The 51260-nt window shown below is 72.0% G+C and carries 50 protein-coding genes and 1 pseudogene; 23 read left to right on the top strand and 28 right to left on the bottom strand.

Annotation, left to right across the window (positions count from 1 at the left end; genetic code table 11):
• Positions 1-151: 151 nt before the first annotated feature.
• Positions 152-283, top strand: a complete 132-nt coding sequence (gene mmpB / locus ACZ5WG_RS00465) for a morphogenic membrane protein MmpB (protein ID WP_266664424.1) — start codon at positions 152-154, stop codon at positions 281-283.
• Between the two features lie 51 nt (positions 284-334).
• Complete coding sequence (locus ACZ5WG_RS00460) at positions 335-952, top strand: Maf family protein (RefSeq protein ID WP_468719584.1); 618 nt, start codon at positions 335-337, stop codon at positions 950-952.
• On the opposite strand, the gene ACZ5WG_RS00455 is transcribed toward ACZ5WG_RS00460, so the two are convergent.
• The gene (locus ACZ5WG_RS00455) at positions 933-1448 is read right to left on the bottom strand and encodes a hypothetical protein (protein ID WP_468719583.1); all 516 of its coding nucleotides are present in this window, start codon (positions 1446-1448) and stop codon (positions 933-935) included. The genes ACZ5WG_RS00460 and ACZ5WG_RS00455 overlap by 20 nt on opposite strands.
• Before the next feature lie 387 nt (positions 1449-1835).
• Here ACZ5WG_RS00455 and ACZ5WG_RS00450 point away from each other — a divergent pair, with 387 nt between their 5' ends.
• Positions 1836-3590, top strand: a complete 1755-nt coding sequence (locus ACZ5WG_RS00450) for an acetyl/propionyl/methylcrotonyl-CoA carboxylase subunit alpha (RefSeq protein ID WP_468719582.1) — start codon at positions 1836-1838, stop codon at positions 3588-3590.
• 226 nt (positions 3591-3816) lie between these two features.
• Here the strand turns inward: ACZ5WG_RS00450 and ACZ5WG_RS00445 are convergent, their stop codons facing one another.
• Both ACZ5WG_RS00445 and ACZ5WG_RS00440 read right to left on the bottom strand, forming a co-directional pair.
• Positions 3817-4767, bottom strand: coding sequence for a DeoR/GlpR family DNA-binding transcription regulator (locus ACZ5WG_RS00445; RefSeq protein WP_266664432.1), 951 nt, complete (start codon positions 4765-4767; stop codon positions 3817-3819).
• A 175-nt stretch (positions 4768-4942) separates the two neighbouring features.
• The gene (locus ACZ5WG_RS00440) at positions 4943-6382 is read right to left on the bottom strand and encodes an NAD(P)H-quinone dehydrogenase (RefSeq protein ID WP_030290802.1); all 1440 of its coding nucleotides are present in this window, start codon (positions 6380-6382) and stop codon (positions 4943-4945) included.
• 174 nt (positions 6383-6556) lie between these two features.
• Here ACZ5WG_RS00440 and ACZ5WG_RS00435 point away from each other — a divergent pair, with 174 nt between their 5' ends.
• From ACZ5WG_RS00435 to ACZ5WG_RS00420, 4 genes are all read left to right on the top strand, one after another.
• The gene (locus tag ACZ5WG_RS00435; RefSeq protein ID WP_053786320.1) at positions 6557-6994 is read left to right on the top strand and encodes a gamma-glutamylcyclotransferase family protein; all 438 of its coding nucleotides are present in this window, start codon (positions 6557-6559) and stop codon (positions 6992-6994) included.
• 132 nt (positions 6995-7126) lie between these two features.
• Positions 7127-7933: a purine-nucleoside phosphorylase gene (locus ACZ5WG_RS00430; RefSeq protein ID WP_399245177.1), complete on the top strand. Its 807-nt coding sequence runs from the start codon at positions 7127-7129 to the stop codon at positions 7931-7933.
• 50 nt (positions 7934-7983) lie between these two features.
• A complete protein-coding gene (locus ACZ5WG_RS00425) occupies positions 7984-9639 on the top strand; it encodes a phospho-sugar mutase (protein ID WP_468719579.1) in 1656 nt (551 codons plus the stop codon).
• A 196-nt stretch (positions 9640-9835) separates the two neighbouring features.
• Complete coding sequence (locus tag ACZ5WG_RS00420) at positions 9836-10690, top strand: alpha/beta hydrolase (protein ID WP_468719578.1); 855 nt, start codon at positions 9836-9838, stop codon at positions 10688-10690.
• Positions 10691-10726: 36 nt separating this feature from the next.
• Here the strand turns inward: ACZ5WG_RS00420 and ACZ5WG_RS00415 are convergent, their stop codons facing one another.
• From ACZ5WG_RS00415 to afsQ1, 3 genes are read right to left on the bottom strand one after another with little or no spacing between them, the layout of a single operon-like run.
• A complete protein-coding gene (locus ACZ5WG_RS00415; RefSeq protein ID WP_468720466.1) occupies positions 10727-11341 on the bottom strand; it encodes a hypothetical protein in 615 nt (204 codons plus the stop codon).
• A gap of 7 nt (positions 11342-11348) precedes the next feature.
• Positions 11349-12776 (bottom strand): sensor histidine kinase, encoded by a 1428-nt coding sequence (locus ACZ5WG_RS00410; RefSeq protein WP_468720465.1) that lies wholly within the window; start codon positions 12774-12776, stop codon positions 11349-11351.
• Positions 12777-12829: 53 nt separating this feature from the next.
• Complete coding sequence (afsQ1, locus tag ACZ5WG_RS00405) at positions 12830-13507, bottom strand: two-component system response regulator AfsQ1 (protein ID WP_362879846.1); 678 nt, start codon at positions 13505-13507, stop codon at positions 12830-12832.
• Positions 13508-13684: 177 nt separating this feature from the next.
• Between afsQ1 and ACZ5WG_RS00400 the strand changes: the two genes are divergently transcribed.
• On the top strand, positions 13685-14389 hold the full coding sequence (locus tag ACZ5WG_RS00400; RefSeq protein ID WP_468719577.1) for a SigE family RNA polymerase sigma factor: 705 nt from the start codon (positions 13685-13687) through the stop codon (positions 14387-14389).
• A gap of 245 nt (positions 14390-14634) precedes the next feature.
• Here the strand turns inward: ACZ5WG_RS00400 and ACZ5WG_RS00395 are convergent, their stop codons facing one another.
• Positions 14635-15333, bottom strand: a complete 699-nt coding sequence (locus ACZ5WG_RS00395; RefSeq protein WP_468720464.1) for a uridine kinase family protein — start codon at positions 15331-15333, stop codon at positions 14635-14637.
• 55 nt (positions 15334-15388) lie between these two features.
• On the opposite strand from ACZ5WG_RS00395, the gene ACZ5WG_RS00390 reads away from it, so the two are divergent.
• Positions 15389-15733, top strand: coding sequence for a hypothetical protein (locus ACZ5WG_RS00390; protein WP_468719575.1), 345 nt, complete (start codon positions 15389-15391; stop codon positions 15731-15733).
• A gap of 74 nt (positions 15734-15807) precedes the next feature.
• On the opposite strand, the gene ACZ5WG_RS00385 is transcribed toward ACZ5WG_RS00390, so the two are convergent.
• From ACZ5WG_RS00385 to deoC, 3 genes are read right to left on the bottom strand one after another with little or no spacing between them, the layout of a single operon-like run.
• Complete coding sequence (locus ACZ5WG_RS00385; RefSeq protein WP_468719573.1) at positions 15808-16719, bottom strand: aldehyde dehydrogenase family protein; 912 nt, start codon at positions 16717-16719, stop codon at positions 15808-15810.
• Complete coding sequence (locus tag ACZ5WG_RS00380) at positions 16712-18148, bottom strand: aldehyde dehydrogenase family protein (protein ID WP_468719571.1); 1437 nt, start codon at positions 18146-18148, stop codon at positions 16712-16714. Before ACZ5WG_RS00380 ends, ACZ5WG_RS00385 begins: the two co-directional genes overlap by 8 nt.
• Positions 18149-18153: 5 nt before the next feature.
• The gene (gene deoC / locus ACZ5WG_RS00375) at positions 18154-19116 is read right to left on the bottom strand and encodes a deoxyribose-phosphate aldolase (protein WP_468720462.1); all 963 of its coding nucleotides are present in this window, start codon (positions 19114-19116) and stop codon (positions 18154-18156) included.
• Between the two features lie 307 nt (positions 19117-19423).
• On the opposite strand from deoC, the gene ACZ5WG_RS00370 reads away from it, so the two are divergent.
• From ACZ5WG_RS00370 to ACZ5WG_RS00360, 3 genes are all read left to right on the top strand, one after another.
• On the top strand, positions 19424-20143 hold the full coding sequence (locus ACZ5WG_RS00370; protein WP_468719569.1) for a hypothetical protein: 720 nt from the start codon (positions 19424-19426) through the stop codon (positions 20141-20143).
• Between the two features lie 92 nt (positions 20144-20235).
• On the top strand, positions 20236-20865 hold the full coding sequence (locus ACZ5WG_RS00365) for a class F sortase (protein ID WP_468719567.1): 630 nt from the start codon (positions 20236-20238) through the stop codon (positions 20863-20865).
• A 25-nt stretch (positions 20866-20890) separates the two neighbouring features.
• On the top strand, positions 20891-21541 hold the full coding sequence (locus ACZ5WG_RS00360) for a PH domain-containing protein (RefSeq protein WP_468719565.1): 651 nt from the start codon (positions 20891-20893) through the stop codon (positions 21539-21541).
• Positions 21542-21693: 152 nt separating this feature from the next.
• Here the strand turns inward: ACZ5WG_RS00360 and ACZ5WG_RS00355 are convergent, their stop codons facing one another.
• Complete coding sequence (locus tag ACZ5WG_RS00355; RefSeq protein WP_468719564.1) at positions 21694-21831, bottom strand: hypothetical protein; 138 nt, start codon at positions 21829-21831, stop codon at positions 21694-21696.
• A gap of 175 nt (positions 21832-22006) precedes the next feature.
• Here ACZ5WG_RS00355 and ACZ5WG_RS00350 point away from each other — a divergent pair, with 175 nt between their 5' ends.
• Positions 22007-22579, top strand: a complete 573-nt coding sequence (locus tag ACZ5WG_RS00350) for a VanZ family protein (RefSeq protein WP_468719563.1) — start codon at positions 22007-22009, stop codon at positions 22577-22579.
• Positions 22580-22644: 65 nt separating this feature from the next.
• Positions 22645-22845: a PspC domain-containing protein gene (locus ACZ5WG_RS00345; protein WP_468719561.1), complete on the top strand. Its 201-nt coding sequence runs from the start codon at positions 22645-22647 to the stop codon at positions 22843-22845.
• Positions 22846-22860: 15 nt separating this feature from the next.
• Here the strand turns inward: ACZ5WG_RS00345 and ACZ5WG_RS00340 are convergent, their stop codons facing one another.
• From ACZ5WG_RS00340 to ACZ5WG_RS00330, 3 genes are all read right to left on the bottom strand, one after another.
• Positions 22861-23637 (bottom strand): hypothetical protein, encoded by a 777-nt coding sequence (locus ACZ5WG_RS00340; RefSeq protein ID WP_468719560.1) that lies wholly within the window; start codon positions 23635-23637, stop codon positions 22861-22863.
• Positions 23638-23790: 153 nt separating this feature from the next.
• Positions 23791-24060 carry a hypothetical protein gene (locus ACZ5WG_RS00335; RefSeq protein ID WP_468719558.1) on the bottom strand — a complete coding sequence of 90 codons (270 nt, stop codon included), beginning with the start codon at positions 24058-24060 and terminating at the stop codon, positions 23791-23793.
• 140 nt (positions 24061-24200) lie between these two features.
• Positions 24201-25349 carry an adenosine deaminase gene (locus ACZ5WG_RS00330; protein WP_399245152.1) on the bottom strand — a complete coding sequence of 383 codons (1149 nt, stop codon included), beginning with the start codon at positions 25347-25349 and terminating at the stop codon, positions 24201-24203.
• Positions 25350-25462: 113 nt separating this feature from the next.
• Between ACZ5WG_RS00330 and ACZ5WG_RS00325 the strand changes: the two genes are divergently transcribed.
• Together ACZ5WG_RS00325 and ACZ5WG_RS00320 are read left to right on the top strand one after the other, a co-directional pair.
• Positions 25463-26194 carry an alpha/beta hydrolase gene (locus ACZ5WG_RS00325; protein ID WP_468719556.1) on the top strand — a complete coding sequence of 244 codons (732 nt, stop codon included), beginning with the start codon at positions 25463-25465 and terminating at the stop codon, positions 26192-26194.
• A 78-nt stretch (positions 26195-26272) separates the two neighbouring features.
• Positions 26273-26644 carry a cupin domain-containing protein gene (locus ACZ5WG_RS00320; RefSeq protein WP_468719555.1) on the top strand — a complete coding sequence of 124 codons (372 nt, stop codon included), beginning with the start codon at positions 26273-26275 and terminating at the stop codon, positions 26642-26644.
• A 5-nt stretch (positions 26645-26649) separates the two neighbouring features.
• On the opposite strand, the gene ACZ5WG_RS00315 is transcribed toward ACZ5WG_RS00320, so the two are convergent.
• Entirely contained in the window at positions 26650-28110 is a 1461-nt protein-coding gene (locus tag ACZ5WG_RS00315; RefSeq protein WP_468719553.1) for a CehA/McbA family metallohydrolase, read from the bottom strand.
• 493 nt (positions 28111-28603) lie between these two features.
• On the opposite strand from ACZ5WG_RS00315, the gene ACZ5WG_RS00310 reads away from it, so the two are divergent.
• Positions 28604-29644, top strand: coding sequence for a helix-turn-helix transcriptional regulator (locus ACZ5WG_RS00310; RefSeq protein ID WP_468719552.1), 1041 nt, complete (start codon positions 28604-28606; stop codon positions 29642-29644).
• Here the strand turns inward: ACZ5WG_RS00310 and ACZ5WG_RS00305 are convergent.
• Entirely contained in the window at positions 29587-30585 is a 999-nt protein-coding gene (locus ACZ5WG_RS00305; protein ID WP_468719550.1) for a LysR family transcriptional regulator, read from the bottom strand. The two genes, ACZ5WG_RS00310 and ACZ5WG_RS00305, sit on opposite strands and share 58 nt — an antisense overlap.
• 99 nt (positions 30586-30684) lie before the next feature.
• Between ACZ5WG_RS00305 and ACZ5WG_RS00300 the strand changes: the two genes are divergently transcribed.
• The 3 genes from ACZ5WG_RS00300 (at position 30685) to ACZ5WG_RS00290 (ending at position 33935) form a co-directional block, all read left to right on the top strand.
• On the top strand, positions 30685-31968 hold the full coding sequence (locus tag ACZ5WG_RS00300; RefSeq protein ID WP_468719549.1) for an MFS transporter: 1284 nt from the start codon (positions 30685-30687) through the stop codon (positions 31966-31968).
• A gap of 145 nt (positions 31969-32113) precedes the next feature.
• Positions 32114-32815, top strand: coding sequence for a L,D-transpeptidase family protein (locus ACZ5WG_RS00295; RefSeq protein WP_468720461.1), 702 nt, complete (start codon positions 32114-32116; stop codon positions 32813-32815).
• Between the two features lie 94 nt (positions 32816-32909).
• Positions 32910-33935, top strand: a complete 1026-nt coding sequence (locus ACZ5WG_RS00290) for a sigma-70 family RNA polymerase sigma factor (RefSeq protein ID WP_468719547.1) — start codon at positions 32910-32912, stop codon at positions 33933-33935.
• On the opposite strand, the gene ACZ5WG_RS00285 is transcribed toward ACZ5WG_RS00290, so the two are convergent.
• The 12 genes and pseudogenes from ACZ5WG_RS00285 to ACZ5WG_RS00230 all read right to left on the bottom strand — a co-directional run bounded on the left by ACZ5WG_RS00285 (position 33822) and on the right by ACZ5WG_RS00230 (position 47343).
• The gene (locus ACZ5WG_RS00285) at positions 33822-34148 is read right to left on the bottom strand and encodes an STAS domain-containing protein (RefSeq protein ID WP_468720459.1); all 327 of its coding nucleotides are present in this window, start codon (positions 34146-34148) and stop codon (positions 33822-33824) included. The genes ACZ5WG_RS00290 and ACZ5WG_RS00285 overlap by 114 nt on opposite strands.
• A gap of 110 nt (positions 34149-34258) precedes the next feature.
• Positions 34259-35536 carry a thymidine phosphorylase gene (locus tag ACZ5WG_RS00280; protein ID WP_468719545.1) on the bottom strand — a complete coding sequence of 426 codons (1278 nt, stop codon included), beginning with the start codon at positions 35534-35536 and terminating at the stop codon, positions 34259-34261.
• Between the two features lie 93 nt (positions 35537-35629).
• A complete protein-coding gene (locus ACZ5WG_RS00275; RefSeq protein ID WP_468719544.1) occupies positions 35630-36019 on the bottom strand; it encodes a cytidine deaminase in 390 nt (129 codons plus the stop codon).
• Complete coding sequence (locus ACZ5WG_RS00270; protein WP_468719542.1) at positions 36016-37281, bottom strand: ABC transporter permease; 1266 nt, start codon at positions 37279-37281, stop codon at positions 36016-36018. Before ACZ5WG_RS00270 ends, ACZ5WG_RS00275 begins: the two co-directional genes overlap by 4 nt.
• A complete protein-coding gene (locus ACZ5WG_RS00265; RefSeq protein WP_468719541.1) occupies positions 37278-38393 on the bottom strand; it encodes an ABC transporter permease in 1116 nt (371 codons plus the stop codon). Before ACZ5WG_RS00265 ends, ACZ5WG_RS00270 begins: the two co-directional genes overlap by 4 nt.
• Positions 38390-40045 carry an ABC transporter ATP-binding protein gene (locus ACZ5WG_RS00260; RefSeq protein WP_468720458.1) on the bottom strand — a complete coding sequence of 552 codons (1656 nt, stop codon included), beginning with the start codon at positions 40043-40045 and terminating at the stop codon, positions 38390-38392. Before ACZ5WG_RS00260 ends, ACZ5WG_RS00265 begins: the two co-directional genes overlap by 4 nt.
• A 226-nt stretch (positions 40046-40271) precedes the next feature.
• Positions 40272-41333 carry a BMP family lipoprotein gene (locus ACZ5WG_RS00255; protein ID WP_468719539.1) on the bottom strand — a complete coding sequence of 354 codons (1062 nt, stop codon included), beginning with the start codon at positions 41331-41333 and terminating at the stop codon, positions 40272-40274.
• A 218-nt stretch (positions 41334-41551) separates the two neighbouring features.
• Positions 41552-42796: an amidohydrolase gene (locus ACZ5WG_RS00250; RefSeq protein WP_468720456.1), complete on the bottom strand. Its 1245-nt coding sequence runs from the start codon at positions 42794-42796 to the stop codon at positions 41552-41554.
• A 137-nt stretch (positions 42797-42933) separates the two neighbouring features.
• Positions 42934-44199: a hypothetical protein gene (locus ACZ5WG_RS00245; protein WP_468719538.1), complete on the bottom strand. Its 1266-nt coding sequence runs from the start codon at positions 44197-44199 to the stop codon at positions 42934-42936.
• A 92-nt stretch (positions 44200-44291) separates the two neighbouring features.
• On the bottom strand, positions 44292-45203 hold the full coding sequence (locus ACZ5WG_RS00240) for an N-acetylneuraminate synthase family protein (protein ID WP_468719537.1): 912 nt from the start codon (positions 45201-45203) through the stop codon (positions 44292-44294).
• A gap of 47 nt (positions 45204-45250) precedes the next feature.
• A pseudogene (locus tag ACZ5WG_RS00235) lies at positions 45251-45919 on the bottom strand (acylneuraminate cytidylyltransferase family protein); the annotation flags it as partial.
• 68 nt (positions 45920-45987) lie between these two features.
• Entirely contained in the window at positions 45988-47343 is a 1356-nt protein-coding gene (locus ACZ5WG_RS00230) for a DUF6716 putative glycosyltransferase (protein ID WP_468719535.1), read from the bottom strand.
• A 176-nt stretch (positions 47344-47519) separates the two neighbouring features.
• On the opposite strand from ACZ5WG_RS00230, the gene ACZ5WG_RS00225 reads away from it, so the two are divergent.
• Genes ACZ5WG_RS00225 through ACZ5WG_RS00215 form a run of 3 tightly spaced genes read left to right on the top strand, consistent with a single transcriptional unit; the run spans position 47520 to position 50991 of the window.
• Entirely contained in the window at positions 47520-48497 is a 978-nt protein-coding gene (locus tag ACZ5WG_RS00225; protein WP_468719534.1) for a glycosyltransferase family 2 protein, read from the top strand.
• Positions 48497-49861 (top strand): polysialyltransferase family glycosyltransferase, encoded by a 1365-nt coding sequence (locus ACZ5WG_RS00220; protein ID WP_468719532.1) that lies wholly within the window; start codon positions 48497-48499, stop codon positions 49859-49861. The genes ACZ5WG_RS00225 and ACZ5WG_RS00220 overlap by 1 nt, the downstream gene beginning before the upstream one ends.
• Positions 49858-50991: an acyltransferase family protein gene (locus ACZ5WG_RS00215; protein ID WP_468719531.1), complete on the top strand. Its 1134-nt coding sequence runs from the start codon at positions 49858-49860 to the stop codon at positions 50989-50991. The genes ACZ5WG_RS00220 and ACZ5WG_RS00215 overlap by 4 nt, the downstream gene beginning before the upstream one ends.
• Positions 50992-51260: the final 269 nt, after the last annotated feature.

Below are 51260 nucleotides of genomic sequence, written 5' to 3'. Positions count from 1 at the left end.
TCCCCTACCCCCCCCCCCCCCCCCCTTCCCCCCCCCCCCCCCCCCCCCCCCCCCCCCCCCCCCCCCCCCCCCCACCCCCCCTCCCCCCCCCTCCCCCCCCCCCCCCCCCCCCCCCCCCCCCCACTCCGGGCTCCAGGGCCAGGATCGAGGCATGCTCTGGTCAGACCCGAAGAACGAGCCGCCGAAGGACATGCGCGACGCGCAGGCGATGGTCCGGCGGATGACCCTGGTGGTCGTCCTCGCGATGGTGGTGGTCGTGTACGTGCTGGGCGTGGGCTTCTAGGGGTGTCCCGGTGCGTCCCGGGCGCCGGATTCCCGCCCCTACGATGGCGGCATGACTGCTGCTGCCAAGGCCCAGACCCACGCCCTCGTCCTCGCCTCCGCCTCACCCGCCCGGCTCAACCTGCTGCGGCAGGCAGGGCTGGCCCCGCACGTGATCGTCAGCAACTTCGACGAGGACGCGCTCAGTGCGGAGACCCCGGCCGAGCTGGCGCTGGCGCTGGCCGAGGCCAAGGCGGGCGTCGTGGCGGCCCTGGACGAGGCCGCGGGCGCCCTGGTGATCGGCTGCGACTCGGTGCTGGAGCTGGACGGCGAGGCGCTCGGCAAGCCGGCGGACGCCGAAGAGGCCACCGCCCGCTGGAAGTCGATGCGCGGGCGGGCCGGCGTACTGCGCACCGGGCACTGCGTGATCGACACGGCGACCGGGCGTCAGGTCTCGGCGACGGCGTCCACGACGGTCCGGTTCGGCGAGCCGACGGACGCGGAGGTGGCGGCGTACGTGGCGAGCGGCGAGCCGCTGCACGTGGCCGGGGCGTTCACCCTGGACGGGCTGTCGGCGCCGTTCATCGAGGGCATCGACGGCGACCACGGGAACGTCATCGGGCTGTCGATGCCGCTGCTGCGCTCCCTGCTGGCCGAACTGGGCGTGTCCATCACGGATTTGTGGGCCTGAGCTCCCCGAAGGGCGGCGGGGTGTCCTCGACGTCCCGCCCGTCCTGGCCCACCGGTCCGCCCGTGGCGCCCCCTGTGGGCTCCCCGGCCCCGCCCCCCTGGGCCGCGTGGAGCACCAGGGTCAGGACGAGCAGACAGAGGATCAGCATCATGACCGCGAAGGCGCCCCAGCCGACCAGGCCGACGGCGAGGGCGCCGAGCAGTCCGTGGGTGACGGCGGCGGAGACGAGCACGATGCGGGCGAAGGTGCCGGGGGCCCGGTCGCGTACGGCCGCCACGGCGAGCAGTACGGCGCACAGGAGCAGGAACGCGCCGATGCCGGCCCCCATCCCGTACGTCGCCAGGGACATGACATCCGGATCCATGCCCGCGATGGACATCGACTGGTTGTGGGTGGTCCGGCCGAGCACGAAGTGGACGAGAACGAGCACCGCCGCCTCGGCGACGAGCACGATCGCGGCCAGCCCGGCCACGAGTCTGCGCAGCACGACGCCCACGACGACCCACCCCTCCCCACACGTCCCCGGCCACAAGCCTGTTCGACGCCTGGAGGCTACTAACGGGTAAACGTACGGACAAGGGGTCCGGGCAGCTTCGTTACGTGAAGGGCCTCCGGGCCGCGGACACGCAAAGAATGTGTGGGCCGTTCGTAGGGACTCGACAAAGAATCACATGGGGCGGCTGACCCGGCGGACAGAGACCTCGGATACATGACGGGGTTACTGTGCAGTTGGGGATCCCCCTGACCTGGGGCGCCACAAGGGCTTTCCTCCCTGGAGGTGGACTCGAATCACACTGCGTGTGGGCAAGGTCACCACCAGGGAAGGGTCGAAACGCCGTGTGGGCTGTCCCTAAACTCAGCTTGTTTCAAGGAGGGAGCCATCGTGCGCAAGGTGCTCATCGCCAACCGTGGCGAAATCGCTGTCCGCGTTGCTCGGGCCTGCCGGGATGCCGGAATCGCAAGCGTAGCCGTCTACGCCGATCCGGACCGGGACGCTCTGCATGTCCGCGCGGCCGACGAAGCTTTCGCGTTGGGCGGTGACACCCCGGCCGCCAGCTACTTGGACATCTCCAAGGTCCTGCAGGCCGCAGCCGATTCCGGCGCGGACGCCATCCATCCCGGATACGGCTTCCTCTCCGAGAACGCCGACTTCGCGCAGGCCGTGCTCGACGCCGGCCTGACCTGGATCGGCCCGCCGCCGCAGGCCATCCGCGACCTCGGCGACAAGGTCGCCGCCCGGCACATCGCGCAGCGCGCCGGCGCCCCGCTGGTCGCCGGTACGCCGGACCCGGTCTCGGGTGCCGACGAGGTCGTGGAGTTCGCCAAGGAGCACGGCCTGCCGATCGCGATCAAGGCCGCCTTCGGCGGCGGCGGTCGCGGCCTGAAGGTCGCCCGCACCCTCGAAGAGGTGCCGGAGCTCTACGACTCCGCCGTCCGCGAGGCCGTCGCCGCCTTCGGCCGCGGCGAGTGCTTCGTCGAGCGCTACCTCGACAGGCCGCGGCACGTCGAGACCCAGTGCCTGGCCGACAGCCACGGCAACGTGGTCGTCGTCTCCACGCGTGACTGCTCGCTGCAGCGCCGCCACCAGAAGCTGGTGGAGGAGGCTCCGGCGCCGTTCCTCTCCGAGGCCCAGAACGCGGAGCTGTACGCCGCGTCCAAGGCGATCCTGAAGGAAGCCGGCTACGTCGGCGCCGGCACCGTCGAGTTCCTCGTCGGCACCGACGGCACGATCTCCTTCCTCGAGGTCAACACCCGCCTCCAGGTCGAGCACCCGGTCACCGAAGAGGTCACCGGCATCGACCTGGTGCGCGAGATGTTCCGCATCGCCGACGGCGAAGAGCTCGGCTACGGCGACCCGGTGCTGCGCGGTCACTCGTTCGAGTTCCGCATCAACGGCGAGGACCCGGGCCGCGGCTTCCTGCCGGCCCCGGGCACGGTCACGAAGTTCGCCGCCCCGTCGGGCCCCGGTGTCCGCCTGGACGCGGGCGTCGAGTCCGGCTCGGTCATCGGCCCGGCCTGGGACTCCCTGCTGGCCAAGCTGATCGTCACCGGCGCCACCCGCGAGCAGGCGCTCCAGCGTGCCGCCCGCGCCCTGGCCGAGTTCGAGGTCGAGGGCATGGCCACGGCCATCCCGTTCCACCGCGCGGTCGTCGCCGACCCGGCGTTCACCTCGGACCCCTTCCGGGTGCACACCCGCTGGATCGAGACCGAGTTCGTCAACGAGATCCCGGCGTTCGCGGCTCCGGCTGCGGACGACGCCGAGGACGAGCCGGGCCGCGAGACGGTGGTCGTCGAGGTCGGCGGCAAGCGCCTCGAGGTCTCGCTGCCGTCCTCGCTGGGCATGACCCTGGCGCGCACGGCCGCTGCCGGCGGTGCCAAGCCGAAGCGCCGCGCGGCCAAGAAGTCCGGCCCGGCGGCCTCCGGCGACACCCTTGCGTCCCCGATGCAGGGCACGATCGTCAAGGTCGCGGTCGAGGAGGGCCAGCAGGTCAACGAGGGCGACCTGGTCGTCGTACTCGAGGCCATGAAGATGGAGCAGCCGCTGAACGCGCACCGCTCCGGGACGATCGTCGGCCTGACGGCCGAGGTCGGCGCCAGCCTCACCTCCGGCGCCACCATCTGCGAGATCAAGGACTGACGTCCTTGACCGGGGTTCCCGGGGCTCGAGCCCCGGGGACCCCGTTTTTCATGTGCGGCGCCGCTCCGGGGGCGCTGCCCCCGCATCCCCGCGCCTCGAACGCCGGCGGGGCCGGATCGTGCCGGCGACGCCGGGCAGAACCAGCCCCGCCGGCGTTTGAGGCGCGGGGTCCGGGGTGGAGCCCCGGGTGGAAGGGCGGGGCGGGGAGAGGCCGCCCGCAGGGCTCCTACCTGCGCCGCATGTCGGCGACGCGCGGCCGGTCCCCGGCGGCCTGCTGCTCCAGCAGCGAGGCAGGCGCGCTGCGCAGCTGGGCCGACGGCCCACCACGCCGCTGCACCGGCAGCGGGGACTCCCTGCGCGGGCGCCGGCCCACCATCCCCTCACCGCCGGAGGCCACGGCCCCGGCCACGGTGATCTGCACTCCCTGGTCGGCGAGCGCCTGCAGCTCCGTCGCCGCCCGGTCGTCGTGCGGCGGCGGCTCGTCCGTGACCAGACGGGTCATCACGTCCGTCGGCACGGTCTGGAACATGGTGTCGGTCCCGAGCTTCGTGTGGTCGGCCAGCACCACCACTTCCGCCGCGGCCTGCACCAGCGCCCGGTCCACGCTCGCGCTGAGCATGTTGGACGTGGACAGGCCGCGCTCGGCGGTCAGGCCGCTCCCGGAGAGGAAGGCCCGCGATACCCGCAGCCCCTGGAGGGACTGCTCGGCACCGCTGCCGACCAGCGCGTAGTTCGAGCCCCGCAGGGTCCCGCCGGTCATGACCACCTCCACCCGGTTCGCGTGGGCCAGAGCCTGCGCGACCAGCAGCGAGTTGGTGACGACGGTCAGTCCGGGCACCCGGGCGAGCCGGCGGGCCAGCTCCTGGGTCGTGGTGCCCGCGCCGACGACGACGGCCTCGCCCTCTTCGACGAGGCCGGCCGCTACGTCGGCAATGGCGGTCTTTTCCGCCGTCGCGAGATGGGACTTTTGCGGAAACCCGGACTCCCGCGTGAAACCGCCCGGCAAAACCGCACCGCCGTGTCGGCGGTCGAGGAGTCCTTCTGCCTCCAGCGCCCGCACGTCCCGCCGTACGGTCACTTCGGAGGTCTGGACGACGCGGGCGAGCTCCCGGAGCGATACCGCTCCGTTGGCCCGCACCATTTCGAGAATCAATTGGCGACGTTCTGCAGCGAACACGAAACTGACAGTAACCCCAACGACCGTCTTGTTTCAGCTCCTTGCGCCGGAATACCGAAGTTGTCCATAAAACAGGGCGACTAGTGGTATACGCGTCCGGACGGTTGAGTGAACGTCTCTTCACTCCCCGGCGGCCCGCCCCAAGTCCCCTTGCGACGTGGGGCGGTTGCCGTTCTCACGCCTCGCCGGCGGCCTTCCGCGTGTGCAGCTGGCGCGCCACCTCGGCGATCGATCCCGACAGCGAGGGGTACACCGTGAACGCGTTTGCGATCTGCTCGACGGTCAGGTTGTTGTCGACGGCGATCGAGATCGGGTGAATCAGCTCGCTCGCGCGCGGCGACACGACCACACCGCCCACGACGATCCCGGTGCCGGGGCGGCAGAACAGCTTCACGAAGCCGTCCCGGATGCCCTGCATCTTGGCGCGCGGGTTGCGCAGCAGCGGGAGCTTCACCACGCGGGCGTCGATCTTGCCGGCGTCCACGTCGGCCTGGGTGTAGCCGACGGTGGCGATCTCCGGGTCGGTGAAGACGTTCGAGGAGACCGTCTTGAGGTTCAGCGGGGCCACGGCGTCGCCGAGGAAGTGGTACATCGCGATGCGGCCCTGCATGGCGGCGACGGAGGCCAGCGCGAAGATGCCGGTCACGTCGCCGGCCGCGTACACGCCGGGCGCGGACGTACGGGAGACCTTGTCGGTCCAGATGTGCCCGGAGTCCTTGAGCCGGACCCCGGACTCCTCCAGGTTCATGTCCTTGGTGTTCGGGATCGCGCCGACCGCCATCAGGCAGTGCGTGCCGGTGATGACGCGGCCGTCGGAGAGGGTGACCTCGACCCGGTCGCCGACGCGCTTGGCGGACTCGGCGCGGGAGCGGCCGATGACGTTCATGCCGCGGCGGCGGAAGACGTCCTCGAGGACGGCGGCCGCGTCCGGGTCCTCGCCGGGCAGCACGCGGTCACGGGAGGAGACCAGGGTCACCCGGGAGCCGAGGGCCTGGTACGCGCCGGCGAACTCGGCGCCGGTGACGCCCGAGCCGACCACGATGAGCTCCTCGGGGAGCTCGTCCAGGTCGTAGACCTGGGTCCAGTTCAGGATCCGCTCGCCGTCGGGCATCGCGTCCGGGATCTCGCGGGGGTGACCGCCGGTCGCGATCAGCACGGCGTCGGCCGTCAGGATCGTTTCGGTGCCGTCGGCCGCGGTGACGATGACGTCGCGCGTGCCGTCGATGCCCTGCGGGCCGCCGAGCTTGCCGCGGCCCCGTACGACGCGGGCGCCGGCCCGGGTGACGGAGGCGGTGATGTCGTGCGACTGCGCGAGCGCGAGGCGCTTGACGCGCCGGTTCACCTTGCCGAGGTCGACGCCGACGACGCGCGCGGCCTGCTCGATGTGCGGGGTGTCGTCGGCGACGACGATGCCGAGCTCCTCGTACGACGAGTCGAAGGTCGTCATGACCTCGGCGGTAGCGATGAGAGTCTTGGAGGGCACGCAGTCGGTCAGCACCGACGCGCCACCCAGACCGTCGCAGTCGACGACGGTCACCTCCGCGCCGAGCTGGGCCCCCACGAGGGCCGCCTCATACCCGCCGGGTCCGCCGCCGATGATCACGATCCGGGTCACGAAAACTCCGCCTCACGTCTACCCGGCCGGCTGCCGCCCCGGCCGGGGCTTCCGGGGGGTCTCCCCGGGGGATGCATTCCGTGCCCCATTGTCCCGCACGCTTCAAGGTGCTTCTCCCCCGGTCCGGCCATCCGGGCACGCGGCCATCCCCGCCCCTCCCGTACCCTCGACCTCATGTCGCTCTACGCCGCGTACGCCGGCAACCTCGACCCGCGGCTGATGACGCGCCGCGCTCCGCATTCGCCGCTGCGCGGCACGGGCTGGATCAACGACTGGCGGCTGACCTTCGGCGGTGAGCAGATGGGGTGGGAGGGCGCCCTCGCCACGATCGTCGAGGCCCCTCGGCACCAGGTGTTCGTCGCGCTGTACGACATCGCACCACTGGACGAGGACTCCATGGACCGGTGGGAGGGTGTCGGGCTCGACATCTACCGCCGGATGCGGATCCGCGTCCACACGCTGGACGGCGAGGAGGCGGCGTGGTGCTACGTACTGAACGGCTACGAGGGCGGTCTGCCCTCGGCGCGCTACCTCGGCGAGATCGCCGACGCGGCCGAATCGGCGGGGGCCCCGCACGACTACGTGATGGAACTGCGCAAGCGCCCCTGCTAGGGGTGTCCGGCGCAGACCCCCTGGGCGGGTTGCGCGCCGGGGGCATTTCGGCGGAAACGACAAGGCAACGATCCGAACACCGTGAGCTGCGCCATCTACGCGCGTAGGCAATGCTCGGTTACGCTCGTCAGCGTGAACGCATCTGTTACCGACCCCTTCGCCGACGCCACCGCCGCAGCCGCCCGCCTGCGTGAGCTGACCGGCGCCGAAACCCACGATGTCGCCCTCGTCATGGGCTCCGGCTGGGCCCCCGCCGCAGAGGCGCTGGGCGCGCCCGAGGCCGAGTTCCCCGTCACCGAGCTGCCCGGCTTCCCGCCGCCCGCGGTCGAGGGCCACGGCGGCAAGATCCGCTCGTACAAGATCGGCGACAAGCGTGCGCTGCTCTTCCTCGGCCGGACCCACTACTACGAGGGCCGCGGCGTCGCCGCCGTCGCCCACGGCGTGCGCACCGCCGTCGCCGCCGGCTGCAAGACCATCGTCCTGACCAACGGCTGCGGCGGTCTGCGCGAGGGCATGAAGCCCGGCCAGCCCGTCCTGATCAGCGACCACCTCAACCTGACGGCCGCCTCGCCGATCGTCGGCGCGAACTTCGTGGACCTGACCGACCTGTACTCGCCGCGCCTGCGCGCGATGTGCAAGGAGATCGACGAGACGCTCGAAGAGGGCGTCTACGTCCAGTTCCCCGGCCCGCACTACGAGACCCCGGCCGAGATCAACATGATCCGCGTCATGGGCGCCGACCTGGTCGGCATGTCCACGGTCCTCGAGGCGATCGCCGCCCGCGAGGCCGGCGCCGAGGTGCTCGGCATCTCCCTGGTCACCAACCTGGCGGCGGGCCTCTCCGGCGAGCCGCTGAACCACGAAGAGGTGCTCCAGGCCGGCCGTGACTCGGCCGCGCGCATGGGCAAGCTGCTGACCCAGGTCCTCGCCCGCATCTGAGGCATCGGCACCGTACGAGAAAAGACCGTACGAGAGACAAGGCGGAAGTAGTGCAGGAACAGGACGACCTGATCACCCGGGCCCAGGCCTGGCTGGCGGAGGACCCGGACCCGGAGACGGCCCAGGAGCTCGCGAAGCTCATCGAGGCCGGGGACGTCACGGAGCTGGCGGACCGGTTCTCCGGCACCCTCCAGTTCGGCACGGCCGGACTGCGCGGCGAGATCGGCGCGGGCCCGATGCGGATGAACCGCTCGGTGGTCATCCGGGCCGCTGCGGGCCTCGCGGCCTACCTGAAGGCCCAGGGTCACGCCGGCGGCCTCGTCGTCGTCGGCTACGACGCGCGGTACAAGTCCGCGGACTTCGCCCGCGACACCGCCGCCGTGATGACCGGCGCGGGCCTGCGCGCGGCCGTCCTGCCCCGCCCGCTGCCGACGCCCGTCCTCGCGTACGCCATACGGCACCTGGGTGCCGTCGCCGGCGTCGAGGTGACCGCGAGCCACAACCCGCCCCGGGACAACGGCTACAAGGTCTACCTCGGCGACGGCTCGCAGATCGTGTCCCCCGCGGACACGGAGATCGCCGCGGAGATCGGGCGCGTGGAGACCCTCGCCTCGGTCCCCCGTCCGGAATCCGGCTGGGAGGACCTCGGCGACGAGGTCCTGGAGGCCTACCTGGCCCGTACGGACGCCGTCCTGACCCCCGGCTCCCCCCGGGGCGTGCGGACCGTCTACACGGCCATGCACGGCGTCGGCAAGGACGTCGTCCTGGCGGCCTTCGCCCGGGCCGGCTTCCCGGAGCCGGTGCTGGTCGCCGAGCAGGCGGAGCCGGACCCGGCCTTCCCGACGGTGGCCTTCCCGAACCCGGAGGAGCCGGGTGCCATGGACCTGGCCTTCGCCAAGGCCGCCGAGGCGGGCCCGGACATCGTGATCGCGAACGACCCGGACGCGGACCGCTGCGCGGTGGCCGTACCGGACGACGCGGCGGCGACCGGCTGGCGCATGCTCCGCGGCGACGAGGTCGGCGCGCTGCTGGCGGCCCACCTGGTCCACAAGGGGGCGCAGGGCGTCTTCGCGGAGTCGATCGTGTCGTCCTCGCTCCTGGGCCGGATCGCGGAGGCGGCGGGCGTCGGCTACGAGGAGACCCTCACCGGCTTCAAGTGGATCGCCCGCGTGGAGGGCCTGCGCTACGGCTACGAGGAGGCGCTCGGCTACTGCGTGGACCCCGAGGGCGTCCGCGACAAGGACGGCGTCACCGCCGCCCTGCTGGTGGCGGAGCTGGCCTCGGAGCTCAAGGAGCAGGGCCGTACGCTGACCGACCTGCTGGACGACCTGGCCATGGAGCACGGCCTGCACCACACCGACCAGCTGTCGGTCCGCGTCTCGGACCTGACGGTCATCGCCTCGGCGATGGCTGCGCTGCGGGCGGAGCCGCCGGTGTCGCTGGCGGGCCTGCGGGTCTCCTCGGCGGAGGACCTGAGCCGGGGTACGGCGACGCTGCCGCCCACGGACGGCCTGCGCTACCACCTGGAGGGCGACTACAAGGCCCGGGTGATCGTGCGGCCGTCGGGCACGGAGCCGAAGCTGAAGTGCTACCTGGAGGTCGTGGTCCCGGTGGCGGACGCCGCGGACCTCGCGCCGGCCCGCACCCGCGGCCAGGAGATCCTGGACGCGGTCAAGAAGGACCTGTCGGCGGCCGCCGGGATCTAGGGGGTGTCCGGCGGGTCAGGGTCGCCCCGGGCCCGGCCATGATCCGCCGGACACCCCTTAGCCGGCGCCCGCCCCGCGACGGCCCCCCGAGCTCCGGCCCGGGGGCCGTCGGCGTTGCCGGGACGTACGCACGACGGGCCGCGTCCGCAGGCACCGATCGTTGCCGCCGCGGCTTGATGATCATTAGGTTGGGCCCATGCAGCCGACTTTCGTACTGGTCCACGGAGCCTTCTCCAACTCCTTCGCCTTCGCACCGCTCCAGGCCGAACTCGGCCTCCTGGGGCACCGTTCGGTCGCCGTCGACCTGCCCGGCCACGGTTTCGCGGCGACCTACACCCGCGCCTACCAGACGCCGCAGGACCCGGCGGGCCTCGCCGCGGCGCCCGGCTCGATCAAGGGCGTCACGCTCGCCGACAGTGCCGCGCACCTGATAGGGGTCCTGGAACGGGCCAAGCGGAACGGGCCGGTGATCCTCGTCTCGCACAGCCGCGGCGGCATGACGGCCACGGTCGCGGCCAACGCGCGGCCCGACCTGATCGACCGCATCGTGTACGTCTCGGCCTGGTGCCCCGTCGATCTCCCGGTCGGCGACTACTACGCCGAGCCGGAGATGGCCTCGGTCGACTCCGCCGCCCTGGGCCTGGCCCTGGCCGGCAACCCGGCCGAACTCGGCCTGCTCCGCGTCAACTTCCGTACCGCGGACCCGGACGCCCTCGCGGCCTTCAAGGCTGCCTTCCTCGCCGACGGCACCGAGGAGGAGTTCCTGGCCTTCCTCAACACCTTCCAGCCCGACGAGAACCTGGACACCGGCACCTCCGACGACCGGGCGCAGGCCGGGACCTGGGGCCGCATCCCGAAGACCTACGTCCGCCTGGCCGACGACGCGAGCCTTCCGCTCGCCCTGCAGGACCGGCTGATCCGCGAGGGCGACGCGCTGACGCCGCAGAACCCGTACGACGTCCGCACCCTCGGAGGCAGCCACCTGAAGTGGCTGGTCGACCCGGCGCCGGCGGCCCGCGTCCTGGGCGAACTCGCGGCGCGGGCGGGCTAGCTGCCTGGCCGCCTGGCCGCCTGGCCGCCTGGCCGCCTAACGGGAAGCCGAGGGCGCCGGGGTCGGGGTCGGGCGGACTAGTTCGCCCAGGGTGGGGACCGATTCCGGGCGGGAGCGGACCGCTTCGGTGCACTCCCACGCCCGCGGCGGATCCGCGTCCGGCCCGCCCAGCACCACCGGCCCCGGCCCGGCCGACACCGCCTCGCTGCCCGCCAGCGTGCACACCACCTGCGACAGCGCCACCGGCGGCAGGTCCTCCGGCTTGCGGCTGAGCCGTATCGTGCCCGCCGGATCGCCCGGTCGCGCCGGCGCGACCGTCAGCCCGTCGGGGACGGACGTCGTGAAGCCCGCGTCCCGCTCCTCCGCCGACGGCTCCCGCTCCAGCGCCTCCAGCAGCGCCTCGGCGACCAGCACCACGGGGTCGCGCACCGGCTTCTTCTCCGGCACCGGCACCACCCGCTCCACGCCGACCAGCTGCGATCCGCACACGAGCTCCACCGTGGCCCGGAAGCCCTGTACCCCGGTCTGCAGCTCCGGGGTGTCGCACGACACCCGTGAAGGCGCCGGACCGACGTCCACCGGCACCGTCGTCGCCCTGATCCCGCACCCGGACCCCAGCCCCGACACCAGGCCCGACACCAGCAGGAGCACCACTGCCCTACGCGTCCGCGTCACCGGCGATCACCTTCCCCACGTCCACCGGCAGCCGCAGCGTGAACAGCGCGCCGCCCTCAGGCCCGTTGGCGGCGGTGATGTCACCGCCGTGGATGTGCGCGTTCTCCACGGCGATCGACAGGCCCAGCCCGCTCCCGTCCGACTTCGGCCGCGAGGCGCTCGCCTTGTAGAACCGGTCGAAGACGTGCGGCAGCACCTCCTCCGGGATGCCCGGCCCGTTGTCCTGGACCGCGATCACCAGCCACTCGCCCTCGACGACCACCGACACCCGCACCGGCGAGCCGCCGTGCTTGAGCGCGTTGCCGATCAGGTTGGCGAGGATGACGTCGAGCCGGCGCGGGTCGAGCCGCGCCACGATGCCGCGCTCGGCGTCGAGTTCGACCGCGTCGAGCCACGCCCGCGCGTCGATGCACGCCGTCACCTGGTCGGCGACGTCCACGTCGTCCAGCACGAGCCGCGCCGTCCCCGCGTCGAAGCGGGTGACCTCCATCAGGTTCTCCACCAGGATGTTCAGCCGCCGGGTCTCGCTGACCACCAGCGCCACCGCCGGTGCGATCATCGGATCGAGGTCTTCTACCTCCTCCTCCAGCACCTCGGCGACCGCCGTCAACGCCGTCAGCGGAGTGCGCAGTTCGTGCGACATGTCCGCGACGAAGCGCCGACTGGCCTCCTCCCGGGCGCTCATGTCGGCGACCTTCTTCTCCAGCGCCTCGGCCGTCTTGTTGAACGTGTGCGACAGATCGGCGAGTTCGTCGGTCCCCGACACGTCGAGCCGGTGGTCCAGCTCGCCCTCGCCGAGGCGCCGCGCCGCGTCCCCCAGCCGCTGTACGGGCTTGAGGACGGTCCGGGCCGCGGCCTGCGCCAGCAGCGCCGACCCGAGCAGTGCGAGGCCCGTGGCGATGGTCAGCGACCAGCCCAGCGCGTTCAGGTCGTCCCGCTCCTGCGCGAGGGACTTGTACATGTAGCCGGTCGGCCCGCCGCCCACGATCCGCGTCCCGCCGACCAGGTACGGATTGCCGCGCGGCTTCGTCCGCTGCCAGTACATGTGGTACTCGGAGTCGTTCGCCGCCGTCGCCTTCTGCTGGTCGTTCACGGCACGCTGCAGCGAGGCCGGTACGTCGTCCAGCCCGAAGGAGTCGGGACCGGCAGCGCCGAACACCTTGCGGCCGGCCCGCTCGTCGACCAGCAGCACGCTGTAGCCGGGGCTGCTGCCCGCCATCAGCTCGGCGGTGCGCTGCATCTCCTCGGGCGTCGGGTCGGCGGGCAGCGCCGCGGCCCGGTTCTGCATCTCCTGGCGGAAGTCGCCGAGGGCCGCGTCCTGGGTACGGGTGAGCACCGCCTCGCGGTTGAGCCAGTACGCGATCCCGGACGCGGAGACCGCGGCCACCAGCGCGACCAGGCAGAACACCATCAGGAGCCGCAGCCGCAGGCTGGTCCAGCGCCGGCCCGCGAACAGGGCTTTGATCACTGCGGCGAGTCCAGCCGGTAGCCGACACCACGGACGGTCCGGATGAGGGTGGGCGAGGACGGCACTTCCTCGACCTTGGCGCGCAGCCGCTGGACACAGGCGTCCACGAGCCGGGAGTCGCCGAGGTAGTCGTGCTCCCAGACCAGCCGCAGCAGCTGCTGCCGGGAGAGCGCCTGCCCGGGCCGGCGGCTGAGCTCCAGGAGCAGCCGCAGCTCGGTCGGCGTCAGCTGGAGGTCCTCGCCGTTCTTCGTGACCGTCATCGCGGACCGGTCGATGACCAGGGACCCGAAGACCGCGGAATCGCTGGCCTCCCGTTCCCCGCGGCGCAGCACGGCCCGGATCCGGGCGTCGAGCACCCGGCCCTGGACCGGCTTGACGACGTAGTCGTCGGCGCCGGACTCCAGGCCCACCACCACGTCGATGTCGTCACTGCGCGCGGTGAGCAGGATGATCGGCAGCTGGTCGGTGCGGCGGATACGCCGGCACACCTCGAAACCGTCGATCCCGGGCAGCATCACGTCCAGCACGATCAGGTCCGGCCGCTGCTCGCGCAGCAGTTTCAGGCCGTCCTCGCCCGTCGCCGCGGTGGCCACACGGTGGCCCTGGCGAGACAGGGAGAGTTCGAGGGCCGTGCGGATGGCGTCGTCGTCCTCGATCAGCAACAGGAAAGGCACGGGCTCATTCTGTCCCATCGACCGTTCGGAGTTCGACCGTCGGGTGCATGGGATCGCTCAGAGGTCGCTGTGACAGGCCTGTGACAGTCGGCGGACACCCCGGTTAAGTCGGCCGGGCAGTCTTCTACCAACGAACCGAGCAGGACCAGAAGCAGACTCCACGACGGGGGGCGCGAGATGAACACGCTGCACAGCACCACGACCAGCGCGGTTGTCACGCGGCTGCACGATGTGAACCGCCGGGCAGGTGTCCGTTCGGTGACGGTCGCCCGTCCGCGGCCGGCGCACACGGTGGCCATCGACGCGAACACGTACCGCCCTTCCGTCCCGGAGCAGCACACGCCCGAGCTCTCCTCCACCTCGGAGGCCGAGTTCACGGCGTACGTCCAGGAGCGGCGGGCCGCCCTGTACGCGACGGCCTTCCACCTGACCGGCGACCGTTACGAGGCCGAGGACCTGCTGCAGAGCGCGCTGTTCTCCACGTACCGCGCCTGGGACCGGATCAGCGACAAGGCGGCCGTCGGCGGGTACCTGCGGCGCACGATGACGAACCTGCACATCAGCGCATGGCGCCGGCGGAAGCTGAACGAGTACCCGACCGAGGACCTCCCGGAGACGGCCTCGGACACGGACGCGATGCGGGGTACGGAGCTGCGCGCGGTGCTGTGGCAGGCGCTGGCCCGCATCCCGGAGCCGCAGCGCACGATGCTGGTGCTGCGGTACTACGAGGGCCGCACGGACCCGGAGATCGCGGAGATCCTGGGCATCAGCGTCGGCACCGTGAAGTCGAGCATCTGGCGGTCGCTGCGGCGCCTGCGGGACGACGAGGTGCTGAGCTTCGGCCGCGATGAGGCGGAGTCCTTCGAGGAGCTCGTCGCGTAACGCGGCACACCACAGACCATGGGCCAGGGGGCCCGTCCTACGGGGGTGGGACGGGGGCCTGCGGGGGGAGAAGGCGGGATCAGGCGGCCGGGGGTCCGCATGATCCCGCCTTCTCGTATGCACGGGCTGAACGGGCGCAGGCGGGCAGCGGGGCGCCGGCGAAGGCAGACCCGGGGGCTCCGGCCTGCCACCGGGGCTCCGCCCCGGACCCCGCGCCTCAAACGCCGGCGGGGCTGATTTCGCCGCTACGCCGGGGCGGCCGCGCGGTGGCGGCCCGCTGCGCAGGCGGCCAGGCGGCCGAGGGCCGCGTCACGGTTGCAGGCGTACGCGCCGAGGGCGGTGTGCCGGGCCACGATGCCCCGCTCCGCCCGCATCAGCCGCCAGCCCCTGCGCAGCAGGAACGGCAGCGACTTGCGGCCCTCGCGCAGATCCCGCATCAGCCTGCGCCGGAACGTCGTCGACGGCCGCCCGCGCAGGCAGATGGCGTCCGCCAGCAGCCCCAGTTCCTGGCACCGGGCCACGATGTCCGCCGCGAAGATTCCCTCCGCGATGAAGAGCGGGGTGCGGGAGATGTCCAGCGTCTCGGTACCCGTACGGGAGGACGTGGCGATGGAGTACACCGGCACCTCGGTACGGCCTGCCCCGCAGAGTTCCACGATCGCGGCGACCGCCACGTCCGCGTCCCAGGACAGCGGGGAGTCCCAGTCGATGTCGGAGCTGCCCTCGACCAGCGGGAGGGTCGGGTCGTCACCCTCCTTGTAGAAGTCGTCCAGGCGCAGCACCGGCAGCCCGGAACGGGCAGCCAACCTGGACTTGCCGGAGCCCGAAGGCCCGGTCAACAGGACGACACGCGTAGGCAAAGGAGAGGAAGAGCTCACGGGACACCAGTCTGAACCATTCCCCCGCGCAGGGGATGCCTCCGGTGGCCGGTTGGTATCCAGGATCACACCTCAACTACGCTGCGTGCGCACGCGACTACGACCTCAGGCGGGATCCCCAATGGCACGTCACGCAGCCCCCGGCAGCTCAACGCTGCGCTCCGCAGGCCTCACGCTCTCCATGGCCGGTGCGGCCCTGGCCATGGCCGCCGGCGGCGCCCAGGCCGGTGAGCTCTCGGTCCCGGCGGCCCTCGCCGGGGTCACCGACCCCATCTCGAACCTCAAGGTGAACCCCCTCGCGCACACCGGCGTGGACCCGCTCGACAACGGCGTGGCCACCAAGGTCGCCGACTTCCCGGCGGTCGGCACCACCATGGTCACGGGGGTCCTGACGCAGGGGCCGTCCATCGGCGAGCTGCCCGAGGCGGCCGCGTCCTCGCTGCTCGGCCCGCTGCTGCCGAAGTAGCCGGAGGCACCGGGGCGCGAAAAGGCCCCGGCAGCACGGGGGACGCTGCCGGGGCCGGTTTCGGAGGGGATCTCTCAGTACGAGGATCCGCCCGAGCCCAGCGAACCCGTGGGGTGCCAGACCGTCTTCGTCTCCAGGAACGCCGTCATGCGCGACGTGCCCGGGTCGGCGCTCCAGTCGTCCACAGGCTGTGGACGCAGGACGCGCTTGAGGTTGTCGGCCGCCGCGATCTCCAGCTCCTTGGCCAGCGCCGCGTCGGCACCGGCCAGGTCGATCGCGTTGACGTCCTGGTGGGACGCCAGGTGCGGGCCCATCTCGGCGGCCTTGCCGGACAGGATGTTGACGACGCCGCCCGGCAGGTCGGAGGTGGCCAGCACCTCGCCCAGGGACAGGGCCGGAAGCGGCGCCTTCTCCGAGGTGATCACGACCGCCGTGTTGCCCGTCGCGATCACCGGGGCGATCACGGAGATCAGGCCCAGGAAGGACGAGTCCTGCGGGGCCACGACCGTGACGACACCGGTCGGCTCCGGGGTGGAGAGGTTGAAGAACGGGCCCGCGACCGGGTTGGCCCCGCCCACGATCTGGCCGATCTTGTCGGTCCAGCCCGCGTACCAGACCCAGCGGTCGATGGCCGCGTCGACGACCGCGGCCGCCTTCGACTTGGACAGGCCCTCGGCCTCGCCGACCTCGCGGACGAACTGCTCGCGTCGGCCCTCCAGCATCTCGGCGATGCGGTAGAGGATCTGCCCGCGGTTGTACGCGGTCGCGCCGGACCAGCCGCCGAAGGCCTTGCGGGCCGCGACGACCGCGTCACGCGCGTCCTTGCGGGAGGACAGCGGGGCGTTGGCCAGCCACTTGCCCTTGCCACCCGACGATGTTTTCGCCGTCACCTCGTACACCCGGCCGCTCTCGGAGCGGGGGAACTTGCCCCCGACGTACAGCTTGTAGGTCTTGAAGACGCTCAGTCGCGCCGAAGACTCAGACATCGAGGTAGCCCTCCAGGCCGTGACGGCCGCCTTCGCGCCCGAAGCCCGACTCCTTGTAGCCGCCGAAGGGCGAGGTCGGGTCGAACTTGTTGAACGTGTTGGCCCACACCACACCGGCGCGGAGCTTGTTCGCGACCGCGAGGATGCGCGAACCCTTCTCCGTCCAGATGCCGGCGGACAGGCCGTACTGGCTGTTGTTGGCCTTGGCGACGGCCTCGTCCGGCGTACGGAAGGTCAGCACGGACAGCACCGGGCCGAAGATCTCGTCGCGGGCGACGGTGTGCGCCTGGGTGACGTTCGTGAAGAGCGTCGGGGCGAACCAGTAGCCGGCGGACGGCAGCTCGCACGCCGGGGACCAGCGCTCGGCGCCCTCGGCCTCGCCGGTCTCCGCGAGCGCGGTGATCCGGGCGAGCTGCTCGGCGGAGTTGATCGCTCCGATGTCGGTGTTCTTGTCGAGCGGGTCGCCCAGGCGCAGGGTGCTCAGGCGGCGCTTGAGGGAGTCCAGCAGCTCGTCGTGGATCGACTCCTGGACCAGCAGGCGCGAGCCCGCGCAGCAGACCTGGCCCTGGTTGAAGAAGATGCCGTTGACGATGCCCTCGACGGCCTGGTCGATGGGGGCGTCGTCGAAGACGATGTTGGCGCCCTTGCCGCCCAGCTCCAGGGTGACCTTCTTGTCCGTACCGGCGATCTGGCGGGCGATGGCCTTGCCGACCGCGGTCGAGCCGGTGAAGGCGACCTTGTTGACGTCCGGGTGCTCGACGAGGGCCGCGCCCGCGTCGCCGTAACCCGTGAGGATGTTGACGACACCCTTGGGCAGGCCCGCCTGACGGCAGATGTCCGCGAAGAACAGGGCGGTGAGCGGGGTCGTCTCGGCGGGCTTGAGGACGACGGTGTTGCCGGTGGCGAGCGCCGGGGCGATCTTCCACGCCAGCATCAGCAGCGGGAAGTTCCACGGGATGACCTGGCCGGCCACGCCGAGCGGGCGCGGGTTCGCGCCGTAGCCCGCGTGGTCGAGCTTGTCGGCCCAGCCCGCGTAGTAGAAGAAGTGCGCGGCGACGAGCGGGAGGTCCGCGTCGCGGGTCTCCTTGATCGGCTTGCCGTTGTCCAGGGTCTCCAGGACGGCCAGCTCGCGGCTGCGCTCCTGGATGATCCGGGCGATGCGGAAGAGGTACTTGGCGCGCTCGGAGCCGGGCAGCGCCGACCAGGTCACGAAGGCCTTGCGGGCGGCCTTGACGGCGCGGTCCACGTCGGCGGCGCCGGCCTGGGCGACCTCGGAGAGGACCTCCTCGGACGACGGGGAGACGGTCTTGAAGACCTTGCCGTCGGCGGCGTCGGTGAACTCGCCGTCGATGAAGAGCCCGTACGAAGGGGCGATGTCGACGACGGAACGCGACTCGGGGGCCGGTGCGTACTCGAAAAGGGATGCCATGGTGATCAGTCCACCGTCACGTAGTCGGGACCGGAGTAACGGCCGGTGCTCAGCTTCTGGCGCTGCATCAACAGGTCGTTGAGCAGGCTGGAGGCGCCGAAGCGGAACCAGTGGTTGGACAGCCAGTCCTCGCCCACGGTCTCGTTGACCAGGACCAGGAACTTGATGGCGTCCTTGGTGGTCCGGATGCCGCCGGCCGGCTTCACGCCGATCTGGATTCCAGTCTGCGCCTTGAAGTCGCGGACGGCCTCGAGCATCAGCAGCGTGTTGGCGGGGGTGGCGTTGACGCCGACCTTGCCGGTGGAGGTCTTGATGAAGTCGGCGCCCGCGAGCATGCCGATCCAGGAGGCCCGGCGGATGTTGTCGTACGTCGACAGCTCGCCGGTCTCGAAGATGACCTTGAGACGGGCGGCGGTGCCGTCGGGGCGTACGCACGCCTCCTTGATGGCCTTGATCAGCTCGTACGTCTCCAGGTAGCGGCCGGCGAGGAAGGCGCCACGGTCGATGACCATGTCGATCTCGTCGGCGCCGGCGGCGACGGCGTCACGGGTGTCCGCGAGCTTGACGGGCAGCGCGGCGCGGCCGGCCGGGAAGGCCGTCGCGACGGAGGCCACCTTGACGTCGGCGCCGTTCAGGGCGGCCTTGGCGGTGGCCACCATGTCGGGGTAGACGCAGACCGCGGCGGTCATGGGAGTCGTACGGTCGGTCGGGTCGGGATTGGCGGCCTTGGCGGAGAGCGCTCGGACCTTGCCCGGGGTGTCCGCACCCTCAAGCGTGGTCAGGTCGATCATCGAAATAGCCAGGTCAATGGCGTAGGCCTTGGCCGTGGTCTTGATCGAACGGGTACCGAGCGCGGCCGCGCGGGCCTCCAGGCCGACGGCGTCTACGCCGGGCAGCCCGTGCAGGAAGCGGCGCAGCGCGCTGTCGGACGTCGTCACGTCAGCGAATGCGGTGAGGGTGGTGGGCATGGTCACAAGATGAGCATATCTACGCGCGTAGCGGCCTGTCACCCCCCGCGGCCGCACATCTGTGCGGGCTTGGCCACATCCGGGCGGGGCAGGGGTCGGGCCGGGTCCGCGTCTGCGGACCGCTGACCTCCGCTTTTCCCGTTACACGACGAAGACGGGAACCCCATCGTCCGGTCGAACAAGATCCGTAAATTTCTCTTCAGCAGCCCGCCAGACCTCACCGGATGAAAGCTTCGGCAGAGAACCCGTAGAGAAAAGGGGCATGCGACTCTCCCACCTTCCCGCGACACAGCTTCCAGGAGTCGTTATGCGTACCGCCCTCCGCACCTCGATCGTCACCGCCGCCCTCGCCGGGGTCCTGCTCGCGCCGGCCGCGACGGCACTCGCCGCGCCCGCCCAGCAGGCCGTCACCTCGGTGACCGCGATGTCCACCGTGTCTGCGGCTCCGTCGGGCAAGGGCCGCTACGACGGCGAGGTCCACCTCGTCGCCGACGGCCGGATCGCGGTGCTGCGCAACGACGTCGAGGGCCCCGAGGTCTGGATCCGCGCCGTCGGCGCCGACTGGAAGCCGGCCGACGGCGTGGCGGGCCGCGTACTGGCGAAGCTGGACCCCTCGAACCGGGTCGCGGTCGTCGACGGCATCCAGTACAAGCTCTCCGAGGGGAACCCCGGCCAGTACGGGCTCGCCGTCCGCGTGCTGACCGAGGGGGCCGCGGACTTCTACGAGCTGCCGAAGGCCGCGCCGACCACCACGCCCTCCGCCAAGCCGTCGGCCCAGCCCTCCGCCAAGGTCACCGCGCAGCCGACCGCCAAGGTCACCGTCAAGCCGGCCGCCGACGTGAAGCCGCAGACGGGCGCACAGACCGTGGTCGTCCCGCAGGGCGCGGTCGCCGCCGGCGCGGAGATCGCCGCCGAGGACACCGACAACGGGACCACGATGGCCGCCGGCGCGGGTCTCCTCGCGATCCTCGCCGGGCTCGGTGTGGCCCTCATGGCCCGCACCCGCCGCGCCCGCAACGGCGCCTGAGCAGCACCCCTGCCCTTACGGTTCCTCCCCGTTCCTCCTTCCGGCGGGCCACCTCCACGGTGGCCCGCCGGGCCCGTTTCCCGGAGCACCCCATGGCCCACCGCGTCCGCCCCCTGCTCGCCACCGCCCTGCTCGGCCCGCTCGCCCTCGCCGCCCTGACCGGCTGCGGCGGTGCACCGGCCGCGGCCACGCCCCCGCCGCACATCGCCGCGGCCACCGCGCCCGCCGCGGCGTCGTCCGCCCCGACGGCGGCCGCGCCCGCCGCCCCGCTGCCCGCCTCGGAGCCCGTACGGGTACGGATCCCCGCGGCCGGGGTGGACGCGGGCCCGCTGCTGGAACTGGGCCTGGCCGCCGACGGCACCGTCGAGGTGCCCTCCGTGCCGGACGGGGACCGGATCGGCTGGTACACCAAGGCCGTCACCCCGGGCGAGACCGGCCCGGCCGTGCTGATCGGGCACTTCGACACCGCACGCGGCCCGGCCGTCCTGCGCAACGTCTCGAAGATCCGCACCGGTGACGAGATCACCGTCTCCCGGGCGGACGGCACCACCGCCGTCTTCCGGGTGCGCGAGCTGGAACAGGTCGACAAGAAGAGCTTCCCGACCGCCAAGGTGTACGGGAACACCGCGCGCCCCGAGCTGCGGCTGATCACCTGCGGCGGCGAGATCACCGCCGGCCACCGCCCCGACAACATCATCGTGTACGCCGATCTCGTGGGCTGAGACGGCTTGAGGCAGAATCGGGCTCATGAGCAGCCAGCAGCCCACTGACGAACCGGTGTACGACGACCGGGTCTACCGCTCCCCCATGGCCCTCGTCACCGGTGTTCTGCTGCTCGCGCTCATCGCGTGGCTCTGCGGGGACGCCATCGTGCGGGGATCGGGGAACGCCCCGTGGTTCGCCGCGGCGGTCGCCCTGCTGGCCGTACCGCTGACCGTGGCCTTCACCATCCGTCCGGCCGTCTTCGCCAACGACAACCGGATGCGCGTACGGAACCCGTTCCGGATCATCGAGCTGCCCTGGGCCGCCGTGGACGCGGTGCGTGCCGGGTACTCGGCGGAGGTGCTGGCCGAGGGGTCGAAGTACCAGCTGTGGTCCGTCCCGGTCTCGCTGCGCGAGCGGAAGAAGGCGAACCGGCAGCAGCTCTCCCGCCGCGGCGGGCTCACCGGCAAGGGACTCGGCTCGCCCGAGGGCGGCGGCGACGCGGCGGCCGCCGCCGCCGCCGAACCGCAGCGGGCCCACGCGGACCAGGTGGTGGACGAGCTGCGGGAGCTGGCCGAGCGCGGCGCCTCGCGGGCCGGCGCCCAGGGCAGCGTGCGCGTGCGGTGGTCGTACGAGGTCATCGCGCCCGCCGTCGCGGGCGCGGTGTTCCTGATCGTCCTCCTCGCCACCCGCTGACGGCGGGCCCACGACGCCGGCTGCGGCACCTCGCCGCGTTGCCGGAACGCCCGGATACACCCGGATACACCCGGTATGAGGATGCTCCTGCGCCTTGCGATGCACCGCACCCGACGCCGCGCGCCGATCCACCGGGGATTACGGGACAGCCCTCAGGCGCGGGGGATGCCGAGGCCGGTGAGGGCCGCGGCCAGGGCGCGGCCGCAGAACCCGGCCACGATCGTGTGCAGCGGCCGGCGTGCGCCGCCGCGTGCTGCTGTGCGTCGTACGGGGCTGCGTCGTGCGGGCATGGCTGTTCTCCTTCGGCTGCCGGCGGTGGCCGCGCCCACTGTGCGGGTCCGCAGCGGTAGCGGAGGCTGGTGCGTCACCGACCCGCCGGGGCTTCATCCGATCGGATCGTCATATGCCTCCTGCTCGCCGAATCCGACCGGAACCGCAGCCACCGGGCGCTGCGTCCTCGCAGGTGTGCAGCGCAACGAGGTCGGCCGCAGTGCCGCCACCGCCATTCACCTCCGGCTCCGGCTCCTGGGCGGGGGGCTGCTGATCGCTCATCTCCTCCTCGTCGGCTGGCTGACTCTGCGGCCCCTGGACGTGCCCTGGGCGGCCGCCGCCAATCTGACACCGCTGGAGGGGATCCGGGCGGACCTCTCGTACGGACCGCTCGAGGCGGTCCGGCGGATCGGGGAGGGGCTGGCGCTGCTCGCCCCGCTCGGGGTGCTGCTGCCGATCGTCAACGGGAACCTGGCGCCCTCGCCGCTGGCCGCGTGGTCCTCGCTGGGCCGGACCGCCGCCGCGGGCGCGCTGGTCTCGCTCAGCATCGAGATGCTCCAGAGCGCGGTACCCGGGCAGGTGGTCGACGTGGACTCGGTCCTGCTGAACGGCCTCGGCGTGGTGCTCGCGCACGTGGCCGTCGTACCGGCGCTGCGTGCGCGGCTACGGCGCTCGCAGCGCTCCCCTCAGGGCTCTACCCCGAGAATTCCCAGGGTCGGCCTCGGTCCGTGGACCGACGTTCTGTCAGCAGTGCCGCGGGAGTATTGAGGCATCGCGGGAACCCGCCATTACCGACCGTTCTGGTGGCCCGCAGAGCCCACAGAGGAGAAACCATGAGCGCCATTGCCCGCCCCCGTGACGGCCGCTGGATCGGCGGCGTCTGCGCCGGACTGGCGCGCCGCTTCGGAATTTCCGCGAATACGATGCGCCTGATATTCGTCGTCTCGTGCCTGCTGCCCGGCCCGCAGTTCCTGATCTACCTGGCGCTGTGGGTGCTCCTGCCCAACGAGAAGTCCGCCGCGGGCGCCTGGTAGCACGTCCGGGGCGGCTCAGCCCGCGCTGCGGACCTTCTCGAGCTGCTTGTCCGCCACCTCGTGCGGGACCTGCGGCTTCTGCTGGGCCGCGGCCGCCGCCACGTTGAGGGCCATCAACCGCACGACGGTGGCGCCCTGGCGTACGACGACCACGTGGACCTGCGCGGAGACCCCTTGGGCGGCCGCGGTCGTGGTCCAGCTGACGCTCTCGTCGCCGGCCGTCTTGTACTCGGCCGGCCGTACGTCGCGGTAGCTGCCGCTCTGCTTGTCGACGGTGGCGGAGAAGCCGGTACCGCAGGCGGCGACCGCATCCTTCAGCCGGGAGATCAGGGCCTTGGCGTCGCTTTCGGCGTAGGAGCTGACGGAGGCGGAGACGGCCAGGCCGACCTGCTTCTGGGAGCCGATGCCGCGGTTGACGGTCTCGCGGGCGGCCGGGTCGGGCTTGTCGCCCATGATGTCGGCCAGGGGCTGGCAGGCCTTGCGGTCGGCCTGCGGCTGGCCGTCGGGGGCGTTCGGGTTCTTGCCCTGCGCGGAGACCTGGTAGCCGGGCAGATCGCCCTGTTCGAGCGCGGAGCGCTCCAGCCTGCTCGCCCCGGCCTTCGGCGCGGCCGAGCCGCTCGGGGCGCCGCCCGGTGACGCGGCGGGAGAGCCTGCGGGGGCGGAACCCTTCGGATCGGGCGCCTTGCCGGCCGCGGGGGCGTCCTTGCTGCTGCATCCCACGGCTCCCAGGAGGAGGGCGGGGAGCAGGGCGGCGGTGGCCGCTCCGACCGTGACTCGTGCGTTCAAGCGCATGACCGATGACCTCATACCCAGTGCGTCGGCGGGCAGTTGGTGGTGATCGTGGCACACGGCACGACGTGGCACACACCCGATCGAACCGGCGTGCGCCACGTGCGTGCGCATGCGAATCATCCGCAGACGAATCCGCGGACGGATCCGGCGGGATCAGCCGCCGAGCGCGCCGCCGATGGGCAGGCCGCCGAGCGTGGGGCCGACCGCGTCGGTGATCTGGTTGAGGGGGGCGGCCGGGTCGCTCTGCTGGCCACCCCCGGGGCTCACCTGCTGCTGGCTCGTGAGCCCCTGGGTGGCGCCGGTGACGGTACCCAGAGCGTCGGAGAGACCGATCGCGGAGGCCGAGGCGGAACCGGCGGCGGCGGCGACGAAGGCGGCACCGAGGGCGGCGGCACCGAGGGTCTTGGCAGCTGACTTCTTCATGAAGATTGAGTCCTTGCGACGGGGAATTGAGCGGCTCCGCAAACTAGTCACGCCAAACCCCCGGCCGCAAACATACGTAAATATGAGAAAGCGCCCGGGAATTGCTCCTCCCGGGCGCTTTCCTTACGTCATGCCATGGCCTAGACCGATACAGAACCGCTGGTCGAAGCGGTCTGCTGGAACAGCCATTCCGACTTCAGCTCCGCGTAACCGGGCTTGATGACCTCATTGATCATGGCCAGTCGTTCATCGAAAGGAATGAACGCGGACTTCATCGCATTGACGGTGAACCACTGCATGTCGTCGAGCGTGTAGCCGAAGGTGTCGACCAGGTGCTCGAACTCGCGGCTCATGCTGGTGCCGCTCATCAGCCGGTTGTCGGTGTTGACCGTCAGGCGGAAGTGCAGCTTGCGCAGCAGGCCGATCGGGTGCTCGGCGTACGAGGCGGCCGCGGCGGTCTGCAGGTTCGAGGTGGGGCACATCTCCAGGGGGATGCGCTTGTCCCGGACGTACGAGGCCAGCCGGCCCAGCTTCACCGAGCCGTCGGCGGCGACCTCGATGTCGTCGATGATCTTCACGCCGTGGCCCAGGCGGTCGGCGCCGCACCACTGCAGGGCCTGCCAGATCGACGGCAGGCCGAAGGCCTCGCCCGCGTGGATGGTGAAGTGGTTGTTCTCGCGCTTGAGGTACTCGAACGCGTCGAGGTGGCGGGTGGGAGGGAACCCGGCCTCGGCGCCGGCGATGTCGAAGCCGACCACGCCGTTGTCGCGGTAGCGGTTCGCCAGCTCGGCGATCTCCAGGGCGCGGGCGGCGTGGCGCATCGCGGTGAGCAGCGCGCCGACGCGGATGCGGTGGCCGCTCGCCTTCGCGCGGCGCTCACCCTCGCGGAAGCCGTCGTTCACGGCCTCGACGACCTCTTCGAGGGTCAGGCCGGCTTCCAGGTGCTGCTCGGGGGCGTAGCGGATCTCGGCGTACACGACGCCGTCCTCGGCCAGGTCCTCGGCGCACTCGGCGGCGACGCGGAACAGCGCCGCCTTCGTCTGCATGACGGCGCACGTGTGCGCGAACGTCTCCAGGTAGCGGGGCAGGGAGCCGGAGTCGGCGGCTTCGCGGAACCAGATGCCGAGCTTGTCGGCGTCCGTCTCGGGAAGGCTCTCGTAGCCGGCCTCGCGGGCCAGCTCGATGATGGTCCCGGGGCGCAGACCACCGTCGAGGTGGTCGTGGAGCAGCACCTTCGGGGAGCGGCGGATCTGATCCGGGGTCGGCAGGTTGGGGGTCTCGCTCGTCATCCGGGCACTCTACTCCTACGCGCGTAGAGCAGCGCGTCGGCGACGGGGGTCGATACGTAACAGAGACCGTACGGACGGGTCGCGTACACCTGTCAGTCTGAGAATGTTCCGCCATGGCACAGCATGCGCCGCCGGCGCGCGGGGCCCGCCTGGGGCGGGCGGCCGGCGCGAACGGCTCGGTCCCGACGGGAAGCACAGTCAACGGAGCGGTCCTCCTGCTCCCCGGAGCGTCCAGATTGTTCCCCGGTCCGGTGCGTCCGCTCGCGCGGGCACTGGCCCGGGCGGGCGGGGCGGACGGGCTGGTCGCGCACACGGTCCTGCACGGCCGGGGGGCCTGCCGTGAGGACGACGCCCGGTGGGCGGCCGACGAGGTGGTGCGCCGGTACGGGGACGTACCGGTGTGCCTCGTCGGCTACGACGCGGGCGGCCGGGCGGCGCTGCGGGCGGCGGGCCACGACGCCGTCAACTCGGTGCTGGCGCTTGCCCCTTCCTTAGGCGAGGTGGTGTCGGCGGATTCCCCGGAACCGGTGAAACAGCTGTCGGGGCGGCAGGTGCTGATCGTGCACGGGACGAACGACGCGCGCAGCGATCCTGAAGCATCGTTTCGGCTGGCGGCGCAGGCGAAGAAGGCGAACCGGGCGACGTGCCGGTTCGAGGTGCACTCGGACGGGCACCGGCTGCGGGAGCACCAGGCGGAAGTCGTGGCACTGTCCGTGGATTTCGTCCTGGGGGCGATGTTCTCGGGGCGGTACTCGCGGCCGGTGACGGACGCGCTGGCGGCGCCGCCGCCGCTGGGGCTGCGGATGCCGCTCGCCTCCGGGTTCGGGCGGTCGCTGCGGGGCTGACCCGACCTGTCGGACGGGCGCGCCGCGCGTAGAGTGAGGAGTGGACTCGGGGTGCTCCTCTGCCGGAGGCGATGGGTCATGGCCGGATTGGTGTCCAGGAACTTCGACGAGCCGGACGAGACCCGACCGTTCGAGGACGGCATGGGTCGGCTGGATCTCTTCAACACCGAAGGCGGCGCGGTGGGTCGGGCGGTCTTCGAGCCGGGGTGGCGCTGGTCGCAGCACATCAAGCCGCTCGCGGGCACGGACAGCTGCCGGTCCGCCCACACCGGGTACGTGGTGAGCGGCCGGATGGTGATCGCGATGGACGACGGGGAGCAGGGCGAGATCGGCCCGGGCGACTTCATCCGGATCGCGCCCGGACACGACGCCTGGGTCGTCGGGGACGAGCCCTGTGTCGCCCTCGACTGGACCGGCTACACCGACTACGCCAAGCCCGCGTCCGGCTGACGCCGTCAGGAAACCGGCAACCAGACCGGGTTGGTGAAGGCCGCCATGGCGCCCGGGAGCGGCGGGGTGCCAGCGGGATGACGGACCTCGGCCCGGACGTAGGCGGAGCGGGCCGGGGTGGTGTGCCATTCCAGGGTGGTGGCGTCGGGGGCCGTGACGGCCAGGCCCTGATCGGTGATCAGCCGTAGTTCGCAGCCCGTGGCGCCCGTGACCGTGAGCCGGATCAGCACGTCCGCGTCCGGGGCCACCCGCAGGGGCTCCCCGATGCCGGCACGCTGCCCGCGGCCTCCGACGGCCTCGAAGCCGACCGCGACCTGTGCGGACTCGGCGGCGTAGCACCGGCCGGCCCGCATCCCGGCGAGGACGGCCTCCCGGGTCAGGTCCTCGGCGAGGACCACGGTCTGCGGGCCGCCGATGCGGTCCGGGTCGCGGTGGTGGTCGCTGTTGGCCACGGCGGGCAGCCACCGCTCGCCGTCGGCGCCGCGCAGGGTGGCGTCCCAGGAGGCCAGGGAGACCTCGTCGTCCGGGGTCCACGGGCCGTTCCAGACCTCGACCGCGTCGGCCTCGCCGAAGCCGAACTTCCAGGCGCAGCCGATGCAGGTGGCGTGCGGGTGGGCGGGCACGACCAGCCCTCCCGCGCCCCTTATGGCACGGGCGAACCGCCCGAAGCGGCCCTCGCGCGCCCGGTAGCGCCAGTCGACGAAGGTCCCCGGGTCGGTGCCTACCGCGAGGACGTGTCCGGTGCGGGTGGTGATCTCCTCGCCGGTCAGGATCAGCAGGTCCGGCGACAGCGCGTCGGCCCAGGCGGCGTGCGCGGTGTGGGTGTTGTGCTCCGAGGAGTTGATGAAGTCCAGGCCGGCGGCCCGGGCGAGGCCGGCGATCTCGGCCGGGGTGCGGCGCCCGTCGGAGTGCACCGAGTGGATGTGGCAGTCGCCCCGGTACCAGGCCCGGCCGCGGCCGCGGGCCCGCTGGGGCGGGTAGACCGGGCGGGGGGTGCGGCCCGGGTCGCCGAAGGTGAAGCGTGCGGTGATCTCGTACGGGAGCCCCTGCGGGGCCACGGTGTACGGGCCGAGCAGTATGTGCCAGCGGCCGGCTCCGATCGGGCCGGGCACGTAGCCGGGGGTCGCGTCGTCGGCGCGCAGGAAGAACTCGCTGCGGGCGCCGCCGGACCAGCCACGGAAGCCGGCACCGCCGAGGGCTGTGCCGTGCTGGTCGAAAATGCCTATGTCGAGGGCGTTCCCGGGGGTGCCGGGCGGTACGGGCGGCTTCCCGTACGTGTAAGCCACTTTTAACTCGCGTACGCCGCGCGGCACATCGAGGGGTATCTCGACGAAGTCCGGGGCGCCGGGCGGGATCGTGCCGCGCAGGATCCGGGTGTCCGGCGAGGGGGCGGACAGGTGCGGGGTGGCGGCTGCGGCGGCGCCGGTCGCACCGGTCGCCAGAACTTCACGTCGGGTGAGGGCCATGCCTCCACGGTGGCGGCGGTACGTGAATCCCGTGTGAATCCGGGGTGAGGGGTACCGGGTGTCCGAGCAGGGCCACGGCCCGGTCCCGGATGCGGGTCAGCCCGCCGTCGGGCGGTGGCGCGGACGTGGGCGCGCCCGTGCCGGGACGCGTCGAGCCGGGCGGCGGTGGTCGCGCCGGTCCGTCCGTACCCGCCGCTCCGCCCCCTCACGGTCGGAGGGCACCGGCGGACCCGGCGCGACCACCACGGTGCGCGCGCCGGCCCGTCGGGCGGCGGCCACCACGGCGGGGCGCGGGCTCAGCAGGACCGCCATGGGCCCCCGCCCGGTCCTGCGAACCCGCTCCCGCTCCCCCGTCACCGCGTTTCCCCCTTCACCCGGTGTGACCACTGTGCCGGTCCGGCACATCCACGAGGCGCCCGACCGGGGGTCGTCTTGCCGCCTTGCGGGAACACGAGGGGTTTATAAACATCCGTAATCCGGGACGAATACGCATATGCCAGCCGACGAAGCCGACCAGCCGCGCGGGGGCGACCTGAGCCGCGCCGCCCGGCGGCTGTACGCGTACGCCGTGGAGCGGCATTCGTTCGCCGCGGCCGAGGCCACCGAGGCCCTCGGGGCGCGGGCGGCCGCGGCGATCACCGAGCTGGCCGCCGCGCACCTGCTCCAGCGGGCTCCGGGCGACGGTCCGGAGCGGTGGAGCGCCGTGGCGCCGCGGGCGGCGGCGGCCCGGGCGCTGGCCCCGCTGGCCCTGCTCGTACGGGAGACCCACGACGAGATGGACCGGCTGCGCGGGCGGCTGGAGGCGCTGGTCCCGGCGTACGAGGCGGGGGCGGCGCACCTCGAACGGAACGGGTCGGGGCGGGCGAAGCTGGAGCTGGTCACCGACCTGGGGGCGGTGCGCGGGCTGATCGCCGAGCTGGTTGCGGGGTGCGAGCGGGAGCTGCTGGCCTCGCAGCCGGGCGGGGGCCGGCCGGTGGAGACGCTGGAGGAGGCGATCGGGCGCGACGAGTCGCTGCTGGCGCGGGGGGTGCGGATGCGCACGATCTACCAGCACACGGCCCGCTACTCGCGGCCCACGGCGGCGTACGTGGAGCGGGTGACGGCGCTGGGCGCGCAGGTACGGACCCTGGGCGACGCCCTGATGCGGATGCTGGTCTTCGACGGGCACACGGGGCTGATGGCGGTGCCGGACCGCAGCGGGGCGGCGCTGGTGGTGCGGGAGCCGGCGGTCGTGCACTTCATGACGTCGGCGTTCGAGCGGTGCTGGGTGGAAGCGGAGCCGTTCCCCACGACGGTGAGCCCGGACGCGGCCCGCTCGCTCTCGGACGAGTTGCGGCAGACGATCGTGCGGCTGCTGTCGGAGGGGCTGGAGGACAAGGTGATCGCGCGCCGGCTGGGCATGTCGGAGCGTACCTGCCAGCGCCACATCGCGGAGATCATGCGGGCGGTGGGCGCCAAGTCCCGTTTCCAGGCGGGCTATTTGCTCTCCTCGGCGGCGGCTCCTGCCGCCTCCGGGGGCGAAGCCGGGTCCTGACCGGGGTGCCAGCCGTGCAGCTCCGGGATCAGCCGGCCGCGCCGGGACAGCAGGAAACGCTTGAACTCGGCGACCGGCGGGGTGTCGGGGTGGCCGTCGAGCCAGGCGACGCCGATCTCGCGGACCGCGCGCGGGGCCGTCACCGTCAGCTCGACGACGCCGGGGCGGGCCACGGCCGGCGGCGGCAGCAGGGCCACGCCGAGGCCTGCCGCGACCAGTCCGCGCAGGGTCTCGGCCTCCTCGCCCTCGAAGGCCACGCGCGGGGTGAACCCTGCCTCCGCGCACAGGTCGTCGGTGATGCGGCGCAGGCCGTAGCCGGCCTCCAGGGTGACGAAGGTTTCCTCGGCGGCCTCCGCCAGGCGGATGCGCTTGCGGGTGGCCAGGCGGTGGTCGTCGGGGACCACCAGGCGCAGCCGCTGCACGTCCAGGCGGCGGGCGACCAGGTCGGGGGCGTCGGGGAGCGGTGAGGTCAGGCAGAGGTCGAGCTCGCCGGCCCGCAGCTTCTCGAGCATGGCCTCGCCGTAGTTCTGCACCAGGGAGAAGCGCACGCGCGGGTGGTCGGCGCGGAAGGTGCGGATCAGGCCGGGTACGGTCTCGGGGCCGAGGGTGTGCAGGAAGCCGAACGCCACCTTGCCGAAGGCCGGGTCGGCGTCCTGCTGCACCGACTCGGCGGCGCGGGCGATTTCGGCGAGGGCCCGCTCGGCCGAGGCGAGGAAGGTCCGGCCGGCCGTGGTGAGCGCGACGGTGCGGCCCTTGCGGGCGAACAGCGTGACGCCGAGGTCCTGTTCGAGCCGGACCATGGCCCGGGACAGGGTGGACTGCGGAACGCCCAGCTCGTGCGCGGCGCGGGTGACGTGCTCGTGGCGGGCGACGGCGGCGAAGTACGCCAGCCGCGGGGCCAGCAAACCTGTCACCGCGATGTCTTCTTCGTAACGGTTCATTTACAGGCGCCCCTCTGAGCTGCGGTCATGCACCAGTGGATCGATTATCGCGATTCTGTGCATTGGACGCATGAAACGGGACGGGTCTACGGTCGTTGCATGCCTCCCGTTCATACCGGGGCGCCCGTCACCACGGGTGCCTCCACCCCGTCGTCCCCTGCCGCACCGGAACCCCGCTCCCCCGGCCGCCCCGGCTACCGCCGCATGAGCCTCGCGCTCTTCGCCGCCGGACTCGCGACGTTCGCCCTCCTCTACTCCACCCAGGCGCTGCTGCCCGCGATCTCCGACGGGTTCGGGGTGACGGCGGGTCAGGCCAGCTGGACCGTGTCCGCGGCCACCGGCGCACTCGCCCTGTTCGTCCTGCCGCTCAGCGCGCTCTCCGAGCGCTTCGGGCGGACCCGGATGATGACGGTCTCCATGCTGGTCGCCGTCGGCGTCGGGCTCCTCGTGCCGTTCGCGCCGAACCTGGAGTGGCTGGTGGCGCTGCGCGCCGTCCAGGGCGCGGCGATCGCCGGCATCCCGGCCTCCGCGATGGCGTACCTGGCGGAGGAGGTCAAGCCGAAGGCGCTGGTGGGTGCGATCGGCCTGTTCGTGGCGGGCAATTCCATCGGCGGCATGAGCGGCCGCCTCGTCACCGGCTGGGCGGCCCAGGTGTGGGGCTGGCGGGGCGGGCTGCTGGCCGTCGGTCTGATGTCCCTGGCCTGCGCGGCGGCCTTCCTGGTGCTGCTCCCCCGGGCCCGGTTCTTCCGCCCCGCCTCGCTGAACCCGCGCGCGGTCGGCCGTACCGTCGCCGGCCATCTGCGCGACCCGCTGCTGATGCGGCTGTACGGGATCGGCGCGCTGTTCATGACCGTCTTCGGCGCCGTGTACACCGTCATCGGCTACCGGCTGGTCGACGAGCCGTTCTCCCTGGGGCAGGGCGTGATCGGCTCGATCTTCCTGATCTACCTGGTCGGTACGGTCTCCTCGGCCGCTGCCGGGCAGCTGGTGGCCCGGACGGGGCGGCGCGGCGCGCTGTACCTGGCGGTGACCACGACCGCGCTGGGCCTGCTGCTGTCCCTGGCGGACTCGCTCGCCGCGATCCTGGTCGGCCTGGTCCTGATCACCGCCGGTTTCTTCGCGGGTCACGCGGTGGCGTCCGCCGCGGTGAGCCGGACCGCGACGTCGGGCCGCGCGCAGGCCTCGGCGCTGTACCAGTCGGCGTACTACCTGGGCTCCAGCGCGGGCGGCACGCTCGGCGCGCTCGCCTACCACTCGGCGGGCTGGGCGGCCACGGTGGGCATCGCGCTGCTGGCCGTGCTCGGCGTCGTGTCGATCACCCTGTACGGCTCGCACGCGGCCCGCGCGGAGCGCCGCCTCACCTCGCTGGCGGCCGCACGCTGATACGGCCGCGCGCGGATCGCCCGTACGGCATCGGTACGAGCGGAATTACGGAGCCCGGAGGCGCAAGCCGCCCCGGGCTCCGGCGCGTTGTACCTCCCCGCCGGGAAGGGATGAGGGTGGCGGGAGGGAGTCCGACGTGAAATCCATGCGGATGCGTACGGGGCGACGTGCGGCGGCGGTGGTCTGCGGGGCGGTGGCGCTCGCGGCCCCGCTGGTGGTCGGCGGGGGCGGGTCGGCGCAGGCCGCCGGCTCGTGCAACGTGACCACGGGGCCGTACCAGCGGCAGGTGGAGCAGTTCCTGGGGCGGCCGGTCGACGGGTGGCAGTCCGCGGCCGACTGCCAGGCGGTCAAGGCGTTCCAGGCGAAGCACGGCATCACCCCGACCGCGGGGTACGCCGGGCCGCTGACCTGGCAGACGATGAGCACCATGCTGGCGCAGCGGGCGGCGGGCACGACGCCGAACAAGGAGGGGAAGTGCCCGGTGAACCTGGGCCGGATCGCGTGCGTCGACCTGACCCGCCAGCTCAGCTGGGTCCAGGACGGCGCCACGCTGAAGTACGGCCCGGTGCCGGTCCGCACCGGGAAGGACGGCACCGAGACCCGGACCGGGCTGAAGCAGATCTACTACCGCAACATCGACCACTGGTCGACGATCTACGACGTGGCGATGCCGTACGCGCAGTTCTTCGACGGCGGGATCGCCTTCCACTCCGTCGAGAAGAGCATGTGGAACCCGCCGGGGTCCGGCGGCTGCGTGAACATGCGGGCCGCGGACGCGAAGGCGTACTGGAACCTGCTGGTCAAGGGCGACGACGTATACGTGTACGGCCGCAAGCCCGGTACCTGAGCGGCCGAGGCCGCTCAGCCAGGGCTTTCCGGCTGCCGTTGTCAGACCCCTCCGGTAGTTTTCGAGGTATCGGATCTACTGGGGGACGACAGCCATGAGTGACCTCGCGACCGGCACCGGAACCGCCGCCGACTCCGACCTGGATGCGGCGATGGACCGCTACCGGGTCGAGCTCACCGGCTACTGCTACCGCATGCTCGGCTCCTCCTTCGACGCCGAGGACGCGGTGCAGGACACGTACGTCCGCGCTTGGCGCAGTTTCGGGAAGTTCGAGGGCCGCTCCTCGCTGCGCTCGTGGCTGTACCGGATCGCCACCAACGTCTGTCTGGACCTGCTGAGCGCGGGGAACAAGCGGGCCCGCCCGATGGACCTCAGCGCCCCGCAGCACCAGGCGTCCGCGGTGCTGAGCCAGTCGCCCGAGACGACGTGGCTGGAGCCGGTCCCGGACGGGCGGGTGCTGCCGCAGACCGCCGATCCGGCGGAGATGGCGCTGGCGAAGGAATCCGTACGCCTCGCGTTCGTGGCGGCGCTGCAGCACCTGCCGGCGAAGCAGCGGGCGGTGCTCATCCTGCGCGAGGTGCTGGCGTGGAAGGCGGACGAGGTCGCGGCGCTGCTGGAGACCACGGTGGCCTCGGTCAACAGCGCCCTGCAGCGGGCCCGGGCCACGATGTCCGCCACCCGCATGCGCGAGAGCGAGGCGGCGGACCCGCTGGACGCGGAGCAGGTGAAGCTGCTGGAGCAGTACCTCTCGGCCTTCGAGGCCTACGACATCTCGCGGCTGACCACCCTGCTGCACGAGGACGCGGTGCTGTCGATGCCGCCGTTCGACCTGTGGCTGCAGGGGCATGCGGACATCGCGGCGTGGCATCTGAACCAGGGCATCGGGTGCAAGGGCTCCCGGCTGGTCCCGACCACGGCGAACGGCCTGCCGGCCTTCGGCCAGTACCGGCCCCGGGAGGACGGGAAGCCGGGGCACGTGCCGTGGGCGCTGCAGGTCCTGGAGATCTCAGACGGCAAGATCGTCGGGCTCAACGCCTTCCTGGACACCGACCGCTGGTTCCCCCTCTTCGGCCTCCCCGAGCAGCTCGAGGAGTCCGACGAGGTCCAGCAGGGCGCGTAGCCGGCTCCCGGCGCCGGTCACCCGGAACGGCCGGCCCCCGGCGGCGAGCCGCAGCCGGGCCAGCGCTTCGACGGTGCCCAGGTCCGCAGCGGTGACGGCGGTGGCGTCGCACACCACCGCGGTGGCCCCGCCCTCGTACAGCCGGACGAGGCGGGCGCACAGCCCGTCCACGTCGTGCGCGGTCGGTCGGGGCCCGGGCAGTACGAGTCGCATGATCTCCACGCAGGGGTGACTGCCGGGCCCGCCCGAACTCATCGGTACGCGAAAGGACGTCGGCGCGGCCCCGGACGGGAGGCCGCGCCGACGCGTCGGGGGGGTGGGGATCAGGCGATGCGGTCCAGGACGATCGGCGTGGCGGAGAACGCCGTGCCGGCCGGGGCGATGTCGTACGTGCCCTCCAGGGAGGCCAGGGCGTAGTCGAACTTCTCCGGGGTGTCCGTGTGGAGCGTCATCAGCGGCTGGCCGGCCACCACGGTGTCGCCGGGCTTGGCGTGCAGCTCGATGCCGGCGCCCGCCTGCACCGGGTCCTCCTTGCGCGCACGGCCGGCGCCCAGGCGCCAGGCGCCGACGCCGACGCCGTACGCGTCCAGGCGGGTCAGCACGCCCGACTCGGGGGCGGTGACGACGTGCTGCTCGCGGGCCACCGGGAGGGCCGCGTCCGGGTCGCCGCCCTGGGCCGCGATCATCCGGCGCCAGACGTCCATCGCCGAGCCGTCGGCCAGCGCCTTGGCCGGGTCGGCGTCCTTGATGCCCGCCGCGTCCAGCATCTCGCGGGCCAGCGCCAGGGTCAGCTCGACCACGTCGGAGGGGCCGCCGCCGGCCAGGACCTCGACCGACTCGCGGATCTCCAGCGCGTTGCCGGCCGTCAGGCCGAGCGGGGTGGACATGTCGGTGAGCAGGGCGATCGTCTTGACGCCGCTGTCCGTACCGAGGGCCACCATCGTCGAGGCGAGCTCGCGCGCGTCCTCGATGTTCTTCATGAACGCGCCGGTGCCGACCTTCACGTCGAGGACGAGCGAGCCGGTGCCCTCGGCGATCTTCTTCGACATGATCGAGGAGGCGATCAGCGGGATGGCCTCGACGGTGCCCGTCACGTCGCGCAGCGCGTACAGCTTCTTGTCGGCGGGGGCCAGGCCGTCGCCCGCCGCGCAGATGACCGCGCCGGTGGTGTCGAGGACGTGCATCATCTCCTCGTTGGAGAGCAGCGCGCGCCAGCCGGGGATCGACTCCAGCTTGTCCAGGGTGCCGCCGGTGTGGCCGAGGCCGCGGCCCGACAGCTGCGGCACGGCCGCGCCGCACGCGGCGACGAGCGGGGCCAGCGGGAGGGTGATCTTGTCGCCGACGCCGCCCGTGGAGTGCTTGTCGGCGGTGGGGCGGGACAGGGAGTCGAAGTTCATCCGCTCGCCCGAGGCGATCATCGCGGCGGTCCAGCGCTTGATCTCGGACCGGTTCATGCCGTTCAGCAGGATGGCCATCGCGAGCGCCGACATCTGCTCGTCGGCGACGACACCGCGCGTGTACGCGTCGATGACCCAGTCGATCTGCTCGGGGCTCAGCTCGCCGCGGTCCCGCTTGGTGCGGATGACGGAGATGACGTCCATGTGGTGCTTCCTTCTACGCGCATAGAGATGAGGGGAAAGAAAGACGGAAGGGCGACGGCCCTTCACCCAGGGGGCGAAGGGCCGTCGGCACGGCTATCTCAGGTGGTCCGGCCCGAAGGCCTGGGGCAGCATCTCGGCCAGCGGAACGATCCCCTTCGGGGTCTCCACCAGCAGTTCCGGCCCACCGAACTCGAAGAGCAGCTGGCGGCAGCGCCCGCACGGGACGAGGCTCTCGCCCTTGCCGTCCACACACGTGAAGTGCGTCAGGCGGCCGCCGCCCGTGGCCTGGAGAGCGGAGACCAGCCCGCACTCGGCGCACAGGCCGAGCCCGTAGCTGGCGTTCTCCACGTTGCAGCCGACCACGGTGCGGCCGTCGTCCACGAGGGCGGCGACACCGACCGGGAAGCCGGAGTACGGGGCGTACGCCCTGGACATGGCCTCCCGGGCGGCGGCCCGCAGGGCTTCCCAGTCCACGTCGGTCACTTGCCCTGGCCCTTGCGGTAGGGCATGCCGTCCGCCTTCGGCATCCGCAGCCGCTGCGCGGAGAGCGCGAGCACCAGGAGCGTGGTGACGTACGGGGCCGCGTCCACGAACTGGCTCGGCACCGCGTCGGTCAGCGCGTACCAGAGGAACAGGCCGGCGGCGCACGCGGCCGCGATGGCGGCCTGGACGTGCTTCTTCTTGTAAAGCTGCCAGGCGACGGCCACCACGAGCAGGATCGCGAGGAGCAGCAGCATCGCGTGGACGTTCTCGGCGCCGCCGCGCAGCTTCAGGCTGTAGGTGAAGCCGAACAGGCCCGAGCCGAGGGCCATGCCGCCCGGCATCCAGTTACCGAAGATCATCGCGGCGAGACCGATGTAGCCGCGGCCGCCGGTCTGGCCCTCCTGGTAGATGCCGGTGGAGACGATCGCGAGGAACGCGCCGCCCAGGCCGGCCATCGCACCGGAGACGACCACGGCGATGTACTTGTACTTGTAGACGTTGACGCCCAGGGACTCGGCGGCGATCGGGTTCTCACCGCAGGAGCGCAGCCGCAGGCCGAAGGAGGTGCGCCACAGCACCCACCAGGTGGCGGGGATCAGCAGGATCGCCACGACGGTCAGCAGCGACAGGTTGGTGACGAGACCGCCGAGGATGCCGGCGAGGTCCGAGATCAGGAACCAGTGCTTGCCCTGGAGCGTGGCCAACCCGTCAGACAGTCCTGGGATGGTGATCTCGGTGATCGGGTCGATGCGCGGGGACTGCTTGGAGGAGCCGCCCGGGGCCTTGTCGAAGGTGAAGTTCGACAGGTACTGGGTGAAGCCGATGGCCAGGATGTTGACCGCCACACCGGAGACGATGTGGTTGACGTTGAACGTGACCGTGATGATCGCGTGCAGCAGGCCGCCGATGGCGCCGCCGGCGATGCCCATCGCGACGCCGGTCCACGGGCCCCACTGGTAGCCGGCCCAGGCGCCGAACCAGGTGCCGAGGATCATCATGCCTTCGAGGCCGATGTTGACGACGCCCGCGCGCTCGGCCCACAGGCCGCCGAGGCCGGCCATGGCGATCGGCACTGCGAGCTGGAGGGCACCGGAGACCTGGCCGACGGAGGTCAGGTCATTGGCGCCGGAGATGACCCGGACCAGCGAGATCAGGGCGAGACCGCCCGCGATGATCAGCAGGATCCAGGGCAGGGTGAGCTTGCGGCGGCCGCCGTTCTTCTTGGGCGCGGCGCTCGTCGCGGAAACGGTGCTGGTGCTCACGCCGCAACCTCCTTGTCGGTCTTGATGGCGTGGCCGGCGGCCAGCTCCTCGCCGACCTTCTGCTGCTGGCGGCGGATGCCGTAGCGGCGGACGAGCTCGTAGCTGACGACGACCGCGATCACGATCAGGCCCTGCATGATCGTGCCGATCTCCTTGGCGTAGCCGTTCTGGTCGAGACCGGCGGACGCCTTGTCGATGAAGGCGATCAGGAGGGCGGAGAAGAAGATGCCGAGCGGGTTGTTGCGGCCCAGCAGCGCGATGGTGATGCCGGTGAAGCCGACGCCCAGCGGGAAGGACAGGTTGTACGTGTGGGACTCGCCGAGCAGCAGCGGCATGCCGGTGAGGCCGGCGACCGCGCCCGAGATGAGCATCGACGTCATGATCATCTTCTTGGCGTCGACGCCGGAGGCCTGGGCGGCGGACTCGCTGGCGCCGGTGGCGCGCAGGTCGAAGCCGAACCGGGTCCGGTTGAGGACGAACCAGTAGACGATGCCGAGGGCGAAGGCCACGAAGGTGAATCCGTAGACCTCCAGGCCGTCACCCATGGTCAAGGACGGGAACCAGCCCGACTCGGCGATCTCGCCGGTGGTCAGGTCGTTGGAGCCGGCCGGCTGCACGCCCAGGTTCTTGGGCAGGATCAGCCAGGCGATCACGGCGGTCGCGATGGCGTTGAGCATGATCGTGGAGACGACCTCGCTCACACCGCGCTTGGCCTTGAGGATGCCCGCGATGCCGGCCCAGAAGGCGCCGGTGAGCATGGCCACGGCCACGATCAGCAGGATGTGCAGCGGACCCGGCAGCGTGACCGCGGTACCGACGACGGCCGAGATCATCGCGGCGAGGCGGTACTGGCCGTCCACACCGATGTTGAAGAGGTTCATCCGGAAGCCGATGGCCACGGCCAGGGCTGCCAGGTAGTAGATGCCGGCCTGGTTGATGATCAGGACCTGGACGTCTTCGTAACTGGCCTGCTCGACCATGATGCGCAGCGGCTCGATCGGGTCCACGCCCGAGGCGGCCAGCACGATCATGGTCAGCAGGAAGGCGCTGACCAGCGCGAGCACCGGGCCGGCGGCAGCGAGGAGCAGCCGGTCCTTGTCGAATTTCTTCATCGTGCCTCGTCCTCCGTCGTGTCACCGTCGGCATCGGCGGAGTGGTTGTCGGATACGTCCAGGTGGCCGCGCGCGGCACCCGTCATGGCGGTGCCGAGTTCCTCCGGCGTGATGGTCGCCGGGTCGGCGTCCGCGACCAGGCGGCCGCGGTAGATGACGCGCAGGGTGTCGGACAGGCCGATCAGCTCGTCCAGGTCGGCGGAGATCAGGAGCACGGCCAGGCCCTCGCGGCGGGCCTCGCGGATCGCGTCCCAGATCTGCGCCTGCGCGCCGACGTCCACGCCACGGGTGGGGTGGGCGGCGATGAGGAACTTCGGGTTGTGGCTCATCTCGCGGCCGACGATCAGCTTCTGCTGGTTGCCGCCGGAGAGGGAGGCCGCGGTCACGTCGATGCCGGGCGTGCGCACGTCGTACTCGCGCACGATCCGCTCGGTGTCCTTGCGGGCGGCCTTCGGGTCGAGGATGCCCTTCTTGGAGTTGGGCGCCTCGGTGACGTGGCCGAGGATGCGGTTCTCCCAGAGCGAGGACTCCAGCAGCAGGCCGTGGCGGTGGCGGTCCTCGGGGATGTACCCGATGCCGCCCTCGCGGCGCTTGCGCACCGGCGACTTCGTGATGTCGCGGCCGTCAAGGGTGATCACGCCCGAGTCGGCGGAGTTCATGCCCATCAGGGCTTCGATGAGCTCCGTCTGGCCGTTGCCCTCGACACCCGCGATGCCGAGGATCTCGCCCTTGTGGATGGTGAAGTTGATGTCGTCGAGCAGGAGCCGGCCGGTTTCGACGTGCTCGTGGAGGTAGGAGTCCTCCGGGTCCGTCGGGGCCATGGTCTCCGGCTCGACGACGGCGGCGTCGGACGCGGCGAGGGTCAGGCTCTCGACGACCAGCATCGGGACGTCCGTGACCGTCGACTCGCGGGTCTCCGGCGAGGGCAGCTCGCTGCCGACCATGAGCTCGGCGAGCTGCTTGGTCGTCGCGGACTTCGGGTCGGCGGTGCCGACGGTGGTGCCGCGGCGGATGACGGTGATGTCGTCGGCGACCTTGAGGACCTCGCCCAGCTTGTGCGAGATGAAGATGACGGTCAGGCCCTCGGCCTTGAGCTCCCGCAGGTTGTCGAAGAGTGCGTCGACCTCCTGCGGCACGAGCACGGCGGTGGGCTCGTCGAGGATGAGGGTGCGGGCGCCGCGGTAGAGGACCTTGAGGATCTCCACGCGCTGCCGGTCGGCGACGCCGAGGTCCTCGACCAGGGCGTCGGGTCGCACGCCGAGGCCGTACGCGTCCGAGATCTCCAGGATCTTCTTGCGGGCCTTGCCGCCGATGCCGTACAGCTTCTCGCCGCCGAGAACGACGTTCTCCAGGACGGTGAGGTTGTCGGCGAGCATGAAGTGCTGGTGCACCATGCCGATGCCGCGGGCGATGGCCTCGCCCGGGTTGTTGAAGGAGACCTGCTCCCCGTCGATGGCGATGGTGCCCTCGTCCGGCTTCTGCATGCCGTAGAGGATCTTCATCAGGGTCGACTTGCCGGCACCGTTCTCACCGATCAGGGCGTGGACCGTGCCCTTGCGGACGGTGATGGCGATGTCCTTGTTGGCGACGACGCCGGGGAAACGCTTGGTGATGCCGTGCAGTTCTACGGCAGGGGGGCTGGACGCGTTGATGACGCACTCTCCTTGGCGCGGAAGGAGCTGGAAAGCCTGGAGGCAGGGGGGACAGGGCGGGGAGAGAAGGTATCGCGTCCACGATGCCTCTACGCGCGTAGCACTGTCGAAAGTGAAAACTTGCGGCCAACTGGCCACAAGGATCACGGAATGCGGTTCGGGGCCCGGGAGCGGTGGAGACCGCTTCCCGGGCCCCGGGACCATCTACTTCACGTCTGGGACGGCCTTACGGGGCGGTCTTGACGTTGATCTTCTTGGCGATGATGTCGGCCTTCGCCTTCTCGACGGCGGCGGTCACCTCGGCCATCTTCTTGTACTCCGGGTTGGAGTCGGCCAGGCCCACGCCGTTCTTGTCGAGGCCGTAGCGGACCTCGCCGTTCTCCGGCTTGCCGTCCGCAACGGACTTGATCACGTTGTAGACCGCGCCGGACACGTCCTTGGTGACCGAGGTCAGGATGTGGTCCTTGTACTTGGCCAGACCGGCCTGGTTGTACTGGTCCGAGTCGACACCGATGGCCCACTTGCCGGCGGTGGAGGTGGCCTCGATCGCACCGGAGCCGGCGAGACCGGCGGCGGAGTAGATCACGTCGGCGCCGTTGTCGAGCTGGCCCTTGGCGGCGGCCTTGCCCAGGTCAGGCTTGGCGAAACCGGAGAAGTCCGGCGGCTGGGTCAGGTAGGTCGACAGCACCTTGGCGTTGGGGTTGGTGTCCTTGACGCCCTGGGTGAAGCCCGCCTCGAACTTCTTGATCAGCGGAACCTCGACACCGCCGATGAAGCCGACCGTGCCGGTCTTGGAGGCCTTGGCGGCGGCGACGCCGGCCAGGTAGGAGCCCTGCTCCTCGTTGAAGACCAGGTTCGCGATGTTCTTGTCGGTCACCGAGGTGTCGTCGATGATCGCGAACGTGGTGTTCGGGAACTTCGGGGCGACCTTCTTGATGGCCGGGGCGTACGAGAAGCCGACGCCGATGACCGGGTTGTTGCCCTTGCGCGCCAGCTCGGTGAGGCGCTGGACCTTGTCGGCCTCGCTCTCGCCTTCGGTGGGCTCCGCCTCGGCGCCCTTGATCTTCAGTTCCTTCTCAGCCTTGTCCAGACCCGCGAACGCGGCGTCGTTGAACGACTGGTCACCGCGGCCGCCGATGTCGTAGGCGATGGCGGCGGACTTGGCACCACCCGACTCCGAGGGGGAGGCGGCGGTGTCGGACGACTTCTTTCCGCCACAGGCGGTGGCCGAGAGGGCCAGCGCCGCGGACGCGATGCCCACGGTGGCGATCCTGGTGATCCGGCGCAAGGGGAGGCTCCTTCAAAACCTGACCGAAGCGCCACGACCGGCGCTGGTTTCGCGGCGATCGTAACGCGCGTAGATGTCAGTTAAAGGGCCGTTCATGAGTCGTTATCGGATCGTCGCGAATCGGACAGTGACCGATCGGTGACTGCCCGGACCTCCAGCCCTTGTGTAACAAGGGCTGGACAGGTGTGACGGCAGGCGCTCAGATGTTGTAGGAATTTTTACCCGATCGACCTCGAACGCCGGCCGTCGAGCAGTGCGGCGGCCGTGAAGAACTCCACGCCGACGCCGATCGCGGACTCGTCCACGTCGAAGTCGCCCCGGTGCAGGTCCCTCTTGGCGCTCGCGCCGGGGGTGTGCACGCCGAGCCGGGCCATGGCTCCGGGCACGTGCTCGAGGTACCAGGAGAAGTCCTCGCCGCCGAGGCTCTGCTCGGTGTCCTCGACGGACTCCTTGCCGAGCCGGGCCGCCATCGACTCGCGCAGCAGCTCGGTGACCACCGGGTCGTTGACGACCGGCGGCACCCCGCGCACGTAGGTGATCTCCGACTTGGCGCGGTGCATCGTCGCGATCTCGTCGATCGCGGCGTGGATCTGGTCGGGCGCCTCGTGCCAGGCGTTGATGTCCAGGCAGCGGATGGTCCCGGACAGCTCGGCGTGCATCGGGATCACGTTGCAGGCGTGCCCGGCCTCGATCCGGCCCCAGGTGATCGACATGCCCGAGCGGGCGTCCATCCGGCGGGACAGTACGGCAGGCAGGTCGACGGCGACCCGGGCGGCGGCCGTGACCAGGTCGGTGGTCAGGTGCGGGCGGGCGGTGTGCCCGCCCGGGCCGGCCAGCGTGAGCTCCAGCCGGTCGCAGGCGGAGGTGATGGCGCCGGTCCGCAGTCCGATCTTCCCCGCGTCGACCCGCGGGTCGCAGTGCACCGCGACGATCCGGCCCACACCGTCCAGGACACCGGACTCGATGGCGTCGGTGGCTCCGCCGGGCAGCACCTCCTCGGCGGGCTGGAACAGCAGCCGCACGGGGCGGGGCAGCAGGCCCTGCCGGTCGAGGTCTGCGAGGACCAGGCCCGCGCCGAGGACGACCGCGGTGTGCACGTCGTGGCCGCAGGCGTGGGCGCGGTCGGGGAAGGTCGAGCGGTACGCGACGTGGGTCTTGGTGTCCGGAATGGGCAGGGCGTCGATGTCCGCGCGGAGGGCCAGCATCGGCCGGCCCCCGTCCCAGGTGCCCACGTCACAGATCAGGCCGGTTCCGGACTTCAGCACGCGGGGGCTCAGGCCGGCTTTCTCCAGCCGGGCCTTGATCGCCGCCGTGGTGCGGAACTCCTGGTGTCCTAGCTCGGGGTGCATGTGCAAGTCCCGGCGGAAGGCGATCAGTTCGGCACGCAGGTGGTCCGGAAGCTTGCCGGGCAGCTCGGGCCGGTCGGGCGTGCCGGGCAGGGCGGTCTGGGACTCGCGGGACATCAACTGGTTCACCCGTTGAAGGGTAGGCCCACGAATGGCTCAACTGGCCGGAGATCACCAAAAGTTCATGCCGTTAGGGGAAAAAAACCAGACCTCTGGACGCATGACCGGATGCACCCGGGGGTAAACTCGCGCGCTCATCCGGCTGCAGAGGCCGTCTGGGCAGGGAGTCTGTGCACATCACGGGCGGTCTCGGTGACCCCGGCGAGGAAGCTGCGGGCCCGCGGCGAGGCGGAGCCGGTGAGCCAGGCCGGGTCGACATCGCATACGGCGACGGTCACACCGGTACCGGTCAGCGCGTACGGGAGGGTGTGGACGACGGTGGACGGAAAGCTGACGATCGTACGGCCGACGGGTCCGCGCCGGGCGATCAGCTCCAGCGGCAGGTCCGGGCGGACGATCTCGAGCCCGGTCGCCTCGCTGAGCGCGCGCAGCTTCTCCGCGGACTCGCGGCGGTGGGCGAAGTAGCGGGTGGCCCCGTGCTCCAGGGTCAGGGCGCGTACGGCGTCCAGGTAGCGGGCCGGGTCGACCACGCCGGTCTCCACGAGGGAGGTGCCGACGAGGTCGGTGCCCTTGGTCAGGCGCGGCGGGCCGAACCGGGAGCGGGTCCAGGCGAACTCGTTGACCCGCAGCGTCATCGCGCCGTGGACGGTGACCGGCATCGAGCTGAACACCTCGACGCGGCGCCCCTTGCCCGCGGCCGGGGTGAAGCGGCGCCGGGCGGTGGCCGAGACCGGCGCGTACGCGAGCTCGCGGACGCGGCCAGGCAGGCCTCCGCCGCCGACCCGGTGCCAGCGCACGAGGCGCTCGCCGCGTCCGGTCTGGGCGACGAACTCCATGGTGGCGGTCCCGTCGTCGACCACGACGAGTTCCTCGGCCCGTACGAGGGTGAGCAGGAGCTGGACGTACCGGGAGAAGGGGTCGCCGACGACGACCCGGCGGGCCGCGCGCACGTCCCGGGCGAGCGCGGCGAGCGCCTTGAAGGGCGCGAGCCGGCCGCCGCGGGCCTCCTGCCAGGCGACCTCGTACCCCTCGTCCCGCGCGAGGCCCGCCATCCGGCGCAGCTGGCCGCGGGACATGGGGTCGGTGGGGGGCAGTACGACGATCCGCAGCCAGGACGCTGCGCTCGCCGAACGGGACCCGACGCCGAGGCCGACCGCAGGCCGTTCGGTTTCCGAGGCCGGGCTCGGGGCGGTGAACCGGCGCGGCCGGCCGAGGGCGGGGCGGGGAGAGCCGTCCTCTTCAGGTCCGCGGGAGGCGATCGGGCCCGGCTGGCGGGGGACGCCGTCGAGCAGCGGGGCACCGCCCGGTGTGGACTCGGCTTCGGCGTACGCCCACTCCAGCACGTTCAGGAGCTGGACCGGACTCTCGACGAAAGCCAGGGTGGAGGCTGAGGGGGTCACCACGTACTCCTCGTCAGGGGCGGGGGCGGAGCGTCGTACCGGACGGACACCGGGCGGGACGGCGGAGAGCCGAAGGGCCGGAAGGCCGCTGCTCAGACCGAGGCGAGTTCGCCCTGGACCCGGCGGAGCTTCTTCATCGGGCCGAGCTCGGAGTCGTAGACGCGCTTGACGCCGTCGCCGAGGGCGGTCTCGATGGTGCGGATGTCGCGGACCAGGCGGGCGAGGCCGCCCGGCTCCACGGAGGCGGCCTGGTCGGAGCCCCACATGGCGCGGTCGAGGGTGATGTGCCGCTCGACGAAGGTGGCGCCGAGGGCGACGGCCGCGAGGGTGGTCTGCAGGCCCGTCTCGTGGCCGGAGTAGCCGATCGGGACGTTGGGGTACTCCTCCTGCAGGGTGTTGATCACCCGCAGGTTGAGCTCCTCCGCCTTGGCCGGGTACGTCGAAGTGGCGTGGCAGAGCAGGATGTTGTCGCTGCCGAGCACCTCCACCGCGTGCCGGATCTGCTTCGGGGTGGACATGCCGGTGGAGAGGACGACGGTACGGCCGGTGGCACGCAGGGCGCGCAGCAGCTCGTCGTCGGTGAGGGAGGCGGAGGCCACCTTGTGGGCGGGGACGTCGAACTTCTCCAGGAAGGCGACGGCCTCGGTGTCCCACGGGGAGGCGAACCATTCGATGCCGCGCTTGGCGCAGTGCTCGTCGATGGAGCGGTACTCGGCCTCGCCGAACTCCACGCGGTGGCGGTAGTCGATGTACGTCATGCGGCCCCAGGGGGTGTCGCGCTCGATGTCCCACTGGTCGCGCGGGGTGCAGATCTCCGGGGTGCGCTTCTGGAACTTCACGGCGTCGCAGCCCGCTTCGGCGGCGGCGTCGATGAGGGCGAACGCGTTGCCGAGGTCGCCGTTGTGGTTGATGCCGATCTCGCCGACGACGTAGACGGGGCGGCCGGGGCCGGCGGTGCGCGAGCCGAAGGTGCGCAGGCGGGAGTTGGGGGTGGCGACGGTCATGGCAGCTCAGGTCCTTCGTTCGGTGCGTGGGGGTGCAGAGGGGGTGTGAACAGGGGGGCGAGGAGGCGGGCGCGGGCCAGGTCGTGCGGGTCGTCGATCTCCAGGACCCGTGCCGGGTCGGTGGCGACGGGGAGGGTGCGCCCGAAGAAGCGGTGCCGGACCGTGCGGAAGCCGGCGGCGTCCATGGCGTAGGCGGCGCCGGTCTCCAGCAGGTCCTGGGGCCGGTCCTGGCGACGGGGGCGTACGGCCTTGTCGTGGTTGACGCCGCTGCCGGCGCCGTCGGCCGCCTCCCGCCAGAGGAAGCCGTGGAAGGGGGCGACGGTCAGGGCCGAGTCGGCCGCGCCGGAGGCGACGGCGGCGGCGACCGACTCGACGTCGGAGGAGGTCAGGAAGGGGCTGGTGCACTGGACGAGGAGGACGACGTCCACGGTGAGGGAGTGCAGTTCCTCGAAGGCGTCGAGCGCGTGCAGCACGGCGGCTTCGCTGCTCGCGGTGTCCCCGGAGATCGCCGCGGGCCGGCGGATCGCGTCGGCCCCTGCGGTACGGGCGGCTTCGGCGATGGGCCCGGCGTCGGTGGAGACCACGACGTCGGTGACGGTGGCGGCGCCCCGGCAGGCCTGGACGGCCCGGACGACGAGCGGGACTCCGGCCACCTCGGCGAGGTTCTTCCCCGGGACGCCCTTGGAGCCGCCCCGGGCCGGGATCACGGCCAGCACGCGGGGGCGCCTCGCGGGGTTCGCGGCGGAGTCCGCTGCGGGGTTCGCCTCGGTACGCGTTGCGGGGCTCACAGCTCCCCCATCCGGCGGATCACCGGGGCCACCCGCTGGACCCCGTGCCGGTACGCCCCGCGGGCCGCATCGCGCAGGTGCGAGCGCAGCCAGCGGCGCAGCCGGGACTCCCCGCCGCCCTCCCGGACGGCGCCGGGCAGCGGGGTCCCGTCGGGGGCGAGGTGGTGCCGGGCCAGGATCCCGGGCAGGTAACCGGGCGCGGTGACCTGCGTGTAGTAGGGGGCGACGGCCGGGAGCACCCCGCGGCCCAGCAGCCCGTCGAGCCGGGCGCGGGCCGCGGCGAAGGAGTCCCCGGCCGATTCCCTTGCGGAGGCCGCGGCGCCGGTGACGCCCTGGTCGGCCAGCCAGTCGGGGTCGCCCTGCGGCAGCAGGCCGGCGTCCAGCTGGTCCCAGGACGCCAGGCAGCCCGAGCCGAGGAAGTGGTGGTTGCCGAGCACCTCGCGGATGCCGAGGTCGGTGAGGACGGCCGTCGGGATCCCGCGGTGCAAGGACTCCAGGGCGGCCGTGGAGGACACCGTGACCAGCAGGTCCGTGCCGTCCAGGACCTCGCCCATGTTCCCGTACACCAGCCGGCAGTTGGCGGGCAGTCCGCCGGGGATCCGCTCGGCGAGCCGCTGGTAGGGCTGCTCCTCCAGGTGCGTGGTGTGTTCCCCGGGCCGGCTGCGCAGCTTGATCAGCACCTCGCGCTCCGGGTGCAGCCGGGCGTGCCGGGCCGCCCGCTCCAGCAGGTACGCGCGGTCGGCGCGGCTCTCGGGGACGGACGGCTGGACGGCGAAGACCACGGTGTGGGCGCGACTGCCGGCCCTTTCATACGCCGCTCCGTCGAGGAACGGCAGTGCCGTCTCCGTGACGGCGCCGGCGTCCGCTCCGACGCCCTCGTACACCGCGCGGAAGCGTCCCGCGTCGTAACGGGAGTTGGCGAGGACGATGTCGGCCCCGTGCCGCAGCAGCAGCCCGTCGGCGAGCTTCTCGTATACGACGCCCACGTACCCGGTGACGAGGACGGGGCGGGCGGCGGGCTCGGGCCACAGGGCGCGGACCCCGTGCAGGACCGCCTGGACGGCTCCGCCGACGAGGGCGAGGACGACGACGTCGTACCGCTCGCGCTCGAGCTCCGCGAGGAACTGCGCGCAGGTCACCTCGGAGAGCCGGTCGGCGCGGACGCCCACCTCGCCCAGCTGGCGCGCGGTCGGGGTGGCCCGGCCGCGGAGCAGGTATCCGGTGAGGTGCGGCTCCGACGCGAGGCGGCGGGCGGTGAGTGCGCCCCATTTCCATCGCGTATCGGAATCGGCGAGTACGGCGACGCGAAGGGCAGTACGAGTATGAGTGGCGGCACGATTACTGGCTGGCACCCGGCAGAAGCTATTCCGCAATTTCGGTGATCGGCCCAACGAACGCACAACAGCGGGTTAACAACCCGTCTACGTCATGCGAAACCGCACGGGTTAACGCGCCCGCCCTGCGTCGTTCACATGGAATCCGCATACGGGCCATGGTGAATGCCGGACGACGCCTTAATGTCTCGCGGGTGCTCAAGCTCTCTGTTGTCGTGCCGTTCTACAACGTGCAGACATACGCACCCGACGCCCTCAAAAGCCTCGAACTCAACGCCCGGGACGATTTCGAGTTCCTGCTCGTCGACGACTGTTCGACGGACGGGACACCCGAACTCCTGGAGCGGGCGGCGCGCGAGCTGCCCGGGGCGGTGCTCCTCAGACACGAACGGAACGGCGGCCTGGCCACCGCCCGGAACACCGGCCTGGACGCGGCCCGCGGCGAGTACGTGACGTTCCTGGACGGCGACGACTGGCTGGCGCCCGGCCACCTGGCCCGCACGCTGGCCGTCATAGAGGCTCTGAGCTGCGATTTCGTCCGCAACGACCATGTCCAGGTGACCGGCCGCACCCGCTCGGTGCAGCGCGTCCCGTACGGTCCGCAGCTGGTCGTCGGCGATCCGCGGGGCGGGATCCTGCCCGCCTCCCGGGCCACCTCGGTCGACTACCCGTACGCCTGGGCCGGCATGTACCACCGCCGGCTGCTGGACCGCGGGCTGCTGCACTTCACCGACGGGCTGCGGACGGCGGAGGACCGGCCGTGGATCTGGCGGCTGCACCGGGGGGCCGGGTCGTTCGCGGCGGTCGGACTGCCCGGGATCTTCTACCGGCGGGGCGTCTCGACCTCGCTGACGCAGATCAAGGACGAGCGCCAGCTCGATTTCATCAAGGCATTCGACCAGGTTCTGGCGGATACGGCCGGGGATCCGGATAGCGATCTTCTTCTTCCGAAAGCCGTCCGAACATATTGTGCAATTATCGCGCACCATATCGGGTCCGTCGAAAGGTTCGAGCCATCCGTGGCCAGGAAACTCCGTTCGATGAGCACGGACGCTCTCGGACGCATGCCGCAGGACGTACTCGACCAGGCCCTGAACGCGATGGACGCCGACCGCTCCGCCCTGCTGCGCCGGCTGCGCCGCCGCCCCGCACGAACGGGAGCTGCTGCCTGATGGCCGCTCAGAGCACCCCGTGCACCCAGATCTTCCTCGCCTCCACGCTCTACGGGATGGCCACGCTCGCCGCCGGCATCGACGCGGGCAGCTTCCCGCCGGCCGGCCGCCGCATCCTGCTCACCAGCAACCACGCCCTCACCGCCGAGGTCTCCCCCGGCCTCGCCGACATGCCGGGCTTCGCCGCGCTGCGCACCCGCTTCGACGAGGTGCTCGACTGGAACGCCGCCATCGCCCCGCAGCACCCGAGCGCCTGGGCCCCGCGCCCCGAGGACGTCCCCCTGTGGGAACGCCAGCTCCGGGCGGTCTGGGGGCTGGGCGAGGACCGCGTCGAGATCATCGTGGAGTCGATCCAGGTCCCGCCCGCCCGGACCCTGTGCACGCTGTTCCCCGGCGCCGCCGTCGACGTCTACGCCGACGGGCTGATGAGCTACGGACCCACCCGCTTCCGCCTCGACCCGCAGCTCGGCATGCGCGTGCGCCGCGTCCTGCACCTGGACCTGGTGCCGGGTCTGGAACCGCTGCTGCTCACCGAGTTCGACGTACGGCCCGAGCTGGTCCCGACGCCGGAGTTCCTCAAGGTGCTCGGCGAACTCCCCTCGTACGGGCCCGAGTTGGACGGGGTCGGCGAGGCGCCGGCGCTGCTGCTGGGCCAGTACCTCTCCGCCCTCGAACTCCTCTCCCCGCAGGAGGAGGAGGACCTCCACGTGGAGATGGTCCGGGGCGCGCACGCCCTCGGCCACCGGGAGCTCGTCTTCAAGCCCCACCCCAGCGCCCCCGCCGCATACTCCCGCCGCGCCGAGGCCGAGGCCGAGCGGCTCGGCGCCCGCCTCACCGTCATGGCCACCCCGGTCCTGGCCGAGACCGTCTACCAGCGGCTGCGCCCCGCCCTGGTCGTCGGCTGCTTCTCCACCGGCCTGCTGACCGCCGCCACCCTGTACGGGCTGCCGGTCGCGCGCACCGGGACCGAGGCCATACTGGCCCGCCTCGCCCCGTACCAGAACAGCAACCGGATCCCGCTGACGGTGGTGGACGCGCTGCTGCCCTCCCTCGCGGACGCCGGGGCCGTCGCCGGCTGGAGCGCACCCGGCCCCGACGAGGTCCGGGACGGGCTGGCCGGGCTGCTCACCTCGGTCGGGTTCACCATGCAGCCGCAGATCCTGGCCCCGCGCCGCACGGACGCCGAACGCTATCTCGCCGCCCATCTGGACGACCGCACCTGGCGCTACTTCAAACGCCGCCGGCTGACCACCCTCGGGCTGCCCGGCGGCATCCCGGCCCAGCTGTCCTTCCTGCCGCACAGCCCGGCCGTCCGCCGCGTGGTCCGCCGGCTCCGGCGGCTGCGCGCGGCCCGCCCGCGGTGACGGAGACCGCCGACGCGGCTGCGGTACCGGCCCCTCGGGTCCGGGAGCGGGCGGCGGGGTCGGGGGCGGCCGGGGCGGGGGCGGCCGGGCGGTTACGGGCCCTCGACGGGCTGCGGCTGCTCACCGCCCTGATGGTCGCCGGGTACCACTACGGCGGCCGCGGCGGGGAGATCACCGCCGCCTGGGGTGCATCGCCGCGGCAGCTGTTCCCCGCCGCCGCGCCCTGGCTGGCGTACGGCTGCCTCGGGGTGCAGATCTTCTTCGTGATCAGCGGCTTCGTGATCTGCCTGAGCGCCGAGGGGCGTTCGGTGCGCGCCTTCGCCGCCTCCCGCGCGGCCCGGCTCTACCCCGCGTACTGGGTGGCGCTGGTCCTGGTCGCGGTGGCGGCCCGGGGCGCGGCGCCGTCGGACTTCCTGGTCAACCTGACGATGCTCCAGCAGCCGCTGGGGGCCGAGCGGGTCCTCGGGGTGTGCTGGACGCTCTGGGCGGAGCTGCGGTTCTACGTGCTCTTCGCGCTCTGCGTCGTCCTGCCGGGCGGGGGCCGCCGCCGGATCCTGCTGTTCTGCGCCGGCTGGACGGTGGCGGCGGCCCTCGCGGACGCGGCCGACCCCGCCGGGAAGGGCTTCCTGACCCAAGCCCTGATGCCGGAGTACGCGCCGTTCTTCACCGGCGGCATCGGCCTGTACCTGGTGCACCGGGACCCGCGGGACCGGCTCGCCTGGGCGGTGGCCGTGGCCGGCTGGCTGCTCGGACAGCACTATGCGGTGGCCGGGCTGTGGCACGCGCCGGACCCGCGGTTCTTCTCGTACCGCAGCGCGGTGGTGATCATCGCGGTGGTCACGGCCGGGTTCGCGGCGGTGGCCCTGGTGGCGCTCGGCCGGGCCTGCGGGCGGGCCGGCGGTGGGGCCGGGTGGCGGTGGCTGCCCCTGGCCGGGGCCCTGACGTACCCCTTCTACCTGGTCCACGAGCACCTCGGCTGGGTGCTCATCGCAGCCCTGCACCGGCGGGCGGGCCTGCCGCCCGGGATGGTGTTCGCGCTGACGGTGGCGGCCATGCTGGCGCTGGCCTGGGCCGTCCACCGCGGGGTGGAACGCCCGCTGGGCCCGCGGCTGCGCCGAGCCCTCGGCTGACGGGCGGCCGGACAGCCCTTAGGGCTGTCCCGTAATCCCCGGTGGATCAGCGCGCGGCGTCAGATGCGGTGCACCGCAAGGCGGAGGAGCGTCCTCATACCGGGCGTATCCGGGCGTTCCGACAACGCGGCGAGGTGCCGTAGCTGTCGTCGTGCGCCCGCCGGGGATTACGGGACAGCCCTTAGCTCACGGCGAGCTTGGCGGCGAAGCCGAGGAACAGCACGCCCGCCGCGGAGGTGGCCCCGGCCGAGAGCCGCTTGCGGCGCCGG

The sequence above is a fragment of the Streptomyces sp. NPDC032745 genome, assembly GCF_055579465.1.
Note: the sequence above shows the minus strand (reverse complement) of the source record. Positions and strands in the feature narration are given on the sequence as shown.

Bases quoted from the DNA above. Each gene is read 5' to 3' on its own strand.
- ACZ5WG_RS00310 (WP_468719552.1), top strand. From the start codon at position 28,604: ATGCCAGCCGACGAAGCCGACCAGCCGCGCGGGGGCGACCTGAGCCGC.
- ACZ5WG_RS00220 (WP_468719532.1), top strand. From the start codon at position 48,497: ATGGCCGCTCAGAGCACCCCGTGCACCCAGATCTTCCTCGCCTCCACG.
- ACZ5WG_RS00330 (WP_399245152.1), bottom strand. From the start codon at position 25,349: ATGACGAGCGAGACCCCCAACCTGCCGACCCCGGATCAGATCCGCCGC.
- ACZ5WG_RS00305 (WP_468719550.1), bottom strand. From the start codon at position 30,585: ATGAACCGTTACGAAGAAGACATCGCGGTGACAGGTTTGCTGGCCCCG.
- ACZ5WG_RS00435 (WP_053786320.1), top strand. From the start codon at position 6,557: ATGTCGCTCTACGCCGCGTACGCCGGCAACCTCGACCCGCGGCTGATG.
- ACZ5WG_RS00295 (WP_468720461.1), top strand. From the start codon at position 32,114: ATGCGGATGCGTACGGGGCGACGTGCGGCGGCGGTGGTCTGCGGGGCG.
- ACZ5WG_RS00280 (WP_468719545.1), bottom strand. From the start codon at position 35,536: ATGGACGTCATCTCCGTCATCCGCACCAAGCGGGACCGCGGCGAGCTG.
- ACZ5WG_RS00250 (WP_468720456.1), bottom strand. From the start codon at position 42,796: ATGTCCCGCGAGTCCCAGACCGCCCTGCCCGGCACGCCCGACCGGCCC.
- ACZ5WG_RS00420 (WP_468719578.1), top strand. From the start codon at position 9,836: ATGCAGCCGACTTTCGTACTGGTCCACGGAGCCTTCTCCAACTCCTTC.
- ACZ5WG_RS00335 (WP_468719558.1), bottom strand. From the start codon at position 24,060: ATGAAGAAGTCAGCTGCCAAGACCCTCGGTGCCGCCGCCCTCGGTGCC.
- ACZ5WG_RS00285 (WP_468720459.1), bottom strand. From the start codon at position 34,148: ATGCGACTCGTACTGCCCGGGCCCCGACCGACCGCGCACGACGTGGAC.
- ACZ5WG_RS00365 (WP_468719567.1), top strand. From the start codon at position 20,236: ATGGCCCACCGCGTCCGCCCCCTGCTCGCCACCGCCCTGCTCGGCCCG.
- ACZ5WG_RS00240 (WP_468719537.1), bottom strand. From the start codon at position 45,203: ATGACCGTCGCCACCCCCAACTCCCGCCTGCGCACCTTCGGCTCGCGC.
- ACZ5WG_RS00385 (WP_468719573.1), bottom strand. From the start codon at position 16,719: ATGTCTGAGTCTTCGGCGCGACTGAGCGTCTTCAAGACCTACAAGCTG.
- ACZ5WG_RS00325 (WP_468719556.1), top strand. From the start codon at position 25,463: ATGGCACAGCATGCGCCGCCGGCGCGCGGGGCCCGCCTGGGGCGGGCG.
- mmpB (WP_266664424.1), top strand. From the start codon at position 152: ATGCTCTGGTCAGACCCGAAGAACGAGCCGCCGAAGGACATGCGCGAC.
- ACZ5WG_RS00340 (WP_468719560.1), bottom strand. From the start codon at position 23,637: ATGCGCTTGAACGCACGAGTCACGGTCGGAGCGGCCACCGCCGCCCTG.
- ACZ5WG_RS00290 (WP_468719547.1), top strand. From the start codon at position 32,910: ATGAGTGACCTCGCGACCGGCACCGGAACCGCCGCCGACTCCGACCTG.
- ACZ5WG_RS00300 (WP_468719549.1), top strand. From the start codon at position 30,685: ATGCCTCCCGTTCATACCGGGGCGCCCGTCACCACGGGTGCCTCCACC.
- ACZ5WG_RS00320 (WP_468719555.1), top strand. From the start codon at position 26,273: ATGGCCGGATTGGTGTCCAGGAACTTCGACGAGCCGGACGAGACCCGA.
- ACZ5WG_RS00400 (WP_468719577.1), top strand. From the start codon at position 13,685: ATGAACACGCTGCACAGCACCACGACCAGCGCGGTTGTCACGCGGCTG.
- ACZ5WG_RS00370 (WP_468719569.1), top strand. From the start codon at position 19,424: ATGCGTACCGCCCTCCGCACCTCGATCGTCACCGCCGCCCTCGCCGGG.
- ACZ5WG_RS00380 (WP_468719571.1), bottom strand. From the start codon at position 18,148: ATGGCATCCCTTTTCGAGTACGCACCGGCCCCCGAGTCGCGTTCCGTC.
- ACZ5WG_RS00410 (WP_468720465.1), bottom strand. From the start codon at position 12,776: ATGGTGTTCTGCCTGGTCGCGCTGGTGGCCGCGGTCTCCGCGTCCGGG.
- ACZ5WG_RS00390 (WP_468719575.1), top strand. From the start codon at position 15,389: ATGGCACGTCACGCAGCCCCCGGCAGCTCAACGCTGCGCTCCGCAGGC.
- deoC (WP_468720462.1), bottom strand. From the start codon at position 19,116: ATGCCCACCACCCTCACCGCATTCGCTGACGTGACGACGTCCGACAGC.
- ACZ5WG_RS00460 (WP_468719584.1), top strand. From the start codon at position 335: ATGACTGCTGCTGCCAAGGCCCAGACCCACGCCCTCGTCCTCGCCTCC.
- ACZ5WG_RS00345 (WP_468719561.1), top strand. From the start codon at position 22,645: ATGAGCGCCATTGCCCGCCCCCGTGACGGCCGCTGGATCGGCGGCGTC.
- ACZ5WG_RS00315 (WP_468719553.1), bottom strand. From the start codon at position 28,110: ATGGCCCTCACCCGACGTGAAGTTCTGGCGACCGGTGCGACCGGCGCC.
- ACZ5WG_RS00355 (WP_468719564.1), bottom strand. From the start codon at position 21,831: ATGCCCGCACGACGCAGCCCCGTACGACGCACAGCAGCACGCGGCGGC.
- ACZ5WG_RS00265 (WP_468719541.1), bottom strand. From the start codon at position 38,393: ATGAAGAAATTCGACAAGGACCGGCTGCTCCTCGCTGCCGCCGGCCCG.
- ACZ5WG_RS00360 (WP_468719565.1), top strand. From the start codon at position 20,891: ATGAGCAGCCAGCAGCCCACTGACGAACCGGTGTACGACGACCGGGTC.